Origin of the sequence: Actinomadura sp. NPDC000929 (assembly GCF_040492065.1) — a bacterium.
Classification (GTDB): domain Bacteria; phylum Actinomycetota; class Actinomycetes; order Streptosporangiales; family Streptosporangiaceae; genus Spirillospora; species Spirillospora verrucosospora.
In genome coordinates, this window is sequence record NZ_JBEUPA010000051.1 from 1 (window position 1) to 46,332 (window position 46,332).

Annotated in this window: 40 protein-coding genes and 1 pseudogene; 18 read left to right on the plus strand and 23 right to left on the minus strand. The window is 72.6% G+C overall.

The features are described from left to right. The 6 genes from ABWI04_RS19430 to ABWI04_RS19455 form a co-directional block, all read right to left on the minus strand. The coding region (locus ABWI04_RS19430) for an ABC transporter ATP-binding protein (protein ID WP_353833305.1) at positions 1 to 755 on the minus strand (755 nt) is incomplete at its 3' end. After that, a complete protein-coding gene (locus tag ABWI04_RS19435; protein WP_185032556.1) occupies positions 752 to 1,645 on the minus strand; it encodes an ABC transporter permease in 894 nt (297 codons plus the stop codon). The genes ABWI04_RS19435 and ABWI04_RS19430, both read right to left, overlap by 4 nt. Further along, positions 1,642 to 2,658, minus strand: coding sequence for an ABC transporter permease (locus tag ABWI04_RS19440; protein ID WP_345177131.1), 1,017 nt, complete (start codon positions 2,656 to 2,658; stop codon positions 1,642 to 1,644). Before ABWI04_RS19440 ends, ABWI04_RS19435 begins: the two co-directional genes overlap by 4 nt. Before the next feature lies 1 nt (position 2,659). After that, positions 2,660 to 4,246 (minus strand): ABC transporter substrate-binding protein, encoded by a 1,587-nt coding sequence (locus tag ABWI04_RS19445; protein ID WP_345177134.1) that lies wholly within the window; start codon positions 4,244 to 4,246, stop codon positions 2,660 to 2,662. 48 nt (positions 4,247 to 4,294) lie between these two features. Then, positions 4,295 to 5,869: a hydantoinase/oxoprolinase N-terminal domain-containing protein gene (locus tag ABWI04_RS19450; protein ID WP_353833306.1), complete on the minus strand. Its 1,575-nt coding sequence runs from the start codon at positions 5,867 to 5,869 to the stop codon at positions 4,295 to 4,297. Further along, entirely contained in the window at positions 5,862 to 6,923 is a 1,062-nt protein-coding gene (locus ABWI04_RS19455; RefSeq protein ID WP_353833307.1) for an S-methyl thiohydantoin desulfurase family protein, read from the minus strand. The genes ABWI04_RS19450 and ABWI04_RS19455 overlap by 8 nt, the downstream gene beginning before the upstream one ends. Before the next feature lie 119 nt (positions 6,924 to 7,042). On the opposite strand from ABWI04_RS19455, the gene ABWI04_RS19460 reads away from it, so the two are divergent. Continuing rightward, positions 7,043 to 8,521, plus strand: a complete 1,479-nt coding sequence (locus ABWI04_RS19460) for a PucR family transcriptional regulator (RefSeq protein WP_353833308.1) — start codon at positions 7,043 to 7,045, stop codon at positions 8,519 to 8,521. 421 nt (positions 8,522 to 8,942) lie between these two features. On the opposite strand, the gene ABWI04_RS19465 is transcribed toward ABWI04_RS19460, so the two are convergent. Together ABWI04_RS19465 and ABWI04_RS19470 are read right to left on the minus strand one after the other, a co-directional pair. Next, positions 8,943 to 9,431, minus strand: coding sequence for a hypothetical protein (locus ABWI04_RS19465; RefSeq protein WP_345177145.1), 489 nt, complete (start codon positions 9,429 to 9,431; stop codon positions 8,943 to 8,945). Between the two features lie 299 nt (positions 9,432 to 9,730). Beyond that, on the minus strand, positions 9,731 to 10,165 hold the full coding sequence (locus ABWI04_RS19470; RefSeq protein ID WP_353833309.1) for a hypothetical protein: 435 nt from the start codon (positions 10,163 to 10,165) through the stop codon (positions 9,731 to 9,733). 118 nt (positions 10,166 to 10,283) lie between these two features. Between ABWI04_RS19470 and ABWI04_RS19475 the strand changes: the two genes are divergently transcribed. Both ABWI04_RS19475 and ABWI04_RS19480 read left to right on the plus strand, forming a co-directional pair. Next, on the plus strand, positions 10,284 to 10,826 hold the full coding sequence (locus tag ABWI04_RS19475) for a hypothetical protein (protein ID WP_353833310.1): 543 nt from the start codon (positions 10,284 to 10,286) through the stop codon (positions 10,824 to 10,826). A gap of 115 nt (positions 10,827 to 10,941) precedes the next feature. Further along, positions 10,942 to 11,550, plus strand: coding sequence for a prepilin peptidase (locus ABWI04_RS19480; RefSeq protein ID WP_353833311.1), 609 nt, complete (start codon positions 10,942 to 10,944; stop codon positions 11,548 to 11,550). A 3-nt stretch (positions 11,551 to 11,553) separates the two neighbouring features. On the opposite strand, the gene ABWI04_RS19485 is transcribed toward ABWI04_RS19480, so the two are convergent. Next, the gene (locus ABWI04_RS19485) at positions 11,554 to 13,191 is read right to left on the minus strand and encodes an LCP family protein (protein ID WP_353833312.1); all 1,638 of its coding nucleotides are present in this window, start codon (positions 13,189 to 13,191) and stop codon (positions 11,554 to 11,556) included. 183 nt (positions 13,192 to 13,374) lie between these two features. Between ABWI04_RS19485 and ABWI04_RS19490 the strand changes: the two genes are divergently transcribed. Next, positions 13,375 to 14,229, plus strand: a complete 855-nt coding sequence (locus tag ABWI04_RS19490; protein ID WP_353833313.1) for a serine/threonine-protein kinase — start codon at positions 13,375 to 13,377, stop codon at positions 14,227 to 14,229. Positions 14,230 to 14,290: 61 nt separating this feature from the next. On the opposite strand, the gene ABWI04_RS19495 is transcribed toward ABWI04_RS19490, so the two are convergent. Continuing rightward, complete coding sequence (locus ABWI04_RS19495) at positions 14,291 to 14,857, minus strand: OmpA family protein (RefSeq protein ID WP_345177160.1); 567 nt, start codon at positions 14,855 to 14,857, stop codon at positions 14,291 to 14,293. Then, complete coding sequence (locus tag ABWI04_RS19500; protein WP_353833314.1) at positions 14,854 to 15,435, minus strand: hypothetical protein; 582 nt, start codon at positions 15,433 to 15,435, stop codon at positions 14,854 to 14,856. The genes ABWI04_RS19495 and ABWI04_RS19500 overlap by 4 nt, the downstream gene beginning before the upstream one ends. A 129-nt stretch (positions 15,436 to 15,564) precedes the next feature. On the opposite strand from ABWI04_RS19500, the gene ABWI04_RS19505 reads away from it, so the two are divergent. From ABWI04_RS19505 to ABWI04_RS19530, 6 genes are all read left to right on the plus strand, one after another. After that, positions 15,565 to 16,242, plus strand: coding sequence for a helix-turn-helix domain-containing protein (locus ABWI04_RS19505; RefSeq protein ID WP_353833315.1), 678 nt, complete (start codon positions 15,565 to 15,567; stop codon positions 16,240 to 16,242). 297 nt (positions 16,243 to 16,539) lie between these two features. Beyond that, on the plus strand, positions 16,540 to 17,370 hold the full coding sequence (gene sdhC, locus ABWI04_RS19510) for a succinate dehydrogenase subunit SdhC (RefSeq protein ID WP_345177166.1): 831 nt from the start codon (positions 16,540 to 16,542) through the stop codon (positions 17,368 to 17,370). A 12-nt stretch (positions 17,371 to 17,382) separates the two neighbouring features. Next, positions 17,383 to 19,380, plus strand: a complete 1,998-nt coding sequence (locus ABWI04_RS19515) for a fumarate reductase/succinate dehydrogenase flavoprotein subunit (RefSeq protein WP_345177169.1) — start codon at positions 17,383 to 17,385, stop codon at positions 19,378 to 19,380. Beyond that, positions 19,377 to 20,147 (plus strand): succinate dehydrogenase/fumarate reductase iron-sulfur subunit, encoded by a 771-nt coding sequence (locus tag ABWI04_RS19520; RefSeq protein ID WP_345177172.1) that lies wholly within the window; start codon positions 19,377 to 19,379, stop codon positions 20,145 to 20,147. Before ABWI04_RS19515 ends, ABWI04_RS19520 begins: the two co-directional genes overlap by 4 nt. A 320-nt stretch (positions 20,148 to 20,467) precedes the next feature. Beyond that, positions 20,468 to 21,157, plus strand: a complete 690-nt coding sequence (locus ABWI04_RS19525; protein ID WP_345177174.1) for a Crp/Fnr family transcriptional regulator — start codon at positions 20,468 to 20,470, stop codon at positions 21,155 to 21,157. Positions 21,158 to 21,241: 84 nt separating this feature from the next. Continuing rightward, positions 21,242 to 22,243, plus strand: coding sequence for a LysR family transcriptional regulator (locus ABWI04_RS19530; protein ID WP_345177177.1), 1,002 nt, complete (start codon positions 21,242 to 21,244; stop codon positions 22,241 to 22,243). Here the strand turns inward: ABWI04_RS19530 and ABWI04_RS19535 are convergent, their stop codons facing one another. The 7 genes from ABWI04_RS19535 to ABWI04_RS19565 form a co-directional block, all read right to left on the minus strand. Beyond that, complete coding sequence (locus ABWI04_RS19535; protein WP_345177178.1) at positions 22,244 to 22,828, minus strand: hypothetical protein; 585 nt, start codon at positions 22,826 to 22,828, stop codon at positions 22,244 to 22,246. Positions 22,829 to 22,832: 4 nt separating this feature from the next. Beyond that, on the minus strand, positions 22,833 to 24,617 hold the full coding sequence (locus tag ABWI04_RS19540; protein WP_353833316.1) for a tetratricopeptide repeat protein: 1,785 nt from the start codon (positions 24,615 to 24,617) through the stop codon (positions 22,833 to 22,835). An 86-nt stretch (positions 24,618 to 24,703) separates the two neighbouring features. After that, entirely contained in the window at positions 24,704 to 25,450 is a 747-nt protein-coding gene (locus tag ABWI04_RS19545) for an arginase family protein (protein ID WP_345177183.1), read from the minus strand. A gap of 85 nt (positions 25,451 to 25,535) precedes the next feature. Then, the gene (locus ABWI04_RS19550; protein WP_185032610.1) at positions 25,536 to 26,288 is read right to left on the minus strand and encodes a succinate dehydrogenase/fumarate reductase iron-sulfur subunit; all 753 of its coding nucleotides are present in this window, start codon (positions 26,286 to 26,288) and stop codon (positions 25,536 to 25,538) included. Positions 26,289 to 26,290: 2 nt separating this feature from the next. Further along, a complete protein-coding gene (locus tag ABWI04_RS19555) occupies positions 26,291 to 28,228 on the minus strand; it encodes a fumarate reductase/succinate dehydrogenase flavoprotein subunit (RefSeq protein WP_378188594.1) in 1,938 nt (645 codons plus the stop codon). Positions 28,229 to 28,246: 18 nt separating this feature from the next. Beyond that, positions 28,247 to 28,936, minus strand: a complete 690-nt coding sequence (locus tag ABWI04_RS19560; protein WP_353833317.1) for a succinate dehydrogenase cytochrome b subunit — start codon at positions 28,934 to 28,936, stop codon at positions 28,247 to 28,249. 201 nt (positions 28,937 to 29,137) lie between these two features. Then, positions 29,138 to 30,370, minus strand: coding sequence for a PP2C family protein-serine/threonine phosphatase (locus ABWI04_RS19565; protein ID WP_345177191.1), 1,233 nt, complete (start codon positions 30,368 to 30,370; stop codon positions 29,138 to 29,140). 303 nt (positions 30,371 to 30,673) lie between these two features. Between ABWI04_RS19565 and ABWI04_RS19570 the strand changes: the two genes are divergently transcribed. Next, positions 30,674 to 32,428: an ABC transporter transmembrane domain-containing protein gene (locus ABWI04_RS19570; RefSeq protein WP_353833318.1), complete on the plus strand. Its 1,755-nt coding sequence runs from the start codon at positions 30,674 to 30,676 to the stop codon at positions 32,426 to 32,428. Next, positions 32,425 to 34,149, plus strand: a complete 1,725-nt coding sequence (locus ABWI04_RS19575) for an ABC transporter ATP-binding protein (RefSeq protein ID WP_353833319.1) — start codon at positions 32,425 to 32,427, stop codon at positions 34,147 to 34,149. The genes ABWI04_RS19570 and ABWI04_RS19575 overlap by 4 nt, the downstream gene beginning before the upstream one ends. 12 nt (positions 34,150 to 34,161) lie before the next feature. Here the strand turns inward: ABWI04_RS19575 and ABWI04_RS19580 are convergent, their stop codons facing one another. Then, positions 34,162 to 36,246 (minus strand): S9 family peptidase, encoded by a 2,085-nt coding sequence (locus ABWI04_RS19580; protein ID WP_353833320.1) that lies wholly within the window; start codon positions 36,244 to 36,246, stop codon positions 34,162 to 34,164. 172 nt (positions 36,247 to 36,418) lie between these two features. On the opposite strand from ABWI04_RS19580, the gene ABWI04_RS19585 reads away from it, so the two are divergent. The 3 genes from ABWI04_RS19585 to ABWI04_RS19595 all read left to right on the plus strand — a co-directional run bounded on the left by ABWI04_RS19585 (position 36,419) and on the right by ABWI04_RS19595 (position 39,440). After that, entirely contained in the window at positions 36,419 to 37,870 is a 1,452-nt protein-coding gene (locus tag ABWI04_RS19585) for a serine/threonine-protein kinase (RefSeq protein ID WP_353833321.1), read from the plus strand. 83 nt (positions 37,871 to 37,953) lie between these two features. Then, the gene (gene mshB, locus ABWI04_RS19590) at positions 37,954 to 38,853 is read left to right on the plus strand and encodes an N-acetyl-1-D-myo-inositol-2-amino-2-deoxy-alpha-D-glucopyranoside deacetylase (protein WP_345177203.1); all 900 of its coding nucleotides are present in this window, start codon (positions 37,954 to 37,956) and stop codon (positions 38,851 to 38,853) included. 23 nt (positions 38,854 to 38,876) lie between these two features. Further along, complete coding sequence (locus ABWI04_RS19595; protein ID WP_353833322.1) at positions 38,877 to 39,440, plus strand: DUF6113 family protein; 564 nt, start codon at positions 38,877 to 38,879, stop codon at positions 39,438 to 39,440. A gap of 7 nt (positions 39,441 to 39,447) precedes the next feature. On the opposite strand, the gene ABWI04_RS19600 is transcribed toward ABWI04_RS19595, so the two are convergent. The 4 genes from ABWI04_RS19600 to rocD form a co-directional block, all read right to left on the minus strand. Next, the gene (locus ABWI04_RS19600; protein WP_345177208.1) at positions 39,448 to 41,061 is read right to left on the minus strand and encodes a DHA2 family efflux MFS transporter permease subunit; all 1,614 of its coding nucleotides are present in this window, start codon (positions 41,059 to 41,061) and stop codon (positions 39,448 to 39,450) included. Then, positions 41,061 to 41,690, minus strand: coding sequence for a PadR family transcriptional regulator (locus tag ABWI04_RS19605; protein WP_345177211.1), 630 nt, complete (start codon positions 41,688 to 41,690; stop codon positions 41,061 to 41,063). Before ABWI04_RS19605 ends, ABWI04_RS19600 begins: the two co-directional genes overlap by 1 nt. Before the next feature lie 99 nt (positions 41,691 to 41,789). Then, positions 41,790 to 42,758, minus strand: coding sequence for an LCP family protein (locus ABWI04_RS19610; RefSeq protein ID WP_353833323.1), 969 nt, complete (start codon positions 42,756 to 42,758; stop codon positions 41,790 to 41,792). 177 nt (positions 42,759 to 42,935) lie between these two features. Further along, positions 42,936 to 44,102: an ornithine--oxo-acid transaminase gene (gene rocD, locus ABWI04_RS19615; RefSeq protein WP_353833324.1), complete on the minus strand. Its 1,167-nt coding sequence runs from the start codon at positions 44,100 to 44,102 to the stop codon at positions 42,936 to 42,938. Between the two features lie 208 nt (positions 44,103 to 44,310). On the opposite strand from rocD, the gene ABWI04_RS19620 reads away from it, so the two are divergent. The 3 genes and pseudogenes from ABWI04_RS19620 to ABWI04_RS19630 all read left to right on the plus strand — a co-directional run. Further along, positions 44,311 to 44,766, plus strand: a complete 456-nt coding sequence (locus ABWI04_RS19620) for an Lrp/AsnC family transcriptional regulator (protein ID WP_345177216.1) — start codon at positions 44,311 to 44,313, stop codon at positions 44,764 to 44,766. 27 nt (positions 44,767 to 44,793) lie between these two features. Continuing rightward, positions 44,794 to 45,276, plus strand: a complete 483-nt coding sequence (gene rraA, locus ABWI04_RS19625) for a ribonuclease E activity regulator RraA (protein WP_345177218.1) — start codon at positions 44,794 to 44,796, stop codon at positions 45,274 to 45,276. Positions 45,277 to 45,395: 119 nt separating this feature from the next. Further along, positions 45,396 to 46,332: pseudogene (locus ABWI04_RS19630) on the plus strand (M6 family metalloprotease domain-containing protein); the annotation flags it as partial.

Here is a 46,332-nt window from a genome sequence, read left to right on the forward strand (position 1 = left end):
ATCGCGGGGACTGCGTCGAGCAGTTCCCGGGTGTAGGCGGCGGAGGGGCTGTGCAGGACGTCGGAGGCCGGTCCCGCCTCGACCACGTGGCCCTGCCGCATGACGACGACGTGGTCGGCGATGCCGGACACGACGGCCAGGTCGTGCGAGACGAAGACCAGGGCGATGCCGTGCTCGTCGCGCAACCGGGCCAGCAGGTCCAGGACGGCGGCCTGCACGGTGACGTCCAGTGCGCTGGTGGGCTCGTCGGCGAGGATGACGTCGGCGCGCAGGGCCACGGCCATCGCGATGGCGAAGCGCTGCGCCTGGCCGCCGGAGACCTGGTGCGGGTAGCGGCGCAGCAGCCCCGGGTCGAGCAGGACGCTGCGCAGCGCCTCCTCGGTCCGCTCGCGGGCCTCGGCGCCGCGCAGGCCGTGCCGGGCGAGCACCCGCTTGAGCAGTGCCCCGAGCCGCATCGTGGGGTTGAGGGACGCCTGCGGGCTCTGGCTGACCAGGGCGATCACCGAGCCGCGCATCTTCGACAGCGTGCGCTCGTCCGCCGTCACGACGTCGGTGCCGTTGACGACGATCTTCCCGCTGACCCGCAGCCCGTCGGTCAGCCCGAGCATCGCGTTCAGCGCGGTCGTCTTGCCCGATCCGCTCTCGCCGACGATCGCGGCGCACTCGCCGGGGCCGACGCTCAGCTCGTCGAGCGAGGCCAGCAGCAGGTCGCCGGCCCGCACCCGCAGGTTCTCCGCAGTGAGCACCGGTTTCATCGGGTGACCTCCCGCCGGGGGTCGAGGGCGGCTCGCATGCCCTCGCCGAGCACGTTGAAGCAGAACGCCGTGATCACGATGGCCAGACCGGGGAAGGCGACCACCCACCAGTTGGTGGTGAACAGGCTCTGCCCCTGCTGGACCATCAGCCCCCATTCCGCGGTGGGCTCCTGCGGCCCGAGGCCGAGGAAGGACAGCGCCGCGGCGGTGAGGATGACCCCGCCCGCGTCCAGGGACAACTGGACCAGGACGGGGGTCAGTGAGTTGGGCAGGACGTGCCGCAGCACGATCCGCGTCCGGGACCCGCCGAGGCAGCGGGCCGCGTCGATGAAGCCGCGCGACCTGATGGAGGTCGCGGCGACCGCGCTCATCCGGGCGTACCAGGGCCACCAGGAGGCGGTGATGGCGATGATCGCCCCCTGCGTTCCCGGGTGCAGCACGAGCGCCAGCGCCACCGACAGCAGCAGCGCCGGGAAGGCCAGGAACACGTCGGTGATCCGCATGATCACGTCCCGGACGATCCCGCCCGCGTAGCCGGCGACGACGCCGAGCAGCACGCCGATCACGGCGGACAGCGCGAGCACGGAGACGGCGATCGTCAGCGAGGTGCGCGCCCCGTAGAGCACCCGGGTGAGCATGTCGCGGCCGACCCCGTCCGTCCCGAACCAGTGCTCGGCGCCGGGCGCCCGCAGCGCCTCGGCCGGATGGGTCGCGTCGGTGCCGTCGCCCGGGTAGGGCGCCAGCAGCGGGGCCGCGAGCGCCGCGAGGACGATCAGCGCGAGGACCACGGCGCCGACGGCGGCCAGCCGGTCGGTGCGGGCCGCCCGCAGCACCCGGTGCACGGGCCGGTCCCGCAGGGGCGCGGCGGGGGCGGTGTCGAGAGCGGTCATCTGATCCTCACCCGCGGGTCGATGGCGGCCTGCGCGAGGTCCACCAGCAGGTTGACGACGACGTAGGTGAACGCGATCGCGATGGTGACGCCCGCGATGGCGGGGGCGTCGGACGAGCGGATCGAGTCGGCGGCGTACCGGCCGAGCCCCGGCCAGTTGAAGATGGCCTCGACCAGGAAGGCGTTCACCAGCGAGAAGGCGAACACCAGCGCCAGCAGCGCCAGAACCGGGCTGAGCGCCGGACGCAGCGAGAACCGCGTCAGCACCTGCCACCGGGTGAAGCCGAGGGCCCGTTCCAGCCGCGCGTGGTTCTGCGTGGACTCCTCGATGAGCGCGGCGCGCGTCATCTGGGCGACCACGCCGGTCGGGTAGGCCGCGATCGCGGCCGCGGGCAGCACCAGGTGCGCCAGCGTGCTGCCGAGGATCGGCCAGTTCCCGGTGATCAGCGCGTCCACCGCCGTGATGTTGGTGTACAGGTGCAGCGGGCTGGTGCCGTCCAGCCTGGGGTCGTACTCGCCGGCGACGGGGAGCCAGCCCAGCTTGGTGGCGAAGACGTTCTGCGCGAAGAGCGCCAGCAGGAAGACCGGCACCGACACGCCCGCCATCGAGGTGATCCGGATGGACCCGTCGGCCGGCCGGCCCCGGAACCGGGCGGCGAGCACCCCGAGCGGGATGCCCACCAGGACCGCGATGATGACCCCGGTGCCGACCAGTTCCAGCGAGGCGGGGAAGGCGGTGGAGATGTCGCCGAGCACGTCCTGGCGGGTGTGCAGGCTGATTCCCCAGTCGCCCTGGACCAGCGAGGTGAGGTAGTCCCAGAGCTGGACGGGCAGTGTGTCGTCCAGGCCGAGTTCCGCGCGGGTCCGGGCGAGCTCGGCGGCGGAGGCCCGGGGCCCGGCGTAGGTCACCGCCGGGTCCCCGGGGACCAGCCGCATCACCACGAAGGTGAGCACCACGACACCGGCGACGACGAACGCGGCCTGTGCCAGGCGTCGAAGCAGGTAGCGGGTCATGTCACGCGGCCGGGCTGAGCTCGTGGGCGAACACGACGTTCGGATACGCCGGGTCGTCGGTGTAGCCGTCGACGTCCGCCGAGTACGCCCGCTGGTACTGCTGGACGAACAGCGGCGCGGCGACGGCCTGGTCGACCAGGAGCTTGCGCTGGAGCGACGCGTACGACGCCTCCGCCGCGGACCGGTTCGTGGCGGTCAGCTCCGGCAGCTTGTCGATCTCACCGTCGACGGCGGAGTCGTCGAGGTAGGTGAGGTTGAAGTTGACCGGGTCGGCCGAGCGGAACAGGTTCAGGAACCAGCTGTAGGCGTCCGGGTAGTCCGGGTACCAGTACATGACGAAGACGTCCTGGCGTTTCGCCGCGTCCTTGCTCTTGGCACGGTCCCACTGGGCGTCCCACTGCATCGGCTTCGCCTGGAGCTTGACGTTCAGGCCCTTGAGCGCGGAGCTGAGCAGCGTCACGAACTTCTGCTGGTCGTCGTCGCCCTGCGCGTAGGTGAGGTCGAGCGTCAGCGACTTCTTGCCCGGACCGTACCCGGCCTCGTTCAGCAGCCGCGTCGCCGCCGCGGTGTCCTGGCGTCCGGCCAGACCCGGCGTGGCGCCGGTGAGCCCGTCCGGGACGACGCCGCTGGCGGCGGTTCCGGAGCCCTTGAGCGTCGACACGAGGCCGTTGTAGTCGATCGCCGCCTGGACCGCCTTGCGGAGCTTGACGTCCTTCAGCGGGCCGGCCTCGGTGTTGAAGAACGCCATGAGGTTCTGGAACGAGGGCACCGAGTCGGTCTTGAGGCTCTTCATCCCCTTCGCCTGGGCGAACAGCTGCGGGTTCAGCCGGTGCACGTAGGTGACGTCACCGGCCTGCAACTGCTGCCACGCGGTGGTGACCTGCGGGGTGTTGCGGAACTCGACACTGGTGTAGTGCGAGCCCTTCCAGCCGCCCCAGTAGTCCTTGAACTGGCCCAGCCGGACCTCGGCCTCCTGCCCCTTGTTCCAGGAGGCGACGGTGTACGGGCCGCTGCCCGTGTCGTGGCCCTTCGCGACGTAGTCCTTCAGGTCGCCGCCGCCGGGAGCCTTCGTGTCGTAGATGTAGGAGGCGTAGCCGGAGGAGGAGACCAGGTCGAGCGGCGCCGCGTACTTCAGCTCGAACACCAGCGTCTGCGGGTCCGGCGTCTCGATCTTCTTCACCGGTTCCCAGATGTAGGCCGCGCCGCCCTTCATCTTCATCGTCCGCTCGATCGCGGCCTTGGCGACGCTGGAGGTCAGCGCGGTGCCGGTGTGGAACTTCACGCCCTCCCGCAGGGTGAACGTCCACTTCTTGCCGCCGTCGGACGAGGCCCACTTGGTCGCCAGCCGCGGCTCGACCTTCTTGGCCTTGGTGTTGTACCGCGTCAGCGACTCGTAGACGTTCTGCATCGCGATGATCTCGTTGGAGTACGAGGTCGCGGGATCCCAGTCGGTGACGACGTTGAGGTTGAACGAGTAGACGAACGTGCTGGAGGTGGAGGCCGTCTTGCGGACGGCTCCGCCCGAGCAGCCGGTGACGGCCACGGCGACAGCCGCCGCGAGCGCCAGTGATCTTATGCGCCAGGTCATGACGGGATCTCCTTGCAGGGGGACCGGACAGGGGGAGTGGGGGCCGGGCTAGAGGTTGCCGAGCGGGCCGGCGGCCTTCACCCGCAGCCGCAGCGCGGGTTCGGGCAGATAACTCATCGGTACTTCGGTGATCTCCACGACCTCCACTCCGGCCGGATCGGCTCCGGCCTGCACGGCCCGGCGCCCGGCGACGTCGGACGCCTCGGCGATGGCCTCCCTGCGGCCCTCGCCGGCCGGGATGATGGTCTCGATGGTCCCGCTGACCATGGCGATCGCCGCGCCGACGGCGTTGGCGATGTCTCCGTGCGCGGGACGGATCACCTCGGCGACGCCGGCCAGGGCGTCGGGGATCAGGAACGATCCGCCGCCCACCGCGACCAGCGGCTGGTCGGTCTTGCCGAGGGTCATCCGGTCGACGGCGTCGGCCAGCATCCGGTCGGCGGTCTCCACCGCCGAGCCGAGCGCGCCGCGCAGCCGCTCGGGGATCGGCGAGCCGGCCGGCGCGCCCCGGCCGGCCAGCGCGCCCGCGTCGGTCATGGTGGGGGTGTCGCCGCCGAAGGTCAGCGCCTTCTCGGTGATCCGGTAGCCGACCGACTGCGGCCCGACCGACCCGTCCGGCCCGATGACGGTGCCGCCGCCGAGCGCGAGCGCGAGGATGTCGGGCATCCGGAAGTTGGTCCGCACCCCGCCGATCTCGACGCCCGCGGACGACTCCCGGGGGAAGCCGGCGTACAGCACGCCGAAGTCGGTCGACGTGCCGCCCACGTCCGCGATGATCGCGTCGGTGAGGCCGGACAGGAACGCGGCGCCCCGGATGGAGTTGGCCGGGCCCGATCCGATCGTCAGCACCGGGTACCGGACGGCGTAGTCGATGGCCATCAGCGTGCCGTCGTTCTGCGCGAAGTAGGTGGTGACGTCCAGGCCGCGCTCGGCCAGCGTGTGCTGGAGCCCGTCCCAGACGGCGCTGATGACCCGGTAGAGGGCGGCGTTGAGGATCGTGGCGTTCTCGCGCTCCAGCAGCCCGAGCGTGCCGATCTCGTGGCTCATCGAGATGGGCACCGCGTCGCCGAGCTCGTCCCGGGCGATCTCCGCCGCCTCCAGCTCCTGGTCGGCGAAGGCGGGGCTGAACACGCTCGTCAGCGCGATCGCGTCGGCCTCCCCGGCGACGTCGGCGAGCACGGCGCGCAGCGCGCCGGGGTCGAGCTTGGAGATCGGCCGGCCGTCGACGTAGTGGCCGCCGGGGAGCACGGCGGTGCGCGCGGTGATCGCCGCCGACAGGTCGGCCGGCCAGGACTGCGCCGGGGGGACCGAGGTGGTCGCCGGCCCGCCGAGCCGGATCGCGGCCACCTTGCCGAGCCCGCGCCGCTCCAGGATCGCGTTGGTGGCGTGCGTGGTGCCGAGCATGACCCGGCCCACCCGCCGGACGTCGTCGCCGAGCTGGTCCAGCACCGCGGTCAGCGCCGCGTGCAGGCCCGAGGTGACGTCGGCGCTGGTCGCCTGCTTCGTCCTGGCGAGGACCTCGCCCTTGGCGCTGAGGACGACCGCGTCGGTGTTGGTGCCGCCGACGTCGACACCGATGCGCAGGTCGCGGGCGACGGTGCCGCCGGGCGTACGGTCAGCCATGGTTGAGCTCCTCCACGGGCGTGTAGTCGATGTCGTAGCCGAACGCCCGCGGACCGGCCGTGGCCAGACCGCGCTCGGTCCGCCAGATCGGGTCGCAGGGCCAGGACAGCACCGCCACCCGCTGTCCGTAGCGCAGCGACTCGGTGGAGATGGCGCCGGCGGTCTGCGCGTCCACCACGGTGATCAGGTCGGGGACGCAGGCGCGCGGCCGGCCGTCCTCCAGCGCGATCAGGTTCTCGTTCTGGATCTCCACGCGGAGCAGCCGGCCGCGGTCCTCGCCGGTGCCGTCGACGACCAGGCTGCCGCGCACGAACCCGCCGCCGGTCCGCCGCTCGACGTCGATCACCTTTCCGGTGATCAGCACGCTGGCGTCCAGCGTCGCGCACAGGGCGCCGAGCGGGTCGGCGCCGTCCTTCATCGCGTGGCCGATCGCCAGGGCCTTGCTCACCGTCCCCTCGATGACCGCGCCCCGCGCCTGCGCGCCGGTCAGCACGTAGTCGGCCATCAGCGCCGACGCCCCGCTGGCGACGCAGACCGCGCGGGAGATGCGCTCGGACCACAGCCCGTCGATCGGGCGCACCGTGGTGACGTTGCCCTGCACGTCGGCCAGGACGACGAGGTTCACCGGCCGTCCCGCCACGTACATCGAGACCATCTGGACCTCGGGGAACGCCCGTCCCATCCCGTCGGCGTCGACGAGCGGCAGACCGAGCCGCGCCGCCCAGCCGACCGGCCCGACGCCGTTGGAGCCGCCGATCTCGCAGGCCATCACCGCGGCCACCGGGCGGCCGAGGATCCGCTCGACCTCGTCCCGGATCAGCAGCGGCTCTTCGCCGCTCATCAGCATCTCGTGGGCGACGGTGGGCGCTCCGATCCCCGACAGCGGAAGGACGAGGCTGTCGTCGGGCACCTCCGACAGCGGGATCAGCGGCACCTCGCCGTACTCGTCGATCGCCCGGACCGCGGTCAGCGTGCCCGTCTCGACGTCCCCGCCGCCCCCGGTGCCCAGGATCGCGCAGCCGCGGGCGAGCGCCGGAACGTCGTCGAGCGTCACGCGACCGGTCCTCGAAGGTGTCATCTGCATGCTGGAAGAATGGTCCCACCTTCTGACCTGGCGGAAGGGTGGAGGGCACAAGGTTCCGCGAGGGTTTGTGCCGATGGCACAATGCGAGCGTGTCCTTCGTCTCGGACCTGGTCGGGACCGGTTCCCGGATCCCCCTCACCCTGCTCGCCGGCCCGGCCGACGCCGTGCCGCTCACCTCCGTGACCGCGGTCGAGGCCCTGGCGCGGCTCCAGCGGGCCCCGGAGGGGGCGCTGGTCGTCGTGACGGGACGGTCGGCCGCGCGGGCCGCCGGATACGAGCTCGACATCGCCGTCCGGACCGCCGCCGAGCGCGGCGTGCCCGCGCTGGTCCTCATCGGCTGCGGAACGCTGCCGATCACCGCGGCCCGGCTGGCCGACCGGGCCCGGCTGGCCGTGCTGTCGGCCGAGGAGGACTGCGACGTCGCCGAGGTCGTGCTCTACCTCGGCCAGGTCATCCGGGGCGACGCCGCCGACTCGCTCGCCCGTGCGCAGGCGGCGCTGCGCATCGTCCGCGAGGCCGGCGAGCCCACCGGGACCGCCGAGGGCGACCGCGTCGCCGCGCTGCTCGAACGCGTCGGGGCGGTGCTCGGCCGGACCCTGGTGACCACCGACGGGACGGGGGGACCGGCCGGCACCGAGCCGATCTGGGTGGCGGGCCGCCGTCAGGGCGGCGTGACGGGACCGCCCGACGACGCCGTGCGGCTGGTGCTGCCCGCCGTGGCCGCCGCGATCGGCCGGCTGCGGCAGCACGCGCTGGAGCGGGCGACCGCGCCCGGCCAGACCCGGTCCGACATCCTCACCGAGCTGATCGTCAGCGAGCGTGCCCAGGCGGGGGCGCTGGCCGACCGGGCCCGCCTGCTCGGCCTCGCCGTGGACGACCTGCACACCGTCATCTGGATGACCCCGGACCGGCCGTCGGGCCCCGACCCGGCCGAACTTGCGGAACGGCGGCGGCTGTTCGACACCCTCACCCTGCGCACCCACCAGGCCCAGCTGCCGTCCGGCGAGTCGTGGAATCTCGCCCGCCTCGCCGCCGACATCGTGCTGGTCGGCACCGCCCGGGCCGAGATCCGACCGCCGCGCGCCCTGCGGCTGATCGACGCCGTGCGCGCGGCCGTGGCCGAGGAGCATCCCGGCACGGTGCTGCGCTTCGGGATCGGGACGCCGCAGCGGGGGGTGGAGGGCCTGCGCCAGTCGGCCACGGAGGCCCGCGCCGCGGCGGCCATCGCCGTCCGCTCCGGCGAACTCGTCCACGCCTTCGACGCCGCGGGCATCAACCGGGTGCTCGCCCAGATCGCCGCCTCGCCGCTCAGCCGCCGGGTGGTCGACGACCTGCTGCGCCCGCTCGACGCGCTCGGCCCCGGGCGGTCGGCCGAGGCCATCGCGACGCTGGGCGCCTACCTCGACGCGCGCGGCTCGCTGAAGGCCGCCGCGTCCCGGCTGGCGCTGCACCCCAACGCCGTCAACTACCGGATCAGGAAGATCGTCGAGAGGCTCGGCGCCGACCTGTCCGACCCCGACACCGCGTTCGCCCTGCACCTGGCCTGTCGCGTCCGCCTCCGCGACTGACCCGGGCCGCCGCCGCGCGGAAACAAAAGAACCGCCCTCGCCCCGGAAACCCGGGACGAGGACGGCCTGGTAATCAAATCAAAGCGGCTCGAAAGCCGCGATCATCACTGTTCGTCAGTCACCCCGAACGACGCCGTCGTCGTCGAGGATGATGTCGCCGTCTTCGTTCTCGCCAACCTTCTTGGCCATATCAGTAACCCCGTTCTTATTTGCAACCAACTGTGAACAAATTGACGGGTCGCAAGAACCCGCATGGATGACTGTACAGAGCCCCGTTGGATCGGCAACCCGTTTCTTGGAAGAAGTCGGGCGATGTGTGTGCAAGGGCACAAGTAGAACCGGCCGCCACCCCCGAGAGGGGATGGCGGCCGGCCACTGCATCGCCCGGATCGGTGAAAGCCGGGCGTCGTTCAGGTGGAGATCAGCGCGCGTCGGGGCTCACGAGAGCCCAGTAACGCTTGCCGGACGTGGTGCGAAAGGCGCCGCACCGGTGGGTCAGTTCGACCACCAGCCCGAGCCAGGTCCTGGTCAGGTCCCGCACGTCGGGCATGGCGGCGTTCCCGTCGCTCACCGTGATGAGGGGGTACTTGACCCACTCGTGGGGGCGCTCGTCGGTGGCCCAGCCCAGCGTCACGGTGACGGCCGGGCTGCCGGGGCGGATGACCCCGGCCTGCGGCCGCCAGAGGGGCTGGGTGTTGCGGATCAGCTCCATCGCGACCCGCCTCACGTCGCCCTGCACCTCCTCGGGGAGGTCGCTGAACATGCCCTGCACCGCGTGCCTGACCATGGCGTCCGTGGGCTCGTTGAGCTCGAACGACTGCAGGTCGATGGCGTAGGGCACCTGCTGGTCGCTCTCGAACGCGGGCCTGCGCTGCGAACGAGAGGCGCCGATGACGGTCGATCCGTGCATGGAAACACTCCTTCTTGGTTGCGTGGCGAGAGCCGGGAAGGTCACTCGCGAGGTCTACCGTCCGGATGCGGCCATGGACCGCAACTCTCGTCGGGTGAGCGGACGCAGGTGGTAAGGGGTCTCCAGCCGGCCGAAACGGCGTCGCGTCACCGAATCCGGCGGGCTGTGTCAGGTTCAGGGCAAAAGAAGAACCGGCCTCCACCCCCGTCGGGGGTGGAGGCCGGTCCGTCTCCTCGCCTCGGCTTCCGATCAGGAGCCGTGGCGACCGTTGGCGCGGACGGCGGGCGGGGGGCCCGCGATCAGATCTGGGCCCACACGACCTTGCCGTACGGTGATGCGGCCTCGCAGCCGTACTCGTGGGCGTAGTCCCGGATGGAGGTCAGGCCGCGGCGGGCCGACGACCAGTGGAAGTCGCGCAGGTCGCCCCGGTCGTAGACGGCGACGCGGACGCAGGTCGTGCCGCGCACGTCGACGGTGCCGACCTCCAGGCGGATGTTGCGCGGCAGCGGCTCGTCGCCCACGCGGGCGAGGTCCACGCCCGTCGTGTGCTGGTAGGCGTTGAGCAGGAGCTCGTACGCGAACCGCTCCAGCCTCTGCGCGACGTCGTACGGGAGATTCAGCTCCGCCAGAACGTGGCGCGTCAGGAGGGCCGCGCGATCGGGCCGAGCCTGTTCCAAAGCGAAGAAGAGCCTCCGGAACGGGGGGAACTTCTCCTGGTCGGGGATCTCGTACATGAGATGCCTTTCTGAGATGTGGTTTGCATGACCGCGGGGTTCTGAGGCCCCGCGGTAAGGGACCGTCCGCGCGCGGTGGCACCGAGCAAGTAGCCGGCGACCCCTGTGCCCTCGGCGGTTGCGTCTTCCGGGGGTCTCCGGACGGGTCCTCAGTGTGTTCTATCGACGGAGTGCCGGGCTGGGCTGCATCGGGCTGATCGCCCGCGTCGTGCTCCTCGTGATGATGGGCATCGTGTTGATCATCTGCGTGGCCAACCGTTCCTGGCTGCAGGCGAAGGCCGTCAACGCGATCTACCAGGGCCGGCCCCAGATCCATTCCGGCAAGTACTTCAAGCCCGGTGCGACCGCGGTGGAGGACGGCGTGCGGCAGGAGGCCGTGCTGATCGACGAGAAGCCGTACGTCCGCGTGAAGTCACCGCCCGACGAATGGCGAGAGAAGCACAAGGGCGCCAAGTGCAAGGACCACGTGTGCACGGCCCCCGCGACTCACGAGTCCTTCAACGGCGGCGGCGCGATCGACATCGGGAGCGTGCTCGCCGGGCTGGTGCTGTGCTATTTCGTCTGGATCCTGATCAACGGCGATGACGACTATGACGACCGCTACTCTCCGCGCTATGACCGCCGCTACGACCGCCGCCACGACCGCCAATACCGGCGCTGACCGCCGCCGGCCGTCCCCCGGCCTCCCGAAGCCCGGACGGGCGTCCCGTCCGGGCGGTTAAAGTGCCGGAGGCTGTGCAGACGCCGGATCGGGGCGAGGGTCGATGGTCGCGTTCGTGTTGGTGCCCGTCGGGTTCGCGGTCGGCGTTCTCGCGGCGCCGCTGGCGGCGCCCTACGTGGGCGAGGTCCCCCGCCGCCGCCGGATCCTGATGGGGCTGGTCACGGCCGCCCTCTTCGGCGTGCTCGGATGGCGGGTCGGGTTCGAGCCCGTCCTGCCCGCGCTGCTGTACCTCGCGGCCGCCGGCGCGCTCCTGGGCTTCATCGACGTCGGGGTCAAGCGGCTGCCCGACCGGTTCACGCTCCCGTCCTACGGCGTCGCGGCGGTGCTGCTCGCCGCGGCGGCGCCGTTCACCGAGGACGGCGCGCGGCGGTTCGAGCACGCGCTCGCCGGCATGGCCGCGCTGTTCGCGCTGTACTTCGCGCAGGCCCTGCTCGTCCCGTCCGGCATCGGCCTCGGGGACGTCAAGCTGTCCGGCGTCCTCGGCCTCTACCTCGGCTGGTTCGGGCAGAACGCCTGGATCACCGGCCTGCTCACGACCTACCTGACGGGCGGCCTCGTCGCCCTCGGCATCATGATCGCCCGCCGCTCCCGCAAGGGCGACTTCCCCTTCGGCCCCTACATGCTCGCCGGGACGCTCGCGGCGATCCTGCTCGCGGCCGGATGAGGGTCAGCCGCAGAGCTTGCGGCCCGCCTTGACGCCTCCGCCGATCTTGTTGATGGCGGGCGGCGCGAGGCGCACCCCGTTCGCCCCGATGACGAGCCGGACGCCGTCCCGCGGACCGGCGGGGTCGGAGGTGAGCAGGGCGTCCGGGACGTCCCGCGCGAGCGCCGACGCCTGCGCCTCCGCGGCCGGCGCGTAGACGAGGCGGCTCTCCGGGGCCGCGGCGGCCTTCTCGACCTTCTTCTCCACCGTGAACCCGCGCTGCCGGAGCTGGTTCACGACCTGCTTCACCCGGGCGTCCCGGGCGCCCGCGTCGACCACGGTGACGCGCACCTTGCCGGGCGAGGGCGGCGCCGGCCGCGGCCGGGCGGGCTCGGCCGGCTCCGCGGGCAGCTCGTCGTCGTGCCGGATCGCCTCGAACAGCGGCTTCGCGAGTTCCTCGTTCCACTGGACGCGGTTGGGATCCGGCGCGTACCCCTCCACGGGGACGGTGACGAACCGCACCTGGCCCGCGCTCATCCCCTTGAGCCCGTCCGCCAGCTTCCGCATCCCCGCCAGATCCAGGTCGTCGTCGGTCGTCATCGACTTGGTGGCGGCCTTGAGGAACTTGTACGTCTTCGCCGGATCCTTGAGGACGGACCCGCTGGTGGCCTTGTCGACCACCGCCGCCATGAACTTCTGCTGCCGTTCGATGCGCTCCAGGTCGGAACCGTCGCCGAGCGAGTAGCGCGCGCGCACGTAGCCGAGCGCGTCGTCCCCCTTCACGGTCTGCTTCCCGGCCTTCAGGTAGAGCTCGGCCCTCGGGTCCCTGACGGGCTTGTCGACGCAGATCTCGACGCCGCCGAGGGCGTCCACCATCCGCTTGAACCCGGCGAAGTCCACCTGGACGAAATGGTCGATGTGGATGCCGGTGAGCGACTCCAGCGTCTTCCACGTGCATGTCGGCCCCGCGTACGCGAACGCCGCGTTCAGCATCCCGAACTGGGCCGGGACGGTGCCGCCCTTCTCCTTCTTGCACGCCGGCATCTTCACCATCGAGTCGCGCGGGAAGCTGATCCCGATCGCCTGGTCCCGGTTCGGCGACAGGTGCAGCAGGATCGTGGTGTCCGACCGCGCCCCGGCCATCCCCGGCACCGCGTACTCCGAGTTCTCGCCCTCCCGTGTGTCGGACCCGATGAGCAGGATGTTGAGCGACTTGTTGAGCTTCTTCGGCCGGTTCGCGCCGAGCTTGTCGCTGACGTGCTTCTGCTCGATCCCGCCGACGAGGTCGTGGTAGAGCCACGCCGCGCCGCCGCCGGCGGCCAGCAGCAGCGCCACCGCGCCGACCGCGACCCACCGCAGCCCCTTCCGCCGCCCGCCACCGCGCCGGGCACCGGTGGCGGTCCCGGCGGGCGCGTCTTCGTCCGGCCCGCGTTCCTCCGCCTCCGCCCCGCCGGGCGCGACCGCCTCCTTGTCGTCGGCGTCCTTGTCGTCGGCGGTGGACTTCTCCTCGCCCGTCGCCGGCTCGTCCGTCTCGGCTTCCGCGGAAGCGTCTCGTCCCGGGGAATCCGGTTCCGTGCCGCCGGCCGCCTCTGGGGCCGCCGGTGGCCGGCGGGCGGCCTCGTCCCCCGCGAGGTCGTCGCGGCGAGGGTCTTTGTCGCTCATCGGTCCCGTTTCGGGGCGGGCCCTGGGGAGGGCACGTGGTCTGCGTGGTCCGTCAGTTTAGGGAGGCCGCCGACTGGGGGAGCCTGTACCTCCAAGTGTTAGATGCCTAGAACGCCCGTTCTGTTGACAGGCGAGCGGAAATCCGGGGTCGCGGGGCGGGCGGCCTTCCGTACGATCGGTGCCGTGGACGCGGGGTGGGTGATCGGCGGGCGGTTCACCATGCTCGACCGGATCGGGGTGGGAGGGACCAGCCGCGTGTGGCGCGCGTTCGACCGCGCGGAAGGGCGGTACTGCGCGGCCAAGCTCGTCCGGCAGCAGGGCGCGACGTCGATGCTGCGGGTCGTCCGGGAACGGGCGCTGCGCATGGCGCACCCCCACGTGCTGACCCCCTACGCCTCGTGCATGGCGTACGACGACGTGCTCCTCGCCATGGACCTCGTGCGCGGGGGTTCGCTGGAGACGCTCCTCGGGGACTACGGCAGGCTTCCGCCCGAGTACGCGGCCGAGATCCTGGACCAGTTGCTGGCCGCGCTGAGCCACATCCACGGCGCCGGGGTCGTCCACCGGGACGTCAAGCCCGCCAACCTGCTGCTGGAGCCGAGCCCGGTCGGGGCGCCGCACGTGCGGCTCGCCGACTTCGGGATCGCGCTGGGGGAGGACGACCAGCGCTTCACCACCACCGGCTTCGTCGTGGGGACGCCGGGGTACCTCGCTCCCGAGGTGCTCGACTGGGACCGTCCCGGCCCCCGGCAGGACCTGTACGCCGCGGGCATGGTCGCCTGGCGGATGCTGACCGGCGCCGGGGACCCCGCGCCGCGGCAGCGCATCGGCGTGCCGCCCCCCGGTGTCCCGCCCCTGCTATGGGCGCTGGTCGCGCATCTGTGCGCGGCCGACCCGGCGCAGCGCCCCGCGCACGCCGAGGCGGCGCGCCGGGCGCTGGCGGCGTGCCGGCTGGAACTTCGCTTTCCCGTCCGCACGCTGGACGGCGAGCCCCTGCAGATCTTCGACCACCTGGGCCCGCCGCCCGCACCCGTCTGAGCGGAAGGGTCACCGGGCGGCGGGGACGACCACGCGGCGGTTCTTGCGCTCGCCGCCGCTGTCAGCTCTTCTCGTAGACGATCTCGACTCGGCGGTTCTTGGCGCGGCCGGCGGGGTCGTCCTTGCCGCCCTGCTCGTTGGGAGCGACGGGCTTGGTCTCGCCGTAGCCCCGGGCCTCGATCCGCGGCCCCGTCCCCGTCAGGGCGCCCGCCAGCTCGGCCTTGACCGCCTCGGCGCGCTGCTCGGAGAGCGTCAGGTTGGAGGCGGGGTCGCCGATGGAGTCGGAGTGCCCCGACACCTGGACGGCCCCCCGGGCGTCGCGGAGGCGGGGCGCCAGCTCGGCTATGCGGCGGCGCGCGGCGCCGGTGAGCGTCGCCTTGCCGAAGTCGAACAGGACGTCCGCCGAGATGCGGACGGTGACCTGACGCCCGCCGGCCTCTTCCTCCTCCAGGGGGACGACCGCCTGTTCGAGGTCGATGCCGCGCACGGAGGCGTCGGTTTCGATCGAAAGGACGCTCTGGGCCAGGTTCTGGTCCGGGGCTCCGGGGTCGGCCCCGGCGACGGCCGGGACCGCGAGCACGAGGGCCAGGGCGCCCGCGAGGACGGCCGGACGGCGCACGCGGCTCACCGCTCGACCGGGACGTCGCGGAAGGTGGGCCATGTGCCGATCTGCAGGTCGACGGACTTCACGTTCTCGGGCGGGGCGGCGAAGGTGAAGTAGAACGGGGTGGGCTGGTCGTTGGCCATGTTCGTGAAGATCTCGTCGGTCTGCAGCTCCTTGCCGCCGGAGTCCTTCACCACGACGTACCTCTTGAGGTTGACCGGGTCGATCAGCGCGGTGCCGAGGCCGTGCTCGCCGTTGAGGCGGTAGGCGTTGACGCGGGTCGGCCCGCCGGGGGGCACGTGCGGGGTGAGCTGCACGGTGAGGGTGGCCAGCCTCCCCTTCGCCCTGAGGCCCATGACCGCGATGTCGAGCTTGGCGCCCTGGGCGATCGGGCTGTCGAAGGTGCCCTTCACCACCGGCTTGGCGGCGTCGTCGAAGCTCGCGCCGCCCACGGCGCCCGAGGCCTTCCTGCCGCCCGCCGGGGAGGAGGACGAGGACGAGGACGAGGGCCCGTCCGTCCCCGGCAGGGAGCAGCCGGCCAGGCCGCCGGTGAGGAGCAGGGCCGTCGCGGTGGCGGCGCCCAGGCGATGTGCCAGGCCCATCGTCTATCCTTCCGATCGTCACATATGCAAACGCTGTTTTCCGTGGCACGATGGCAGCGGATCCGCACAACCATGTGCGGTCGCGAATCTAGCGTTTGCATCTGTAAATCGTCAAGGGGGGCCGGTGAGGTGAGCGTCGCCGAGGACACGATCGCCCGGAACCGCGCGCTGCAGACCGAGTGGTACGGAGAGCCGCTCGGCGACCGCGTCCGGCCGCTGCTCGGCCGCCTCGGGATGTCGCAGTCGGGGCTCGCCGGCGTGCTCGGGCTCTCGGCGCCGATGCTCTCCCAGCTCATGTCGGGCCAGCGCGCCAAGATCAGCAACCCGGCCGTCCTGCACCGCCTGATGGCGGTCGAGGACCTCGTCGCCGCGCCCGGCTTCGACGCGCTGACCGCCGCCGGGGTCCAGGCGCGGCTGGAGGAGATCAAGGCGGAGTCGGCGGCCACGACGTCGGGGATGCGCGGCGCGGTCTCCGGGCGCGTCCCCGCCGGGCCCGCGTCGTCGAGCGCCGAGGGCGTGGCGGAGCGCGCGGTCGAAGGCGGGGCGCCGGAGCGTGCGGCCGGACGCGGGGCGGCCGAGCCGGCGCGGCTCGTCCAGGCCCTGCTGCGCGAGGTGGCGTCCGCCGCCGAGATCGAGGCGGCCGCCGGGCTCATCGCCGACCGCTTCCCCGATCTCGCCGAGGTGCTGCGGGTGTACGGGGCCGGCCGCACGAGCGAGGCCGAGGCGCACTTCGCCCGGACGGTGCTGAAGCACACGCCCGGCGATCGGGCGGCCATGCCGCAGCGGTCTCGTCTCGATTCAATTTGATCATAACGACTGGTTATGGGTCCCGGAGGCCGTGAAAGGGCGCTGAACGGGCTAAAGTCTGTGGTCAGGGTCACATGCGGGTCTGCCTGTTATGTATGTCACAGCTCCTGGCGGGTGGCGTAGGGTCGCTTCGCTGGAAGCGCACACGAGGCGTCACGGCCCGCATGCGGCACGGCCTCCGGCCGCCGCGCGCGGCCCGGCCGGGGCGCCCCGCCGCCGGCCGAGGCGCGAACGGCCGCATGGTGCGCGCGGACCGTGGTACGGGGACACGACGACCCGAGCTCAGGAGAGCGATCGATGACCACTGTGGAGGCGCCGGCCAAGTCGCGCGCCCAGATCAAGGAACGCACCCTCCGCAAGGACAACTGGCGCCTGTATCCGGTCACGACCTTCGTGATCTTCACGGCATGGGTGGTGTACGCGACCGTCCGGGCCTTCTGGGGCGCGGCCTTCTACGTGCCGGAGTTCCACTACCTGACGCCGTTCTACTCCCCGTGCCTGAACGAGATCTGCAACAACGTCACGGTGGACGGCCACACGGGCGACGCGGCGGAGTTCGGCACCTTCCTGCCGGCGGCCACCCGCGGCTGGATCCCCTTCGCGGCGATCTCGCTGCCGTTCCTGCTGCTGTTCCGGCTGACGTGCTACTACTACCGCAAGGCCTACTACCGCTCGTTCTGGGCGGCTCCGTCCGCGTGCGCCGTCCGCGAGCCGCACGGCAAGTACACCGGTGAGCGCCGCTTCCCCCTGATCGGCCAGAACCTGCACCGGTACTTCTGGCTCGCCGCCTTCGCGATCTCCCTGATCAACACCTGGGACGCGGTCCGCGCCTTCCACGGCAAGGACGGCGGGTTCGGCATCGGGCTCGGCACGCTCATCCTGGTCGCGAACGTGGTCCTGCTCTGGCTGTACACGCTGTCGTGCCACTCGTGCCGGCACATCGTGGGCGGCCGGCTGAAGAACTTCTCCAAGCACCCCTTCCGCTACCGGATGTGGGGCTGGGTGTCCAAGATCAACCAGCGCCACGGGATGTACGCCCTGATCACCCTGGGCTCGCTGGTGGTGGCCGACCTGTACGTCGCTCTGGTCGCCAGCGGCACCATCTCCGACCTGCGCATCTTCAACTGAGGCCAAGGAATCATGACTGAGATCGAGAGGCACCTCTACGACGTCGTGGTGATCGGCGCGGGCGGCGCCGGGCTGCGCGCGGCGATCGAGGCGCGCCTCCAGGGCAAGAAGACCGCGATCATCTCCAAGTCGCTGTTCGGCAAGGCCCACACGGTGATGGCCGAGGGCGGGGCCGCCGCGGCGATGGGCAACGTCAACGCCAACGACAACTGGATGGTCCACTTCCGCGACACCATGCGCGGCGGCAAGTTCATGAACAGCTGGCGCATGGCGGAACTGCACGCCAAGGAGGCCCCGGAGCGCATCTGGGAGCTGGAGCTGTGGGGCGCGCTGTTCGACCGCACCAAGGACGGCAAGATCAGCCAGCGCAACTTCGGCGGGCACGAGTACCCGCGGCTGGCGCACGTCGGCGACCGGACGGGCCTGGAGCTGATCCGCACCGCCCAGCAGAAGATCGTTGCCCTCCAGCAGGAGGACCACGCCGAGCACGGCGACTACGAGGCCAGGCTGAAGGTCTGGGCCGAGACGACGGTCACGCGGCTGCTGAAGGACGCCGACGGGAAGATCTGCGGCGCTTTCGGCTACGTCCGGGAGACCGGCAAGTTCGTCGTGTTCGAGGCGCCCGCGGTGGTGCTGGCGACCGGCGGCATCGGCAAGGCGTTCAAGGTCACGTCCAACTCCTGGGAGTACACCGGGGACGGGCACGCGCTGGCCCTGCTCGCGGGCGGATCGCTGCTGAACATGGAGTTCGTCCAGTTCCACCCCACGGGGATGGTCTGGCCGCCGTCCGTCAAGGGCATCCTCGTGACGGAGTCGGTGCGCGGCGACCGCGGCGTCCTGCGCAACTCCGAGGGCAAGCGGTTCATGTTCGACTACATCCCCGAGGTCTTCAAGAACCAGTACGCCACCACCGAGGAGGAGGGCGACCGCTGGTACGACGACCCCGACAACAACAAGCGCCCGCCCGAGCTGCTGCCGCGCGACGAGGTGGCGCGCGCGATCAACTCCGAGGTCAAGGCGGGACGCGGGTCGCCGCACGGCGGGGTCTTCCTCACCGTCGTCGACCGGATGCCGGGCGGCGCCGCTGAGATCGTCAAGCGGCTGCCCTCGATGTACCACCAGTTCAAGGAGCTGGCGGACGTCGACATCACCAAGGAGCCGATGGAGGTCGGCCCGACCTGCCACTACGTGATGGGCGGGGTGGAGGTCGACCCCGACACCGGCGCCGCCAAGGTGCCCGGCCTGTTCGCGGCGGGTGAGGTCTCCGGCGGCATGCACGGCTCGAACCGGCTCGGCGGCAACTCGCTGTCCGACCTCCTGGTGTTCGGCCGCCGGGCCGGGCTCGGCGCGTCGGAGTACGTGGACGGCCTCCCGGCGCGTCCCGCCGTCCCCGACGCCGAGATCGAGGCGGCGACGGCCGAGGCGATGGCCCCGTTCGAGCGGGAGGGCGGCGAGAACCCCTACGCCGTCCACGCCGAGCTGCAGCAGACGATGAACGAGCTGGTCGGCATCATCCGCAAGGAAGAGGAGCTGAAGCAGGCGATCGAGTCGCTCGGCAAGCTCCGCGAGCGGGTCGCGGCCGTCAGCGTCGACCCCGTCGCGGTCGGCGACGGGCGCGGCTACCACCCGGGCTGGCACCTCGCGCTCGACCTGCGCAACATGCTGCTGGTGTCCGAGGCGGTCGCGAAGGCGGCGCTGGAGCGCCAGGAGAGCCGCGGCGGCCACACCCGCGACGACTACCCGGCGATGTCGCCGGAGTGGCGGAAGGTCAACCTCGTCTGCTCGCTGGCCGGCGACCCGTCCTCGCCGCACGTCGAGCTGAGGCGCCAGCCGCTGACGCCGATGCGGCAGGACCTGCTCGAACTGTTCGACAACGACGAGCTGAAGAAGTACCTGACCGCCGAGGAGCTGCCGACGCCCCTCGCCGGGAAGGGCCCGGCCGGCGACGCGGAGGCCGCGCCGGAGCCGGACGCGGACGACGCCGCGGAGAACGAGGAGGACGGCCGATGAGCTACGAGGCGAGGTTCAAGGTCTGGCGCGGCGACGACGGCGCGGGCGAGCTCACCGACTACACCGTCGAGGTGAACGAGGGCGAGGTCGTCCTCGACATCATCCACCGGCTTCAGGCCACGCAGGCGCCCGACCTCGCCGTCCGGTGGAACTGCAAGGCCGGCAAGTGCGGCTCGTGCTCCGCGGAGATCAACGGCATGCCGCGGCTGCTGTGCATGACCCGGATGTCGACCTTCGACCCGGAGGAGACGGTCACCGTCACCCCGGTGCGCACCTTCCCGGTGATCCGCGACCTGGTCACGGACGTGTCGTTCAACTACCAGAAGGCACGCGAGGTCCCCTCGTTCGACCCGGGCGACGCCAAGCCGGGCGAGCTGCGCATGCAGCAGGTGGACGTCGAGCGCTCGCAGGAGTTCCGCAAGTGCATCGAGTGCTTCCTGTGCCAGAACGTCTGCCACGTCATCCGTGACCACGAGGAGAACAAGCCCGAGTTCGCGGGCCCGCGCTTCCTCATGCGCATCGCGGAGCTGGAGATGCACCCGGCCGACCAGGCCGACCGGCGCAACATCGCGCAGGACGACCACGGGCTCGGCTTCTGCAACATCACCAAGTGCTGCACCGAGGTCTGCCCGGAGCACATCAAGATCACGGACAACGCGCTGATCCCGATGAAGGAGCGGGTCGTCGGCCGCAAGTACGACCCGCTGGTGTGGCTCGGCAGCAAGCTCGGCATCGTGCGCAAGGGCGAGGACACCCCCTCCGCCTGACCGCACGGCCTTTCGCGAACGTCCCCCGCCGCCCCGCGCGACGGGGGGCGTTCGCGTTTCCGCCGCTCCCGTCACGGGGCGCCGTTCTGGCAGGCGGCGCTCCGTGGCCCGGCGGGCGGCGCGCCCCCGGCCCGCCGCCCGCCGTTCCGCCGTTCCCCGTGAACGCCGTGGACGCCGAGACGACCTCCGGCCGTGCACGCCGCGTCCAACACTGGCGCACCCTCGAATGTTCGAGTAGGGATAAGTGCACACAACGCGTGATTCAACCGTGATTCTTTACCGGGAGGCGGGAACGCTTCACGCCCTTTAGCGTTGTGGTCATGAGCGCCCCCGAAGGTTCTTTCCTCGGCGATCTCACTCCGGCGGAACGCGAGGAACTGGCGGCCCGCGGCCGCGTCCGCGAATTCGCCCGGGGGGAGATCCTCTTCGCCGAGGGGGAGGACCCCGGCTGGGTGGCGATCCTGCTGCGGGGCCGGGTCAAGGCGTGCGCCTACCGCGAGATGGGCGGGGAGACGCTCCTGGCGGTGCGCGGTCCGGGGGCGCTGCTCGGCGAGGTCGCCGCGATCGACGGGCTGCCCCGCTCGGCGACGGTCACGGCGCTCGAACCGGTGCGGGCGCTCGCGGTGACGGCCGACGAGTTCATGGCGTTCCTCCAGGCGCACGGGCGCGTCTCCGTCCTCATCATGCGGATGCTGTGCCAGCGCTGGCGCGACGCCGACCGCAAGCGCGTCGAGTTCGGCATGTTCGACGCGACGGGCCGGGTCGCGCAGCGCCTCGTCGAGCTGGCGGAGCGGTTCGGCGTTCCCTACGACCGGACGGGCGCGGCGGGCGGCGACAGCCTCCAGATCACGCTGAACCTCTCGCAGGAGGAGCTGGCGAGCTGGGTGGGCGCGTCCCGCGAGGCGGTCAGCAAGGCGCTGCGCACGCTGCGCCGGCACGGCTGGATCGAGACGGGCCGCCGGCGGGTCATCGTGCACGACCTGAAGGCCTTACGCCGCCAGGCGCGCTGAACCGCCGCCAGGCGCGCTGAACCGCCGCCGGGCGCGCTGACCCGGTGCGCGGCAGGGGCCGCGGTGGCCCGTACGCTGTGCAGGATGCAGTTGCAGCAGCTCGCCTACTTCGTCGCGGTCGCCGAGGTACGCCACTTCACGCAGGCCGCCGAGCTGCTGCGCGTCGCGCAGCCTTCGCTGTCCAAGCAGATCCGCGCGCTGGAAGGCGAGCTGAACGTGTCGCTGTTCAGCCGCGCGCGGGGAAACATCACCCTGACTCCCGCCGGCGAGGCGCTGCTTCCCCTGGCGAAGCGCATACTGGCCGATGTCGACACCGCCCGCCTGGAGGTGCAGGAGCTGGTCGGCCTCAAGCGCGGGCGGGTCCGGCTCGGCGCGACGCCGTCCCTGTGCGCGGGCCTGCTGGCGGACGTCCTGCGCCGCTTCCACGACACGTACCCGGGGATCCAGCTCATCGTCGAGGAGGGCGGCTCCCGGGACCTCGTCCGGGAACTCACGCGCGGCTCCCTGGACATGGCCCTGGTCATCCTTCCCCTGCACGGCGACCCGCCCCTGGACACCACGCCGATCCTGCGCGAGTACCTGGTGGTGGCGTCCCCGGCGGGTCCCGAGCCGGGCGCTCCGGAGCGGCTGCCGAAGACCCCCCAGCTCCCGCGCCGCTCGTACCTGCGCATCCAGGACCTGCGGAACCGCCCGCTGGTGATGTTCCGTCCCGGCTACGACCTGCGCGAGGCGACCATCAGCGCGTGCAGGGCCGCAGGGTTCGAACCGAGGTTCGCGGTCGAGGGCGGCGAGATGGACGCCGTCCTGCGCTTCGTGGAGGTCGGCCTCGGGATCGCGGTCGTCCCCAGCATGGTGCTGGCCGGGCGCCCCGGCCTGCGCGGGACGCCGCTCGTCCTGGCCGACGACGAGGCGCGCCGCGGCCGCCACGGTCCCGGCCTGCTCCGCACCATCGCGCTCGCCCACCGCAAGGACGTCGAGCTCACCCACGCGGCCCGCGCGTTCCAGGAGACCCTCCAGGAGTTCCTCGTGGAGGCGGCCCTGGCGGGCAGCCTCCCGGCCGGCGTGGAGACCCTGGTCGACGCCTAGTCAGCCCTGCTGGAGGGCCACGTAGTCGGGCGGGACGAGGTGGGGCGGGTTGGCCGCCTGGGTGGCGTCGGGCTCGATGATGCGGAACATGTCGAAGAGGACGATCGGCACCTCGCGGCCCAGCACCTTCTGGACGAGGCCCGTGGAGTGCAGGTGGCGCGCGGCGTCGATGCAGAGGTCGTCGAAGTGGGCGCAGAGCCGTTCGTCCTGCTCGTCCTCCGCGTCGTCGCCCGGCTCGTACCAGAGGCCGAGGCGCTTCACCTCCTCCAGGTAGAGGGCGGTGCCCTCGGGGTCGGCGGGGTGGTGGCCCGCGGGTCCCGCTTCCTCCAGCAGCATGTAGGCGTAGCTCCAGCGCACCTCCAGCGGGTCCTCGGAGGAGCGTTCGAGGTTCTGCCGGACGTTGCTCTCGGTGTTGTAGCCGATCGCCATGTACGGGTCGTAGGGGTAGTCCCAGAGTTCGTGGACGGTCGAGAACTCGCCGTGCGAGATCCGGAGCGAGATGACGTAGATGTCGGGGCGGAGGGCCTCGGGGAACGCGTGCAGGGAGTCTTCGGCGGCCCGGCGCAGGTGCTGCTGGAGGGTCATCCCCTCATGATCGCGGATCGAGGGAGCGGAGCCGGGCGACGACCCCGGCGGTCTGCGGGGTCCGGAGGTCCTCGAAGATGGCGAGGGCGCGCAGCCAGCAGTCGCGGGCGGCGTCGGGGCGGGACATCTGCATGTGGGCGCGGCCGAGGTTGTAGAGCGCCTCGCCCTGGCCGGGGCGGTCGCCGAACTCGCGGAAGACGTCCAGCGCCTTCTCGTAGTGGACGATGGCGGTGTGCAGGCGGCGCAGGCCGTGGTGGGCGTAGCCGAGCCCGTGCAGGGCCCAGCCGAGGGTCCGGCCGTCGGCCTCCAGTGCGATGCCGTGGGCCTGCTCGAAGTGGTCCAGCGACGAGCCGAAGTCGGCGAGCCCGGCGTAGGCGTAGCCGAGGGCCGTCAGCGCCCGCCCGGTGTCGCGGCGGTCGCCCACCGCGGCGGCCAGCAGGACCGACCGGCGGTGGTGGACGACCGCCTCGCGGTACCGGCGCAGGCGGCGGCAGGCGTAGCCGAGCCCGTGCAGGGCCCACGCCTCGCCCCGGACGTCCCCCAGCCGGGAGAAGACCTCGCACGCCGCGGTGAACAGCTCGGCGGACTCCTCGAACCGCCACCGGTTCTGGCTGGCGTAGCCGAGGCCGCCGAGCACGTAGGCGACGCCGCGGTCGTCGCCGAGGAGGCGCGCGGACGCGAGGCCCCCGCGGAGCGCCTCGCTCCAGTCGGTCCACGGGCCGCGGAACAGGGTGAGCGGCAGCCGCCAGGCGATGTCGTGGTGGCCCTCGGCGGCGGCGGCCTGGGCGGCGGCGACCAGGTTGGGCCGCTCGGTCTCGCACCAGCGGCGGGCCTCGGCCGCGGAGGCGAAGCGCAGGGCGCGGTCCGGCTCGTCCGGCAGCGGCGGGGCGGTGACGCGGTCGGGGGACAGCAGGCGGCGCGCGTTGCCGGCGGTGCCGAGGTACCAGCCGAGGACGCGGCGGACGGCGGCCGAGCGCTCGTGCGGCGCGAGCCCTGAGCCGGGGGCGGCGTCGGGGTCGAGGACGGGCACCCCGTACCGGCCCTCGGCGCGCTCCGCCAGGCCGAGGTCGCCGAGCAGGAGCCGCGCCTCGGCGTCGGGGACGTCGATGAGGGCGGCCGCGGCCGGGACGGAGATCTCCGCGCCGGGGTGCAGGGCGAGCAGCCGGAGGACCCGGTCGGTGTCCGCATGCGGCCAGGAGTCCGGCGGCCGCATCCAGGCCCGTTCCCGCAGCTCCTTGACCGCGACCAGGGCGGGGCGGAAGGCGGCCGCGCGGCACGCGGGGTTCTGCCGCACGACCTCCTCGAAGAACCAGCCGGAGGTGATCAGCGCGAGGACGCCGGGGGAGGCGCGCAGCGCGTCCTTCAGGGGGGCGGCGGCCAGCAGCCGGAACGCCGTGTTGATGGCGGTGCCGGCGACGCCGTGGTCGTCGTGGTGGATCTCGCCGGCGTGCACCGCGACGCGGACCCTGATGCGGGCGTCCGGCGGCGCGGCGCCGTTGTGCCGCTCCAGCAGGGCGGCCAGCCGCGCCGGGAACGGGCCGGCCAGCAGTTCCTTCGGCACGTCCGGACGGATGAGGATCATCGCCCCGTCGCCCCGGTCCTCGCAGTAGCAGGAGGCCGCGGGCACGCCGGACTCGTCGAGGGCCCGCCGTAAGGCCCGGTATAAGCCCGCCCGGACGGCGAGCTGGCCCCCGTTCGTGCGGCGGCCGTAGCCCTCGACGTCCAGGCACAGGATGGTCCGGTGCACCGCCGGGCCGGCGCCGCCTGCACAGTGCATCAGCTCGTGCATATGCACCCCCTTATGCATGTGCGGCAGCATGCTACGGCAAGATCAGCCCCTGTCGAAGCGCGTGAGCGGAGCGGCCCGGCGCCGGATCAGGCGGTCAGCAGGCCCTTCAGCAGCCGGGCGCGGGCCTCGTCGTCGCCGCCCTCCGGCGGATGCCAGGGGCAGGCGACGTCCAGGGCGGCCACCCGGCCGGTGGCCATGATCCGCCGGACGGACGCGACGACCGCGTCGGCGGAGGGCCCGCCGCCGACCGGGAACTTCAGCCCGGGCAGGTCGGCGGCGTCGATGACGTCCACGTCGACGTGCAGCAGCAGGGGGCCCGGAGGCAGCGCGACGTCGTCCACGGGGCAGACCCTGACCTGCGAGGACGCGAGGAACTCCGCCTCGGCCGGGTCGAGGTCGCGGGCGTCCACCAGGACGGCGCGGTCCTCCGGCAGCGTGCGCAGGCCCAGCCGGTCGGGGAGGAGCGCGGTGTCGGCGCCGAGGATCTGCCGGAGCGGCATCCCGCCGATGTAGCCGGACGTCGAGCTGTCCACCGTGTGGACGTCGCCGTGCGCGTCGAACCAGACCACGGAGGCGTCCACCCCCGCCTTCTGCACGCCCGCGAGGACGGCCTCGGCGGTCAGGCAGTCGCCCGACACCACGCGCGGCATCGAACCGCCGTCGATCTGGCGGGCGACCTCGGCGACGACGGGCTCGAACAGCGCCGCGACGCGCTGCCACACGTCGCCGTCGGGCAGGTCCGGCGTCACGGGGACGACGTCGAGGCCGGAAAGGGGGAAGGACGCGTCGGGGAGCCGTTCGTCCTGGTGGTAGGGGAGGAGTGTGACCGTCATGCGGACACATTAGAACGGTCCCGCCCGGTACTCCGGGCGGGACCGAGAACAGCGGCGGCCGGGACCGCTCCCTCTGCCGCGCCCGCTACCGCTTCTTCCCGCCGGCGGTCGCCTTCAGGTAGTCGTGGTTCAGCCGGCCGATGACGTCCAGCGGGATGCCCTTCGGGCAGGCGACGGTGCACTCGCCGGTGTTGGTGCAGCCGCCGAAGCCCTCCTCGTCGTGGGTGTCCAGCATGGACACGACGCGGTCCCAGCGCTCGGGCTGGCCCTGCGGCATCAGGCCGAGGTGGGTGACCTTGGCGCCGAGGAACAGGGCGGCCGAGCCGTTCGGGCAGGCCGCGACGCAGGCGCCGCAGCCGATGCACTCGGCGGCCTCGAACGCGCGGTCGGCGTCGGGCTTCGGGACGGGCGTCGAGTGCGCCTCGGGGGCGGTGCCGGTCGGCGCGGTGATGTAGCCGCCCGCCTGGATCATCCGGTCGAACGCCGACCGGTCGACCACCAGGTCCTTGACCACCGGGAACGCCTTGGCGCGCCACGGCTCGACGTCGATGACCTCGCCGTCCTTGAACTTGCGCATGTGGAGCTGGCACGTGGTGGTGGCGCGCTCCGGGCCGTGCGGGGTGCCGTTGATGACCAGCGAGCACATGCCGCAGATGCCCTCGCGGCAGTCGTGGTCGAACGCGACCGGCTCCTCGCCGGAGGCGATGAGCTTCTCGTTGAGGACGTCCAGCATCTCCAGGAACGAGGCGTCGGGGGAGACGTCGTCGAGCTTGTACTCGACCATCCCGCCCTTGTCCTGCGGGCCGCTCTGGCGCCAGACGCGCAGTGTGAGCTTCATGATTACTTGTACGACCTCTGCGTGGGCTTGACGTACTCGAAGTTGAGGGCCTCCTTGTGGAGGACGGGCTTCGCGCCCTCCCCGGCCCATTCCCAGGCGGCGACGTAGCCGAAGTTCTCGTCGTCGCGCTTGGCCTCGCCCTCCTCGTCCTGGCTCTCGGCCCGGAAGTGGCCGCCGCAGGACTCGGCGCGGTGCAGCGCGTCGATGACCATCAGCTCGGCCAGCTCGAAGAAGTCGGCGACGCGGCCCGCCTTCTCCAGCTGCTGGTTCAGCTCCTCGCCCTTGCCGGTGACCTTGACGCGCGTCCAGAACTCCTCGCGCAGCGCGGGGATGAGGTCCAGCGCCTTGCGCAGCCCCTCCTCGGTGCGCTCCATGCCGCAGTACTCCCACATGATGTGGCCGAGCTCGCGGTGGAAGGAGTCGACGGTGCGGTCGCCGTCGATCGACAGCAGCCGCTCGATCCGCGTCCGCACCCGCTCCTCCGCCTCGCTGACCGCCGTCTCGGCGACCGGGGGGAGGCTGTTGCGGGCGATGTAGTCGCCGATGGTGTTCGGCAGGACGAAGTAGCCGTCCGCGAGGCCCTGCATCAGCGCGGAGGCGCCCAGCCGGTTCGCGCCGTGGTCGGAGAAGTTCGCCTCGCCGATGACGAACAGGCCCGGGATCGTGGACTCCAGGTCGTAGTCCACCCACAGGCCGCCCATCGTGTAGTGGACGGCCGGGTAGATGCGCATCGGCGTGTCGTAGGGGTTCTCGCCGGTGATGCGCTCGTACATCTCGAAGAGGTTGCCGTACTTGGCCTCGACCTTGTCCCGGCCGAGGCGCGCGATCGCGTCGGCGAAGTCGAGGTAGACGCCGAGCCCGCCGGGGCCGACGCCGCGCCCCTCGTCGCAGACGTTCTTGGCCGCGCGGGAGGCGATGTCGCGCGGGACGAGGTTGCCGAAGGACGGGTAGATGCGCTCCAGGTAGTAGTCGCGCTCGTCCTCGGGGATGTCGTAGGGCCTGCGGGTGTCGCCGGCCTTCTTCGGCACCCACACGCGGCCGTCGTTGCGCAGCGACTCCGACATCAGCGTCAGCTTCGACTGGTGGTCGCCGCTGACCGGGATGCACGTCGGGTGGATCTGGGTGTAGCAGGGGTTGGCGAACAGGGCGCCGTGCCGGTGGGCGCGCCAGGACGCGGTGACGTTCGAGCCCATCGCGTTCGTGGACAGGAAGTACACGTTGCCGTAGCCGCCGGACGCCAGCACCACCGCGTCCGCGGTGTAGTGCTTGACCTCGCCGTTGATCAGGTTGCGGACGACGACGCCGCGCGCCCGCCCGTCCTCCATGATCAGGTCGAGCATCTCGTGCCGCGGGTACAGCTCCACGTTCCCGGCGTCCACCTGCCGCATCAGCGCCTGGTAGGCGCCGAGGAGCAGCTGCTGGCCCGTCTGCCCGCGCGCGTAGAACGTGCGGGAGACCTGCGTGCCGCCGAAGGAGCGGTTGTCGAGCAGGCCGCCGTACTCGCGGGCGAACGGGACGCCCTGCGCGACGCACTGGTCGATGATCTGCCGCGAGATGTCGGCGAGCCGGTACACGTTGGACTCGCGGGACCGGAAGTCGCCGCCCTTGACCGTCTCGTAGAACAGCCGGTACACGCTGTCGCCGTCGTTGCGGTAGTTCTTGGCGGCGTTGATGCCGCCCTGCGCTGCGATCGAGTGGGCGCGGCGCGGGGAGTCCTGGAAGCAGAACTGCTGGACGTGGTAGCCGGCCTCGCCGAGGGTGGCGCCGGCCGAGCCGCCGGCCAGCCCCGTCCCGATGATGATGATCTTCTTCTTGCGCTTGTTGGCCGGGTTGACCTGCTTGGCCTCGAACTTGCGGGTCGTCCAGCGCTCCTCGATGGCGCCCGCCGGGGCCTTGGCGTCGGCGATCGGCTCGCCGGGCGTGTAGAAGGCGGTGGTCATGTCGTCAGCTGCCATGGATCAGCTCACCCATCCGAACGTGATGGAGACGGGGACGGCGACGAAGCCGAGCGTGACGAGCGCGGCAGTGGTCGCGGCGAGGCCCCTCAGGGCGTTGTGGCTGCGCGGCGTGCGCAATCCCAGCGTCTGGAACGCGCTCCAGATGCCGTGGTGGAGGTGGAGCCCCACGAGCAGTACCGCGACGACGTACCAGACCGTGATGTACCAGCGGGACGGGTCGAAGTCGGCGACCACCCGCTCGTAGGGGGTGGCGTCGGCGCCCTTGGGGTTCAGGGCGAAGAACGTGAGGTCCAGCAGGTGCCAGATGACGTAGACGGCGATGATGATCCCGCCGTACCGCATCGTCCGGACGGCGTAGCCCTGCGCGTGCGACTTCTTCTTCGACTGGTACTTCACGGGACGGGCGTGCGCCGCGCGCTTGGCGAGCGACACCGCCGACCACATGTGCAGCACGACCGAGACGCCGAGCACGAGCTCGAGGACCGTCAGCACCGTCCGCCGCGGCACCGCGGGCTCGCCCATCGTGCGCAGCCACTCGGCGTAGTGGTTGAAGTCCTCCGCGCCGAGGAAGATCTTCAGGTTCCCGATCATGTGCGCGACCAGGAACAGCACGAGGATGCCGCCGGTGACGGCCATCACGGCCTTCTTGCCGACGGTCGATCGGTAGATCGCAGGTATCGCTATAGCCACGACCTGCACGTTATGTCCGGCTCGGCGATTCGTTCCAAGTCATGAGCGCACTGGTGGCGATAGCCGCAGGCTATGAACACACGCCGCACGCGCCTTGTGGCCGTTCCGTGACCCGGGTGCGGGTGAGGGACTTCACAGGCGGTGCGGGAACTCTGCCGTTGAGTGACCCAGAAGACATTGACGGAGGTCAGGGGCTTGTGGTCAGCGCCCTGGTCGCTCCGATTCGCCCTGCCGCGACAGCAGCAGGACGGCGAGGTCGTCGGTCAGGGCGTCGCCGTTGAGGCGCTCCACCTCGGCCACCAGGGCGTCGATCAGCGACCGTCCGGCCGCGCCGCGGGTGCGCGCGGTGCGGGCCAGGCCGACCAGGCCCTCGGTGCCGAGCCGGTCCGAGCCCTCGCCGACCCGCCCCTCGATCAGGCCGTCGGTGTAGAGCATCAGGCCCCACGACTCGCCGAGGTCGATCTCGGTGGTCGGCCACTCGGCGCCGGGCACCAGGCCGAGCGCCGGGCCGTGGGCGTAGTCGGGGAGCGCCGCGACCTCGCCGCCCTCGCCCGGCGCCCCGCGGAACAGCAGCGGCGCGGGGTGGCCGGCGAGGTGCATCCGCGCGGTCCGCCGGGACGGCGCGATCGTGACCATGCAGAGGGTGGTGAAGATCTCCTCGCTGCGCCGCTCGTGCCCGAGAACGGTGTCGAGGGTGCCGAGCAGCTGCTCGCCGGTGTGCCCGGCGAGGACGAGCGTCCGCCACGCCATGCGGAGCTGGACGCCGAGGGCCGCCTCGTCAGGGCCGTGCCCGCAGACGTCCCCGATCACCAGGTGGACGGCGCCGCCCTCGGTCTGCACGGTGTCGTAGAAGTCGCCGCCGAGCAGCGCCCGCCGCCGGCCGGGCCGGTAGCGGGTGTGGTGCCGCAGCGTCGGGTCCTCGATCAGCGGGACCGGCAGCAGGCCGCGCTCCAGCCGGGCGTTCTCGCGGCCGAGGATGCGGGCCTCCACGAGCCGCCGCTCGGTCTCCTCCGAGCGCTTGCGCTCTATCGCGTAGCGGATCGCGCGGGCCAGCAGCGGCCCGTCGATCTCCTGCTTGACCAGGTAGTCCTCGGCGCCCGCGGCGACCGCCTGGACGCCGAGGCGGCCGTCGTCCAGGCCGGTCAGCACGACGACGGCGGCCGGGCCGGACAGCGCGAGCACCCGCCGCAGCCCCTCCAGCCGGTCGATGCCGGGCGTGGACAGGTCGACGATGATGCACTGGACGCGCCGCGTCAGCATGCGCCGGGCGGCGTCCAGGTCGCAGGCGACGGTGATCCCCGCGTCCAGGCCGCTGTCGGCGAGCATCTTCTCCACCATGAGCACGTCGGTGGGGTCGTCGTCGATGAGGAGCAGCTCGATCCTGTCCTCGGTACCTGGCGTGAGGGGATGCGTCTGGTGACTGATGGTGCTCACAGGGCTTCCGGAAAGTCGGGCTGGCGACGGCACTGGCAACGACCGCGTCGTCCCGCTCGTCCCCGCGGAAACGGGGAGCGGCACGGGCCGCGCCGGGGCAGCGGCGTGGGCCTAGCCGCCAAGGGTCCCGGCTCATGGAGCGGAGGAAGCATCGCTCCGTACGGTGACGACCTTAGCGTGTCCACGCGGCCGGGCGCACCCCCTGAGCCCGCCTTTGTCGGTGCTTCCGGACGGACCGAAACCCGTTTGCGCTGCTGAAAAACCAGTCGTGTGCCGGGAGTTCCCCTGCATAACCTTCGTCGGGTGAAGCCGTTGCCGGTGAAAGATCCTGGCGGCCCCGACCACGTTGTGCGAGGGCGGACGACGTCCCCCGACCCTTGGAGCGCCTCCCGCGCCGATCGAGGATCCCCCGCGCGCTACCTGCTGTCGCTGCTGCGCGCCCAGTGGCGCAGCGTGACCGCGGGCGCCCTCTTCGGCGTGGCCTGGATGCTGAGCCAGGCCCTGATGCCCGCCGCGCTCGGCCGCGCCATCGGCGACGGCGTCGCGGCGCGGGACGAGGGCGCCCTTCTGACGTGGGCCGCCGTCCTGCTCGGCCTCGGCGCCGTGCAGGCCGTGACGGGCGTGCTCCGGCACCGGTGCGCCGTGTTCAACTGGCTGTCCGCCGCGTACCGGACCGTCCAGCTCGTCACCCGGCAGGCCACCCGCCTCGGCTCGACGCTGCCGAAGCGGCTGAGCGCCGGCGAGGTGGTGAGCGTCGGGCTCTCCGACGTCTCGCACATCGGCGACACCATCGACATCGCGGCGCGCGGGTCGGGCGCCGTGGTGGCGATCGTCGTCGTGGCCGGCATCCTGCTGTCCACGTCGCCGCCGCTCGGTCTGATCGTGCTGGTCGGCGTCCCCCTGATCCTGGTGGCGGCGGCCCCGCTGCTGCGCCCCTACCGCGAACGGGAGCAGGCGCACCGCGAGCTGGTCGGCGAGCTGACCACGCACGCCACCGACCTCGTCGCGGGCCTGCGGGTGCTGCGCGGGATCGGCGGCGAGGCCCTGTTCTCCGGCCGCTACCGCGCCGAGTCCCAGCGGGTGCGGGAGGCGGGGGTGGCGGTCGCGCGGGCCGAGACGCGGATGAGCGGCGCCGAGGTGCTGCTGCCCGGCCTGCTGATCGCGCTGGTCACCTGGGCCGGCGCCCGGTTCGCCGCGCGGGGGGAGATCGGCGTCGGCGAGCTGGTCGCGTTCTACGGGTACGCGGTGTTCCTGATCGTCCCGCTGAAGACGCTCGGCGAGGCCGCCAGCAAGATCACCAAGGGGCTGGTGGCGGCGGGCCGGGTCACCGCGCTGCTGCGGCTCGACCCCGAGCTGCCCGCCGCCGGGACGGCCCGTCCGGCGGCGGACGCCGAGCTCGTCGACATCGCCTCGGGGCTGGTCGTGCGGCCGGGCCGGATCACCGCGGTCGCCGCGGCCGACCCGCGCGACGCGCAGGCCGTCGCCGACCGCCTCGGCCGGTACGCCGACGGCGAGGTCGACTTCGGCGGCGTCCCGCTGCGCGCGGTCGCGGACGTCCGCGAGCGGATCCTGGTCGCGGTCAACGAGGACCGGCTGTTCTCCGGCCCGCTGGCCGAGTCGCTCGCACCGGACGCCGGCGAGCCCGCGCTCCGGGCGGCGATCCGCGCGGCCTGCGCCGAGGACGTCGTCGACCCGATCGGGCTCGACGCGCACGTGGCGGAGGCCGGACGGGAGTTCTCCGGAGGCCAGCAGCAGCGCCTCCGCCTGGCCAGAGCGCTCGCCGCCGACCCCGACGTGCTCGTCCTCGTGGAGCCGACCAGCGCGGTGGACGCGCACACCGAGGCGCGCATCGCCGCCAGGCTCGGTGAGGCGCGCGCGGGCCGTACCACCGTGGTGTGCACGACGAGCCCGCTGATGCTGGACCGCGCCGACCACGTCGCCTTCGTCCGCGACGGCCTGGTCGTCGCGGAGGGCACGCACCGGGAGCTGCTGGACTCCGAGCCGCGCTACGCGGCGACCGTCACCCGCGGCGAGACCACGGAAAGGGCGGGCACATGAGCGCCCGGATACTGCCCGTCGCGACGCCCGCGCAGGTGCGGGCCTACGCGCGGCGGCTCGTCCTCCGGCACCCGCGCGACCTCGCCCTGGTGCTGGCCCTGCACGCGCTGGCGGCCGTCACCGGGCTCGTCACGCCGCGCCTGCTCGGCTCCCTGGTGGAGGGCGTCCGCGACGGCCGCGCCGACATCGACACCACCGGCCTGGCCATCGCCGGGTTCGTGGTCGCCCAGGGCGTTCTGATCCGGTACGCCTACCTGGCGTCGGCGAGGCTGGGCGAGCGGGTGCTGGCCGAGCTCCGCGAGGAGTTCGTCGACCGCGTCATGGCCCTGCCGCTGTCGACGGTCGAGCGCGCCGGCACCGGGGACCTGGTCACCCGCGCCTCCCGCGACGTGGACACGCTGAGCACCTCCGTCCGGTACGCGATGCCGGAGACCCTCGTCGCCATCGTCGTGGGCGGGTTCACCGTCGCCGCGCTGATGGTCAACGGGCCGCTCGTCGCGCTGCCCGCCCTGGTCGCGGTGCCGTTGCTGGTGGCGGTGATGCGCTGGTACCTGCCCCGCGCCCACAAGGGCTACCTGCGCGAGAACGCGGCATGGGCGGGCATCGCCGACGGGCTGACCGAGACCGTCCAGGGCGCCCGGACCGTGGAGGCCCTCGGGCTCGCCGAGCGGCGGCACGAGCGCGGCGACGCCGACATCGCGGCGTCCTACGAGGTCGAGCGGTACACGCTGCGGCTGCGCACGGTGCTGTTCCCGGTGATGGAGATGAGCTTCGTCCTCCCCGTGGTGTCGACGCTGCTCGTCGGCGGCCTGCTCTACATCAACGGCATGGCCACGCTCGCGCAGGTGACCGCCGCGACGCTGTACGCCCAGCAGCTCATCGAACCGGTCGACACGCTCATGCAGTGGCTGGACGAACTCCAGCTCGGCGGCGCGTCCCTGGCCCGGCTGCTCGGCGTCGGCGAGGTCCCGCCCGACCGATCGCCGAACGGGGACCGCCCCGCCGGGGAGCGGATCGCGGCGCGCGGCGTCCACTACTCCTACCGTCGCGGCCACGACGTCCTGCACGGCGTGGACCTCGACCTGAGACCGGGCGAGCGCCTGGCGATGGTGGGGCCCAGCGGCGCGGGCAAGTCGACGCTCGGCCGCCTCCTCGCCGGCGTCGACGGGCCGCGCGCGGGCGCGGTCACCGTGGGCGCGGGCGGCGGCGTCCCGCTGGTCGAGCTGCCCCTGGACGACCTGCGCGGCCACGTCGCGCTGGTCACCCAGGAGCACCACGTGTTCCGCGGCACCCTCCGCGAGAACCTCGTGATGGCCCGCGAGGGCGCCTCCGACGACGACGTCCGCCAGGCCCTGGCCGCCGTCGACTGGGACGGCCCCGGCCTCGACGCCGTCGTCGGCTCGGGCGGCGAGCCCCTGTCGCCCGCGCAGGCCCAGCAGCTCGCGCTGGCCCGGCTCGTCCTCGCCGACCCGCACACGCTCGTCCTGGATGAGGCGACGTCCCTGCTCGACCCGCGCGCGGCCCGCCGCCTGGAACGCTCGCTCGCCGCCGTCCTGGACGGCCGGACCGTCGTCGCCATCGCCCACCGCCTCCACACCGCCCACGACGCCGACCGCGTGGCCGTGGTGGAGAACGGCCGCATCACCGAACTGGGCACCCACGAGGAACTCCTGGAGGCCCGGGGCTCCTACGCAGCCCTCTGGGCCTCCTGGAGGAGCTGAGTCCTTCGGCTCCTACTGGCTCGTGAGCGCCTCTTTCAGGAAGTGGACCTGGATGTGGAGGAGGTTCTCGGCGACCACTTCCTGCGGGGTCATGTGGGTGACCCCCGACAGGGGGAGGACGGTGTGCGGGCGGCCGGCGGCCAGGAGGGCCGAGGACAGGCGCAGGGTGTGCGCGGCCACCACGTTGTCGTCCGCCAGACCGTGGATGATCATCAGTGGCCGCTTCAGGTCGGCGGCCCTGGCGAGCAGGGAGTTGTCGTCGTAGTTCTCCGGCTCCTCGTCGGGGTGGCCCAGGTACCGCTCGGTGTAGTGGGTGTCGTACAGGCGCCAGTCGGTGACCGGGGCGCCGGCGACGCCCGCGTGGAAGACGTCCGGGCGGTGCATGACGGCGAGGGCCGCGAGCCAGCCGCCGAAGGACCAGCCACGGATGCCGACGCGGTCGAGGTCGAGGGCGGCGGGGTGCTTGCGGGCCGCCTCGATCAGCGCGCTGATCTGGTCGTCCAGGACGGGGCCGACGAAGTCGCCGCGCACGGCGCGCTCCCAGGCCGGGCCGCGCCCGGGGGTGCCGCGCCCGTCCGCGATCACGACGGCGAAGCCCTGGTCGGCGAGCCACTGCGCCTCGCAGTACGAGCGCTGGACGGCGAGGACGCGCTGCGCGTGCGGCCCGCCGTAGGGGTCCATCAGGACGGGCAGGCGGCCGTCCCCGCGCTCCCAGCCGGTGGGCAGCACGACGGCGGTGCGCAGCTCGCGGTCGCCGGCGCGCAGCAGCTCCACCCGCGGCGTGATCACCGGGGTCTCGGCGAACGAGGCGACGGGGTGGACCGCGTTCGCCGTGCGCACCTCGGCCTGGGAGCCGAGGCGGTCCAGCCGCGCGCCCGAGACCACCGTGACGCCCCCGGACCGGGCGCCGCCGAAGACGCCCCGCCCCTCGCTGAGGCGGGTCACCTCGCCGTTCTCGTAGGAGTAGAGGTGGACCTCGGTGGGCTCCTCCCAGGCGGTGAAGAGGACCGACTCGCCGTCCACGCCGAGCACGGAGCGCAGCTGGAGGCCGGCGGGCGTGACCGGCTCGCCCGCGACCGTGAGGCGGCGGGTGTCGGTCGCGGCGTCCTCGGTGGCCCAGACGAGGTCGCCGCCGTGCGTGCGGACGGGCAGGCCGGGGATGACCTCCGTCCAGACGGGGTCGTGCTCGGTGTGCAGGAGCGCGGTCTCGCCGTTGGTCGGGTCGACCCGCAGCACCCGCTGGGAGCGCTGGTCGCGGGGCTGCACGACGATCAGGAGGCCGTGCCGGTCCCAGACGGCGGTCACGAGGTAGGGGAACATGCCGCGGTCCCAGGCCACCGCCGTGCGCCCGCCGTCCACCTTCAGCAGCACCAGGGACACCAGGGCGTTCGGGGTGCCGGCCGCCGGGTAGGCGATCTCGGACGGCTGCCGGTCCGGGTTGGCCGGGTCGGCGATGTGCCAGCGCTGCACGGGCGTCTCGTCCACCCGCGCGACCAGCAGGGTCCCGCCGTCGGGCGACCACCAGTGGCCGCGCATCCGGCCCATCTCCTCCGCGGCGACGAACTCGGCGAGGCCGTAGGAGACCTGGTCGGACTCGGGCTCGACGAGCGCGCGGTCGTCCGCGCCGCCCATCTCCACGACCCGCAGCGTGCGGCCGGACACGTAGGCGACGCGGCGGCCCGCGGGGTCGGGGCGCGGGTCGAAGACTGGCGGCCGGGCGGGCAGCTCCCGCACGAGGGCGGTGTCGAGGTCGACGGCGTACAGGCGCCCGCCCAGGGTGAACACGGCCTGCCCCATGGCGCGGTCGGTCGCGTACCCGACGATGCCGCCCGCCTGCTCGCGGGCGCGCTCGCGCCGGGCCCGCTCCTCGGCGGGCAGGTCCTCCTCGCCGGGGACGTCCAGCGCGGCCGGGTCGGCGACGCACTCCTCCTCGCCGGTGGCGGTGTCCAGCGTCCACAGGCAGGTCACCGGATCGTCGCCCGCGCGGGTGCGCAGGAAGGCGACGCGCGACCCGTCCGGCGCGATCTGGAAGGCGCGCGGGACGCCGAGGCTGAACCGTCGCGTGCGGGCGCTCTGCCGCGGATAGCTGATGCTCATGGCAGCCGAGTCTGCCAGGACGGTCCGGAACTGCGGCGCACGGTGGCCTCCTGCCCTCTATGATCACGGGTCGTCGCGTGGTGGACGGGAATGTCCCGTGCCCGTGTCCGCGCTCGCGTAAGCTCAAAGCTTCCCCAAGCACTTCTGTCGTCGCGGGCTGAGGAGTATGTCAATGCCTGAGCTGCAGCCGGGTGACCCCCGGCGGCTCGGTTCCTACGAGATCGTCGACCGGCTCGGCGAGGGCGGCCAGGGCGTCGTCTACGGCGGCGTCGACGCCTCCGGGAACCGTGCCGCGATCAAGCTCCTGCGCGCCGACCTGGCCGGCGACACGATGGCCCGCAACCGGTTCGTCCGGGAGGCGCAGGCGGCCAAGCAGGTCGCGCGGTTCTGCACCGCGCAGGTCCTGGAGGCCGACGTCGCGGGCGACCAGCCCTACATCGCCAGCGAGTACGTGCCGGGGCCGTCGCTGTACAAGCAGGTCACCGAGACCGGCCCGATCAGCGGCGCGCCGCTGGACCGGCTCGCGATCGGCACCGCGACCGCGCTCGTCGCGATCCACCAGGCTGGCATCGTGCACCGCGACTTCAAGCCGCACAACGTGATCATGGCCCCGGACGGCCCCCGGGTGATCGACTTCGGTATCGCGCGGGCCCTGGACACCGGGCAGACCAACGCGACCAAGGCGATCGGCACCCCGTCCTACATGGCGCCCGAGCAGGTGGCGGGCGCCACCCTCACCGAGGCCGTGGACGTGTGGGCCTGGGCCACCACGATGGTGTTCGCCGCGACCGGGCGCCCGCCGTTCGGCGACGACACCGTCGTCGCGGTGATCAACCGGGTGATGAACGAGCCGCCGTCGCTGGACGGCGTGCCCGCCGACCTGCACCGGCTGATCGCGGCCTGCCTGGTCAAGGAGCCGGAGCGGCGGCCGACCGCGCAGCAGATCATGATGGCGCTGATCGGCAGCGGCCCGGGCGGCGCCGGGCAGACCCGCATGGACGACCCGGCCCAGGCCACCACGATGCTGGCGGAGGGGTCGACGCTCGCCGCGGGCGGCCTCGCCGGCGCCGGGATGATGGCGGGCGCGACCCAGCCGGGCCGCGGAGCGGCCCCCGTCGCGCCCCGCGACTACACCGGGACCCTGCCCCCGGCCGGGCCCCCGACGGGCGGCGGCCGTCCCCGGTACGACGACTGGGAGCCCGAGCGCAAGTCCAAGGCGCCGATCTTCGGCGCCATCGCCGCGATCGCGGTGCTGGCGCTGGTCGTGGGCCTGTTCATGGCGGCCCGGAGCGGCAGCGACTCCAAGGAGACCCCGCCCACCCCGACGGTCACCGACTCCGGGCCGGTCTCGGAGGAGCCGACGACCGAGCAGCCCGAGGAGCCCACGCCGACCCGCACCCGGACGCGCCAGAACACGCCGCCGCCGCGGACGTCCGAGCCGACGCAGGAGCAGCCGACCACCGAGACCCCGACCGACCCGCCGACCACCGACACGCCGCCGAGCACGCCCACCAGTCCCGGAGGCGGCACGGGCGGGACCGGTGGGACCGGCGGCCCCGGCACCGGCGGGGGCGACGGCGGCACGGGAACGGGCGCCGGCGGCACCGGCACCGGCGGCGGCTGACGGGGGCCCGGGGAGGTCCTCCGGGATGCGCGGGGCAGGGCGGTCATCGCCGCGATGCCGGGCCCTGAGTAGGCTCGTGGACTATGAAGGAGCCGCGGATCCTGTTCGTCCACGCCCATCCGGACGACGAGTCCATCGGGACCGGGGCCAGCATGGCCAAATACGCCGCCGAGGGCGCCCACGTCTGCCTCGTCACCTGCACGCTGGGCGAGGAGGGCGAGGTCATCCCCGAGGATCTGCGCCACCTGGCCTCCGACAAGGAGGACGCCCTCGGCGAGTACCGGATCGGCGAGCTCGCCGCGGCCTGCGAGGCGCTCGGCGTCCGCGACCACCGCTTCCTCGGCGGTCCCGGTCGCTGGCGCGACTCCGGCATGATGGGCGCCCCCACGAACGACGACCCGCGCTGCTTCTGGCAGGCGGACGTCACGACCGCCGCACGCGACCTCGTGACCGTCATCCGGGAGGTCCGCCCGCAGGTGATCGTCACCTATGACGAGCGCGGCAACTACGGCCACCCCGACCACATCCAGGCGCACCGCGTCACGTGGCGGGCGTTCGAGCTGGCCGCCGACCCCTCCCACGAGGACGGCGCCGAGCCGTGGCGGGCGGCCAAGGTCTACGCCTACGCCGCGCCGCGCACCGTCCTCGCCCGCGCGATCGCGGTGATGCGCGAGGCCCGGCTGCCGTTCGCGCGCGTCGCGGGGCTGGAGGAGCTCGGTTCCGGCGTCCCGGACGGGGAGGTCACCACGGTCGTGGACGCCCGCGCCCACCTGCCCGCCAAGCTGGCCGCGCTGCGTGCCCACCACACCCAGGTCACGGTCGCGCCCGAGCAGGTCGGGCCGTTCTTCGCGCTGTCGAACAACCTGGGGCAGCAGGCGTTCGGCACCGAGTACTTCATCCTCCAGGCGGGCGAGCTCGGCCCGGTCGGCCCGGGCCGCCGCGAGCGCGACCTGTTCGCCGGTCTGGCGAGCGCGGGGGACTGACGGGCCCCGGTACGCTGGCGTCCGTGGACAAGGACGACCGGGCCCGGGTGCGGCTCGCCAAGGACGGCCGCCCGGCGGACGCCGGCGCGCACGACGCCGAGGCCGATGCCGCCGAGGTCGAGCCCGCCGGCGCGGGCGCGGCCGCGGAGGGCGGCGGGGCGTCCGCCGCTCCCGCGGACGGGGAGCGCCCCGGCGACGCGTTCGTGTCCGGCGCCGCCTACGCCGCGCTCGGCGTCCTCGGCGGCGTGTTCGGCGTCGTGGGCTCGTTCGCGCAGGACTGGTCCGTCGGCCCCGTCCCGCTCACGGCGCTCGTCCTGGTCGCGCTGGTCTTCGCGATGACGTGGGCGTCGGGGAAGGCGATGGGCGGGCGGCTCGGCGCGTTCGTCCCGGCGCTGGTGTGGGGCGTCGTGGTGTTCGTCCTGCAGATGCGCCGCCCCGAGGGCGATCTCGTCGTCTCGGCGACGCTGCCCGGGTACCTGTTCGTCATCGGCGGCATGGTCGCCGCCGTGGTCGGCATCATGCTGGTTCCGCCGGCCCGCCCGCCGGGCGAATGGATGCTCGGCAAGGCGGGCCGTTCCCGGGGGTAGCGGGTCCTCAGCTCGCCACGGGGGCGGGCTCGGAGTCCTTGTGGACGGGCGCGCCGGCCTTGTGGCCCTTGAGGGTGAGGCACGCGGCGGCGCTGAGCAGGACGACGCCGATGGGCAGCCACATCGTGGGCTTCATCGCGTGGACGAAACCGTGCGAGAACACCTGGCCGGCCAGCTCCTGGACGCGGTGCGCGACGCTCGGCGAGACGCCGGGCGGCAGCTGCTGCCGGGCCCCGCTCTGCCCCGCGCCGACCTCCAGGCCGCCCTTGGCGGCGTCCGCGAAGCTCTGCACGAAGCCGCCGCGCACGTCGGGCGGGAGGGCCGCCGACCGGGTCGCCGCCTCGTCGCGCAGCGACGACGCCAGCTGGTTCTGCAGGACGGCGCCGACCGCCGCGCTGCCGAGCACCGAGCCGACCTGCCGGATCGTGTTGTTGACGCCGGACGCGGCGCCCGCGAGGCGCGGCGGGACGTTCCGGGTCGCCTCGGTGGCCATCGGCGCGAACACGCCGCCGATGCCGAACCCGGACACCACGAGCGGGGCGATGAACGCGGTCCAGTCCGTCCCGACCTGCGCGATGATCACCATCCACGCCATGCCGACCGCGTACAGGGTCAGGCCGGCCATCAGGATGAACTTGCCGCCGATGCGGTCGGACATCCGGCCCGCGACCGGGGCGAGGAGCATCGACACCACCGACGACGGCGCCATGACGAGGCCCGCCTTGAGGGCGCTGAAGCCGAGCACCGACTGCAGGTAGATCGTCATCGGCAGGAACAGGCCGATCATGCCGACCGAGACGGCCGCGCCGACGAGGTTGAGGATCGTGAAGTTGCGGTCCTTGAACAGCGAGAACGGCACGAGCGGCTCGCGGTCCTGGCGTCCTCGCTGGTAGACCACGAAGATCACGAACAGCGCGAGACCGGCGGCGATCAGGCCCCAGATGCCCTCGTTCCACTCGTACTTCTGGCCCTCGGTCAGCGCGAACGTGAGGCAGAACAGCGCGGCGGACGCCAGCAGCACGCCCGCGACGTCGAACCGGTGCCGGACGGTGCGGGTGTGGCCGGGCAGGATCGGCACGGCCATGGCCAGCACGAGGATGCCGATCGGCAGGTTCACGAAGAAGATCCACCGCCAGTCGAGGCTGGTGACCAGCAGCCCGCCGACCGTGGGCCCGGCGATGGTGGACACGCCCGCCACCGCGCCCCAGACGCCGAGCGCGGCGCCGCGCCGCTCCGGGGGGAACACGCTGATGATGATGGACATGGTCTGCGGCATCAGGAGCGCGGCGCCGAGGCCCTGCACGGCGCGGGCCGCGATGAGCTGCGCCGGATCCTGGGAGATCCCGCACACCAGGCTGGACAGCGTGAACACCGCGACACCGGCGATGAACAGGTTCTTCTTGCCCCACAGGTCGCCGAGGCGGCCGGCGGTGATGAGCAGCACCGCCAGCACCAGGATGTAGGCGTTGCCGACCCACAGCACCTCGTCCAGCGAGGCGTCAAGCTTGTCGATCATGCTCGGGATCGCGATGTTCACGATCGTCAGGTCGAGCAGTGTCATGAAGAATCCGAGGGAGAGCGTCAGCAGGATCGCCCAGGGATTGCCGCTCCATCTCTTCATCAGGCCCCCATCTCGTCGTCGTTCCGTCGTGGTCGGGGCCGCGGGTGGCAGATCGCCCGCGGCTCGGTGTCGTCGAAGGTGAGCCGGCCGGACTCCAGGTCCGCGACGAGCCCCCGCACGAAGTCCAGCTCCGACCGCAGGCGCGCGATCAGCCATTCCTGGTCGATCAGCTTGTAGCGCTCGATGCCCTGCTTGCGGAGCGAGTCGTGCGCGGTCTGGTGCGCCGCGAGCGCCGCCTCCAGGGAGACGCTCCGGTTGCGCAGGAGCCGTGCGACCTCGCCTTCCGGCAGCAGGTTGATGAACGCCAGCGCGGTGCCGAACAGCGGGAACTCCTCGGCGGGCCGGACGAGCAGTTCGGCGAGCCGGAACTGCGCCGCGTCGCGTCCGGCGCTGGTCACCGCGTAGACGGTGCGTTCGGGCCGGCGGCCCTCCCGGCTCGTCTCCAGCGGCTCGATCAGCCCGCCCGCGGCGAGCCGCTCCACCGAGTGGTAGAGCGACCCGTGCGTGATCTTGACGGCCTGGTCGTAGGCGTGGTCGCGGATGCGCTGCTGCATCTCGTACGGGTGCATGGGTCCGTCGCACAGCATGCGCAGCACGGTCAGCGCCAGCGGCGTGAGGGGTCTGGACATGGCTGCGGCCCTTATGGTCGAACTCGATTAGTCCACATAGACTAATCCACTCGGACCGCTCCCGTCATCTTCCCAGAAAAACGGGCATATTCGGGCAGGTCAGCGCACGGAGTCCACGGTGTTGGCGGCGCCGTTGCGGGCGACGTAGTTGCCGACCCGGTCCTCCCGGACGGCGGTGAACAGCTCTCCGACCCCATCGTCCTCCAGTAGTACGACACTCTGCCCGTCGCGCTCGGCCGGCCGGTCGACCGGGGCCGTCAGGTACTCCATCAGCGAGGTCCGCAGCAGCCGGTGCGCCAGACCGCGCATCGTGCCGGAGGTGACCGAGTCGTCCACGGTCGCCGAGCGGGTCGCGGCCCGCACGAACCGGTCGATCTTGATGGGGTTGCGGGTGTCCAGCGCCTTGGCGGCGAGCGCGTGCAGGAACGCCTGCTGGCGCTTGATCCGGTCGAGGTCGCCGCCCGGCAGGTTCCAGCGCTGCCGGACGAAGTCGAGCGCCTCGACGCCGTCCAGATGGTGCCGTCCGGCCTGCCAGGTCCGGTCGTGCATGGGGTCGTGGGTCGTCTTGGTGACGGTGACGTCCACGCCGCCGAGGGCGTCGGTCATCTTCACGAACCCGCCGAAGTCGAGCGCGGCGTAGTGGTCGACGCGGACGCGGGTGAGCTGCTCCACCGTCCGGATCAGCAGCGACGGCCCGCCGTAGGCGAACGCCGCGTTGATCTTGGTGAAGCCGTGCCCGGGGACGGGGACCCAGGCGTCCCGGGGGAGGGCGATCACCGACACCCGGTCGCCGTGCCCGGACAGGTGCACGAGCATGATCGTGTCGGCGCGGGCGCCCATCGAGGGCATGTCGGCGCGCCGGTCGGACCCGATCAGCAGCCAGTTCTCGCCGCGCCCGCTGGAGGCCGGGCGCCCGCCGGCGGTCGGCAGCGCGCCCGAGACCCGCCTGACCTCGCCGTCGTAGAAGCGTTGCAGGAGGTACAGGCCGCCCGCGAGCAGCAGCACGAGGCCCGTCGCCAGCCCCGCGCACCCGATGATCACCCGGCGCCGACTCCTGTTCCGCAGCATCCCCTCACCCTCGCGGCGGGGCGCGGGGGAGGCGGCCGCGCCGGGCGGGCGCTGGCCGACCCTTGGCGGAGACCGGGGTTTGCGATGACGGAAACGGGGGCCGGGAACGGGTGGAATGGAACGCCGCCGGGCGCCGTTGACCGGCGGCGTTCCAGGTCCTTCGCCCGGGCCGGAGCGTCAGCCCTTGAGGGCGATCTCCAGCTGGTCGAGCGCCCAGTCGAGCTCGTCGCGCTCGATGACCAGCGGCGGGGCGAGGCGCAGCGTGGTCTCGTGGGTCTCCTTGGCGAGCACGCCGAGGTCCATCAGCCGCTCGCTGACCGGACGGGCCCTGCCGTGCAGCTCCACGCCCGCCCACAGGCCGCGCCCGCGCACCTCGCGGACGAGGTCGCCGGGCAGCCGCCCGAGCCGGTCGTGCATGTGCGCGCCGAGCGTCCGGGAGCGCTCCTGGTACTCGCCGGTCTTCAGGATCGCGATGACCTCGCGCCCGATGGCGCAGGCCAGCGGGTTGCCGCCGAACGTCGAGCCGTGCTGGCCCGGCTTGAACACGCCGAGGACGTCCCGGTCGGCGACGACCGCGGACACCGGCATGATGCCGCCGCCGAGGGCCTTGCCGAGGATGTAGACGTCGGGCACGACGCCCTCGTGCTCGACCGCGAACGTGGCGCCGGTGCGGCCGAGACCCGACTGGATCTCGTCGGCGATCATCAGCGCGCGGCCCGCCGTGCACAGCTCGCGCACGGCGCGCAGGAACCCGCTCGGCGGGACGTTCACGCCCGCCTCGCCCTGGATCGGCTCGACCAGCACGCCGACCGTGTTGTCGTCCATCGCGGCCCGGAGCGCCTCGACGTCCCCGTACGGGACGGTCCGGAAGCCCGGCGTGTAGGGGCCGTAGGAGTCGTGGGCGTCGGGGTCGGTGGAGAAGCTGATGATGGTGGTCGTGCGGCCGTGGAAGTTGCCCTCGAACGCGATGATGTTCGCCTCGCCGGCGGGCACGCCCTTGACCTCGTAGCCCCACTTGCGGGCGGTCTTCAGGGCGGTCTCGACGGCCTCGGCGCCGCTGTTCATCGGCAGCACCATGTCCTTGCCGCACAGCTCGGCGAGCTCGGTGACGAACGGGCCGAACTGGTCGTGGTCGAAGGCGCGGCTCACCAGCGTGACGCGGTCGAGCTGCCGCCGCGCGGCCTCGGTCAGCCGCGGGTTGCGGTGCCCGAAGTTGACCGCGGAGTAGGCGGCCAGCATGTCCAGGTAGCGGCGGCCCTCCGCGTCGGTCAGCCAGACGCCGTCGGCCTCGGAGACCACGATGGGGAGGGGGTGGTAGTTGTGCGCGCTGTGGTCCTCGGACATCGCTCGCAGCTGGTCGGTCGGCGTCACGACGCTCCTTCGCGGCTCGGCCCGGCCGGTCGTGCCGGGGCATGGCGGGGACACCGGGCGCGGGACCCGGTGCCGAGGGGGAGGGGGTCCGGCGGATCAGGTGGCCGCCGGTCCGTACCCAGCGTATGTTCGGAATTGACTGCCGACCAATGACGAAAGCCGACTCGGGGGGTGTTATTTGTTGCGTCTTGACGAGCTCGACCGGCGGATCGTTGCGCGGTTGCTGGAGGACGGGCGCGCCTCGTACGCGCAGATCGGCGACAAGGTGGGCCTGTCGGCCCCCGCGGTGAAGCGGCGCGTGGACCGGCTCCGCGCGGACGGCGTGATCAACGGCTTCGCGGCCGTGGTCGACCCGGCCGCGCTCGGCTGGACGACCGAGGCGTTCATCGAGATCTTCTGCACCGGGGCGACGTCCCCCGAGGAGATCTACTCCAGCGTCCGCGGCCACCCCGAGGTCGTCGCGGCGTACACGATCAGCGGGGACGCCAGCGCGCTCGTGCACGTGCGGGCGCGCGACATCCAGCATCTGGAGCAGGCCCTCGAACGGCTGCGCCGCGAGGACAACATCACCGCGACCAAGACGGCGATCGTGCTGTCGCGGCTCATCGGCCGCCCGACCGACGCGCCCTCCGGCTGAGGCATTACCGACCAGTAGTCTGCCGTCATGGACTTCGCGACCGCTGACCTCATCGACGACTTCGGGGACGAGCTGCGCAGCTGCGAGACGCAGTTCCGGCAGTACGGCGCGCGGACGGCCTTCGCCGGCCCGGTCGCCACCGTGCGCTGCCATCGCGACAACGGCCTGGTGAAGCGGCTGCTGGGCACCCCGGGGGAGGGCCGGGTGCTGGTCGTGGACGGCGCCGGGTCGCTGGCGTCCGCGCTGATGGGCGACATGATCGCCGCCTCGGCGGTGGCGGGCGGCTGGGCCGGGGTCGTGATCAACGGCGCGGTCCGGGACGTGGCGGCGCTGCGCGGGCTGGACCTCGGCGTGAAGGCGCTCGGCTCCAACCCGCGCAAGAGCGCCAAGGACGGCGCGGGCGAGACCGGCGTCCCGGTGGCGTTCGGCGGCGTGGAGTTCCGGCCGGGCGACTGGCTCTACAGCGACGAGGACGGCATCGTCGTCGCGGAGCGCGAACTCCCGCTCTGACCTGGGCGCATGGCGCGAAATGCCAGGGTGGTCGGCGCAAGATCGTATATGTCGGCCGTAGCCGGGCGGAACCGCGCGTCCTTACCGTCTCCCCGCAACCCAGCCGAGGTAGGGGAGACATGCGCGCCAAGAAGATTCTGCTGGTGCCCGCGGCGGTGATGGGGCTGGTCGTGGGACTCGCGGCCGTCCCGGCCGCCGCGCAGCCGGGGCCCCGGGTGCCGAAACCGACCGCCAACCCGTGGCAGATGCGGCACTGGCCGCAGACGCAGCCGTGGCAGCGGGCGCAGCCGTCCGCCCGCGCGTTCGCGGCGGGCGCCCCGCGCCCGATCGACCCCCAGAACTACGAGCTTCCCGACACGATGACCTGGGACGACTACACCGCGATCCCGGGCGCCTCGTGGGCGGACCCGGCCCGCAAGGGGTCGGTGAAGAACTTCAACGTCGCGATCGTCCTCGCCGACTACCCGAACCAGCCGTTCGAGGTCACGCAGCCGGTGAACTCGTCGGTCTTCGGCAACCCGGTCAAGGTCGGCGACGTCCCGCGCGCGCAGGTGGCGAAGTTCTACCAGGAGTTCCTCAACAAGCCGCAGGACCTGAACCACGGCCACACCCTCCACGAGTACTGGATGGAGGACTCCGGCGGCCGGTTCGGGGTCGACCTGACCGGGTTCGGCGCCTACCAGATGCCCGCCAAGGACCACGAGTACGGCGTGGACGGCATGCAGGGCGGGACGGGATGCCCGACCGGCGACACCTGCGGCCGTGACCTGCGCAAGGACGCGCGGGCCGCGTGGGTCGCCGACATCGGCGAGGAGGCGGCGAACAAGTTCGACTTCGTCTTCTTCCTGAGCGCCGGGCAGGACGAGTCGTCCACCTGGCAGGAGTTCGGCGAGATGAAGTTCGGCACGAAGGAGCGGGTGCCGAACGAGTGGGGGCCGGGCGACCCGGCCCTGACGAACTGGGTGAAGACCCGGTACGTCCCCTGGACGTCCTGGCAGGCCGGCTCGACGATCTGGCCGAACGCCATCCCGGGCGTCTCCTCGACGCAGGCCGAGA

Coding starts and splice junctions, on each gene's coding strand:
- ABWI04_RS19585 (WP_353833321.1), top strand. CDS start 36,419: ATGCCTGAGCTGCAGCCGGGTGACCCCCGGCGGCTCGGTTCCTACGAG.
- ABWI04_RS19515 (WP_345177169.1), top strand. CDS start 17,383: ATGACTGAGATCGAGAGGCACCTCTACGACGTCGTGGTGATCGGCGCG.
- sdhC (WP_345177166.1), top strand. CDS start 16,540: ATGACCACTGTGGAGGCGCCGGCCAAGTCGCGCGCCCAGATCAAGGAA.
- mshB (WP_345177203.1), top strand. CDS start 37,954: ATGAAGGAGCCGCGGATCCTGTTCGTCCACGCCCATCCGGACGACGAG.
- ABWI04_RS19520 (WP_345177172.1), top strand. CDS start 19,377: ATGAGCTACGAGGCGAGGTTCAAGGTCTGGCGCGGCGACGACGGCGCG.
- ABWI04_RS19545 (WP_345177183.1), bottom strand. CDS start 25,450: ATGACGGTCACACTCCTCCCCTACCACCAGGACGAACGGCTCCCCGAC.
- ABWI04_RS19575 (WP_353833319.1), top strand. CDS start 32,425: ATGAGCGCCCGGATACTGCCCGTCGCGACGCCCGCGCAGGTGCGGGCC.
- ABWI04_RS19485 (WP_353833312.1), bottom strand. CDS start 13,191: ATGAGCGACAAAGACCCTCGCCGCGACGACCTCGCGGGGGACGAGGCC.
- rocD (WP_353833324.1), bottom strand. CDS start 44,102: ATGTCCGAGGACCACAGCGCGCACAACTACCACCCCCTCCCCATCGTG.
- ABWI04_RS19465 (WP_345177145.1), bottom strand. CDS start 9,431: ATGCACGGATCGACCGTCATCGGCGCCTCTCGTTCGCAGCGCAGGCCC.
- ABWI04_RS19550 (WP_185032610.1), bottom strand. CDS start 26,288: ATGAAGCTCACACTGCGCGTCTGGCGCCAGAGCGGCCCGCAGGACAAG.
- ABWI04_RS19450 (WP_353833306.1), bottom strand. CDS start 5,869: ATGGCTGACCGTACGCCCGGCGGCACCGTCGCCCGCGACCTGCGCATC.
- ABWI04_RS19605 (WP_345177211.1), bottom strand. CDS start 41,690: ATGTCCAGACCCCTCACGCCGCTGGCGCTGACCGTGCTGCGCATGCTG.
- ABWI04_RS19580 (WP_353833320.1), bottom strand. CDS start 36,246: ATGAGCATCAGCTATCCGCGGCAGAGCGCCCGCACGCGACGGTTCAGC.
- ABWI04_RS19500 (WP_353833314.1), bottom strand. CDS start 15,435: ATGGGCCTGGCACATCGCCTGGGCGCCGCCACCGCGACGGCCCTGCTC.
- ABWI04_RS19445 (WP_345177134.1), bottom strand. CDS start 4,246: ATGACCTGGCGCATAAGATCACTGGCGCTCGCGGCGGCTGTCGCCGTG.
- rraA (WP_345177218.1), top strand. CDS start 44,794: ATGGACTTCGCGACCGCTGACCTCATCGACGACTTCGGGGACGAGCTG.
- ABWI04_RS19610 (WP_353833323.1), bottom strand. CDS start 42,758: ATGCTGCGGAACAGGAGTCGGCGCCGGGTGATCATCGGGTGCGCGGGG.
- ABWI04_RS19470 (WP_353833309.1), bottom strand. CDS start 10,165: ATGTACGAGATCCCCGACCAGGAGAAGTTCCCCCCGTTCCGGAGGCTC.
- ABWI04_RS19555 (WP_378188594.1), bottom strand. CDS start 28,228: ATGACCACCGCCTTCTACACGCCCGGCGAGCCGATCGCCGACGCCAAG.
- ABWI04_RS19540 (WP_353833316.1), bottom strand. CDS start 24,617: ATGCACGAGCTGATGCACTGTGCAGGCGGCGCCGGCCCGGCGGTGCAC.
- ABWI04_RS19435 (WP_185032556.1), bottom strand. CDS start 1,645: ATGACCGCTCTCGACACCGCCCCCGCCGCGCCCCTGCGGGACCGGCCC.
- ABWI04_RS19525 (WP_345177174.1), top strand. CDS start 20,468: ATGAGCGCCCCCGAAGGTTCTTTCCTCGGCGATCTCACTCCGGCGGAA.
- ABWI04_RS19535 (WP_345177178.1), bottom strand. CDS start 22,828: ATGACCCTCCAGCAGCACCTGCGCCGGGCCGCCGAAGACTCCCTGCAC.
- ABWI04_RS19530 (WP_345177177.1), top strand. CDS start 21,242: ATGCAGTTGCAGCAGCTCGCCTACTTCGTCGCGGTCGCCGAGGTACGC.
- ABWI04_RS19600 (WP_345177208.1), bottom strand. CDS start 41,061: ATGAAGAGATGGAGCGGCAATCCCTGGGCGATCCTGCTGACGCTCTCC.
- ABWI04_RS19440 (WP_345177131.1), bottom strand. CDS start 2,658: ATGACCCGCTACCTGCTTCGACGCCTGGCACAGGCCGCGTTCGTCGTC.